A 42,636-nucleotide genomic window follows, 5' to 3' on the forward strand; every position below is an offset into this window, starting at 1 on the left:
CGCGCCGACTGCGCCGCCCGCAGCCGTGCCAGCGGCACCCGCACCGGCGGCAGCGCAATCGCCGCCCGAGCCCGGCGCGACCGTCGCCGCGGCGGGCGAGGTCCCGGCAATCTACACGCAGGCCTGTCAGGTGTGCCATGCGGCCGGCGTGGCGAACGCTCCCAAGCTGGGCGACAAGGCGGCCTGGGCCCCGCGCCTGGCCTTGGGCATCGACGGCTTGACGCAAAGCGTGATCAACGGCAAAGGGGTCATGCCTCCCAAGGGGGGCGCGGCCGCTGCCACCGAGGCCGACTTGCGGGCGGTGGTGACCTACATGGTGGAAAGCGTCAAGTAAAAGCGTTCTTGGTTTGCAAGAGCCGGCTCTCTCAGCGGCTCCGATCACCGAAAAGCCGGCGGCAAGCCGGCTTTTTCACGTCCTCTGCGGACTGAGCCGGTAGCCGAAACGCACCGGCAGGTCTTCGAAGCGAACCGTCTGCGGTTGCCACTCGCCGCTCGTCACCGCGTCGGCGGCGGCGTCCATGTCCATCGAGCGCACCAGACCGAAGCCGGCCTCGGTATCGAGGAACAGGCGGCCGTTCTCATCGAGCCAGGCGCTGCGCACGGGCCCCGCCTCTCGGCCGGTATGCGCGTGCAGCACAAAACCGGCGGCAGCGCGCTGCACGCCCAGCACCAGCGGCGCGGCCTCCAGCTCGACATACACGCGTTGCGGCCCGTTCTGGAAGAACCAGGCGCCGTGCTCATCGGGCAGGTAGTTGCGATGAATGAAGTCGACCAGCTTCTCATGCAGCAGCCGGCTGCCCTTGACCTGCGGAAACGGCCCCGCCGCCTGCACACGGTCGTCGCGCATGTACCAGTCGCCGCGCGCGTCCAGGCCCAGCCAGCCGTGGCAGGCCGGCACGTTGGGCCATTTCTTGAGCGCCGCCTTGACGATGTCGTCCATCGCGGAATTGTCGATGGGTGCCGCGCCACGCCTCAGTGCGCCTGCAGCCACCCCATCACCGCCTCGGGCAAGCCGAGCCGCCGGCCCGGGAAGGGCCCAGTGGCAAAACCGACATGGCCGCCGTGCGCCGGTTGCCACAAGCTGACATGGCGGCCGACTTCGCGCGGCTGCGGCAGGCTCGCCGCGGGCACGAACGGATCGTTGCGCGCGTTGAGCACCAGCGTGGGAATGCGGATGCGAGCGAGATGCGGCTTGGCCGAACCCCGAGCCCAGTAGTCGTCGGTCCCTTTGAAGCCGTGCAGCGGCGCAGTGAACACATCGTCGAAGGCGTAGAGGTCAGCGGCGGCAAGCAAACGCTCGCGATCGAACAGGCCGGGGTGCTGGACCAGCTTGGCCAGCGCCTTGGGTTTCATCGAGCGCAGGAACATGCGGTTGTAGACCTGCCGATTGAAGCCGCGCGCGATGGCGTGGCCGCCTGCGGCGAGATCGATCGGCGCGGAAACCGCCGCCATCGCCCGCACCACCGCCGCTGCGCTGCCTTCGGCTTCCTCGGCCCAGCGCAGCAGCGCGTTGCCGCCGAGCGAGACGCCCACCGCCAGCAGTGGCTGGTGCACGCGAGCCCGCAGCCGGGCAAGGATCCAGCCGACCTCTTCGAAGTCGCCGGAGTGGTAGGCGCGCGGCGCTAGGTTCAGCTCGCCCGAGCAGCCGCGAAAGTGCGGCAGCGCGAACTGCCAGCCCTGCTGGCTGGCCCAGTGCACGAAAGCCTGCGCGTAGTGGCTGCGCGAAGAGCCCTCGAGACCGTGGAACAGCACCAGCAGGGGGGCGTTCGGATCGTTCGGCACGTTGTTCGCCGCGAGGAAATCGACGTCGATGAAGTCGCCGTCCGGCGTGGCCCAGCGTTCGCGCTCGAAGCGCGACGCCGCACCGTCGAAGCCGCGCCCCAGCAGCGCCGGCCAGATCGTTTGTGCGTTACCGCCGGGCAGCCACCACGGCGCCACGTAGGGTCCGGGCGAAGCGGCGGCAAGCTCGAGGGCGGTCGACATGCGCGGGCGGCGCTCTTTTCAGTTCAATGCAGAGTCGACGGCGCTTCCGAGATTTCCTGCAGTTCGCGCGCCATGCCGGGGCTGGCATGGTGCAGCACCATGCGCCAGCCCTGCGCAGTCAGCACGTAGGCATTGGTGACGATCGCGAACGCTGTCTGCACGCCTTCGTCGCTACGCACCTGCACGCGTTCGAGCACATGGTGGATCGCGCTGGAATGGGCCTGCAGGCGGCGCACCTTGTCGGGCCGCACGTCGATGGCGCCACTCGCGAAGATCGCCTCGAAGGCCGCCCGGATGGCGCCCGCACCCAGCATGCGCGGCCCGCCCGGATGCACGCAGGCGATGTCCTCATCGTCGGACCACACGGCCATGAGCTTGTCGACGTCGGCCTGCTGCAGCGCTTCGTAGAACTGCGCTTCGATGTCGTCGGGCGAGGACGGCGGGGCTTTCGGTTTGGACGGCATGAGACCTCGAAATTTGCGAACGGCCACCGCGGCAGTGGCGACGGCGTGGCAAGCGCCGCATGGCGCGGGCATTGTACGAAGCGCCCCTAGAATGCCGCGAACCCGAATCGCTCATGGCCACCGACCCGAAAGACTGGACCGAACGCAGCCGCGATCTCGCCGCGCTGTTGTCACGCATTGCGCTCGGCGACCGTGCGGCTTTTGCCACGCTTTACCAGCAGACCAGCGCGCATCTGCTCGGCGTGGTGCTGCGTATCCAGAGAGACCGGGCCCAGGCCGAAGACGTGCTGCAAGAGGTGTACGTGAACGTCTGGCGCGCCGCGCAGGGTTTCGACGCCAGCCTGAGCCAGCCGATGACCTGGCTGACCAGCGTGGCCCGCAACCGGGCCATCGACAGCCTGCGCCGCCGCCAGAGCGATCCACGCACTGTGAGCCTGTCGGGCAGCGGCGACGATGACGAGAACGACATGCTGAACGACCTCGCCTCGGCCAACGCCGGGCCGCTCGAACTGTTGGGACAGGCTGCCGACGCGCAGGCCTTGCGCGGCTGCATGGCCGCGCTCAGCGGCGAGCAGCAGCAAAGCCTCGCGCTGGCCTTCTACCAGGGCCTCTCGCATGCCGAAGTGGCCGAGCACCTGCGTCAGCCGCTGGGCACCGTCAAGAGCTGGGTGCGGCGCGCACTGATCGCGCTCAAGGGCTGTCTCGAACACGTGCAGCGCGAGCGCGGCGTGACCTGAGCGCACTTCGTGGATTACGCCCGCCCCGCCCTCGCCGACCGCCTTGCGGCCGAGTACACGCTCGGCACCTTGCGCGGCCGCGCGCGCCGGCGCTTCGAAGCGCTGCTGCCGGCGCACGCAACGCTGCGCAGCGCCGTGGCGGGATGGCAGGCGCGGCTGGCACCGCTCGCGCAGGCCGTCGCACCGGTGCAGCCCTCGGCCGCCGTGTGGACGCGGCTCGAGCGCAACCTGTTCGGCACCGAACGCGCCAATGCGCCCGGCAGTTGGTGGCGGCGGCTCGGCGTGTGGCAAGGACTGACGGCCTTCGCGACCGTCGCGGCGCTGAGCCTGGCGCTGGTGGTGTCTCAACCACCGCCGGTTGCGCCGCCGATCGTCATCGTGCTGAACGCCAATGCCGACGCGGTGGGCGTGCAGCCGGCCAGCTTCGTGGCCAGCGTGACGCCGGACGGCCGCGCGTTGGTGCTCCGGCCTGTCGGCCCGGTGACGCTCGACGCCGGCCGCGCGCTCGAGCTGTGGTCGGTGCCCGGCACCGGCGCGCCGCGTTCGCTGGGCCTGGTCTCGGCCGAACAGGCCACGACGGTGCTGCGCGCACAACTGCTCGACAACACGGCCGCATTCGCCGTGAGCATCGAGCCGAGCGGCGGCTCGCCGACGGGCGCGCCGACCGGCCCGATCGTCTCGGTCGGCAAGCTCGACATCTGAAACGCGCTGCATCCGGATCGAGATTGCGCCCGTAGTGAAGGCAGCCCATCAGGTTCTTCCTGATCGACTGATCCCTCATCTACGGAGAAGAAGCATGCGTCCGACGAACCCCTTGATCCTGAGCGCTGCCGTGTTGGTAACGCTGACCGCCTGCGCGTCGCAGTCGATGAAGAGCCCGATGGTCGACAACACGGCGCTGCCCGAAGCGGTGCGCGCGCCGGCCGGCGAGAAGCAGGCGATGTGGACCCAGACCCGCAACGGCCGGATCACCTATGAATGCCGCGAGAAGAGCGACATGGCCGGCCAGTACGCCTGGGCCTTCGTGGGCCCCGAGGCCACGCTCACGAACGACAGCGGCGAGGCAGTCGGCAAGTACTTCGGCCCGCCGACCACCTGGCAGTCGACCGACGGCTCGAAGATTGGCGGCAAGCAAGTGGCGGTAGCGCCCAACGCGAGCGGCAACATCCCGCTGCAACTCGTCAAGACCGAGGGTGCCATGGGCAGCGGCGCGATGAGCAAGGTGAGCTCCATCCAGCGCCTGAAAACAAAGGGCGGCGTGGCGCCGGCGGCGGCCTGCGCGACGGCCAACAAGGGTGAGAAGAAGATCGTCGACTACTCGGCCGACTACGTCTTCTATACCCGCTGATCCTTGCCGACGCCGCGCCTCAATGAGCGCGCGGCGCCTCGCCGGCCTTCAGCCGATAGAGCGTCCCGCAGTACGGGCACTTGCCTTCGCCGTGCGACGCCACGTCGATGAACACCCGCGGATGCGTGCTCCACAGCGGCATCTTCGGATTCGGGCAGAACACCACGCCGGGGCCTTGCAGGTCCCGGCTGGTGACTTCGACGGTGGCGGGGGCTTCTATCGTCATGGCAGCGCGGCTCAAACTGCGGTCAGCCATTCGGCGTACTTCGGATTGCGGCCGTTCACGATGTCGAAGAAAGCCGACTGGATTTTTTCGGTGATGGGTCCGCGCGAACCCAGGCCGATCTCGATGCGATCGAGTTCGCGGATCGGCGTGACTTCGGCGGCGGTGCCGGTGAAGAAGGCTTCGTCGGCGATGTAGACCTCGTCGCGCGTGATGCGTTTTTCCACGAGCTTGAGTCCGAGGTCTTCACAGATCGCGAACACGGTATTGCGTGTGATGCCATTGAGCGCGCCGGCCGAAAGATCGGGCGTGTAGATCACCTTGCCCTTGACCACGAACAGGTTCTCGCCCGCGCCTTCGCTCACGAAGCCCGAGGCGTCGAGCAGCAGCGCTTCGTCGTAGCCATCGTCGGTGGCCTCCATGTTGGCGAGGATGGAGTTGGTGTAGTTGCTCACCGCCTTGGCCTGCGTCATGGTGATGTTGACGTGGTGGCGCGTATAGCTCGAGGTCTTGACGCGGATGCCGCGCGCCATGCCTTCTTCACCGAGGTAGGCGCCCCAGGGCCAGGCGGCGACCATCAGATGGATGCGGTTGCCCTTGGGGCTGACGCCGAGTTTTTCGGAGCCGATCCAGGCGAGCGGGCGCAAGTAGCAGCTCTGAAGTTTGTTCTCGCGTACGACGGCGCGCTGCGCGTCCATCACCTGCTCAGGCGTGAACGGAATCTTCATGCGCAGGATCTTGGCGCTGTTGAAGAGCCGTTCGGTGTGCTCTTGCAGGCGGAAGATCGCGGTCCCGCGCGCGGTGTCGTAGGCGCGCACGCCCTCGAAGGCGCCGCAGCCGTAATGCAGCGTGTGGCTCAGCACGTGGATCTTCGCGTCGCGCCACTCGACGAGCTCGCCATCCATCCAGATTTTGCCGTCGCGGTTTTCCATCGACATCGAGCTTCTCCGATCAAGCAAAGCAGCAGTTCGCGATTCTAGGTGGCGCACGCCGGCCACTGCTCATGGCAAGCGGCTAGTTCGAGGACGGCCTTCTTGAGGCCCTTTGCGAACCCCCGAATCAGGTGGGAGGCTGCGTCTTGCATCTCGGAACGCCGTGGCCTAGCCTGCGTGTACGTGAAAACTGCACGCGGTGACGAAGTCTCAACGTGCAAGGTGGCCCACTGAGGCGCTGCACGGACGTTCGAGAATCTACTCGGCGTTAACCCAGGGGAGAACACACATGATGAAGCATTGGCTGGCTGCTGCAGCGGCAATAGCCTGTATGACCTCGGCACAGGCTCTCGTAACGACCGTCGCTCTGATCGGCGATCCATCGCAAAGCGAGGAGATGACCGGATCCAATTTTTCCGGCTCATTGAGCTTCGACGATGCGACGAACATTCTGACCATCGACTTGATGAACACTACGCCGGTGGCGGTGGGCGGTTTCTTGACCGCATTCGCGTTCAACGCGCCGGATGCCGCGACAGTGACGTTCGCGAGTACCACCTTGGCAACTTTTAATCAATTCTTCACAACGCCCAATACCTCGCCCTTCAACGGCTTGGAGTACGGCGTTGGCGTCGGTGATAACTACAACGGCGGCGGTAGCCCAATGGACGGCCTTCAAATTGGCGATTCCGCGACGTGGACGTTCAATGTCAGCGGCGGAACCTTTGCCGCCACCGATTTCTTCACGGCAGGTGACGAAGATCGGGCCGTCGGTTTCCTGACCCGTTTTCGCGGCTTGGCCGATGGCGGCAGCGACAAGGTTCCCGGCGTGCCAACGATGACTCCGATCCCCGAGCCGCAAACCTACGCCCTGATGCTCGCCGGTCTGGGTCTTGTCGGTTTCATGGCTCGGCGCCGTCGCCGCGACTGATCCGGCTTTCCGAACGAGAAGGCGCCTCAAGGCGCCTTTTCCGTTTCTGGGGCCGTCGGATCCGAATCGCTCGCGCGCTCCAGCGTCCAACGCTGCAGCCGTCCACCCGCGAACTCCACCTTCACGCTGACGCCACCCGCATCGCGCCAACGGAAGGTTCCTCCGTCGCCCTCGACCGGCTGGGCCAAGCTGCCCGCCATCGGCAGCAGATCGAGCATGGTCATGCCGGGGCGCAGTTTCGTGTTGAGCATGACCGCGCTCTTGACCTGTCCGATCGGCGAGCGGCCGGCGCGCTGCATCGTGCGCAGCGCTCGGCTGAATTGCAGCAGCAGCCAGAACACGATGACCGTGGCCGCCAGCGCAACGCCCGGCCAGCCGTAGCTGGCGTAGCCCGCCGCGACGGCGGCCACGGCCAGGGCCCATCCGACCCAGGCGCTCATCGAAGCGCCTCCTTGCGTGCGTGTGGAACCGGGCCGCGGCGCCGCCGTTCGCCATTCGAAAAATTCATGCCAGCTCCCGCAGCAACTCGACGGCCTGCTCGACGCGTTCTACCGCGTGGATCGTCAAGCCCTCGACCGCCTTGCGCGGCGCATTGGCTTTGGGCACCACCGCGACGCCGAAGCCGAGCTTGGCCGCCTCCTTGAGCCGCTCCTGCCCACGCGGCGCAGGCCGCACTTCGCCGGCCAGGCCGACCTCGCCGAAAGCCAGAAAGCCGCGCGGCAGCGGTTTGCCGCGCAGGCTGCTCTGGATCGCCAGCATCACTGCCAGGTCGGCGGCCGGCTCCGTGATGCGCACACCGCCGACCGCATTGACGAACACGTCCTGGTCCATGCAGGCGATGCCGGCATGGCGGTGCAACACGGCCAGGAGCATCGCCAGGCGATCACGGTCCAGCCCCACCGAGAGCCGCCGCGGGCTCGGCCCGCCGCTGTCGACCAAGGCCTGAATCTCCACCAGCAGCGGCCGCGTGCCTTCGAGCGTGACCATCACGCACGAACCGGGCACCGGCTCGGCATGCGTGGAGAGAAAAATGGCGCTCGGGTTCGACACGCCTTTCAAGCCGCGCTCGGTCATCGCGAACACGCCGATCTCGTTGACGGCGCCGAAGCGGTTCTTGATCGCGCGCACCAGCCGAAAGCTGCTGTGCGTGTCGCCCTCGAAATACAGCACGGTATCGACGATGTGTTCGAGCACGCGGGGCCCGGCGATCGCACCTTCCTTGGTGACGTGGCCGACCAGCACGATGGTCGTGCCGCTGGCCTTGGCGGTGCGCGTGAGCTGTGCGGCGCATTCGCGCACCTGCGCCACCGAGCCGGGTGCGGAGGTGAGCTGGTCGGAATACACCGTCTGGATCGAGTCGATCACGCAGAACGCCGGCTCCTCGGCGGCCAGTGTGGCCTGGATCCGTTCGAGCTGAATCTCGGCCTGCACGCGCACGCGCGAGCCGTCCAGGCCGAGCCGGCGTGCGCGCAGCGCAATCTGCGCGCCGCTTTCCTCGCCCGTGACGTACAGCACCTTCATCTGCGTGCTCATCGCGTCGGCGGCCTGCAGCAGCAGGGTGCTCTTGCCGATGCCCGGGTCGCCGCCGATCAGCACCACACCGCCCGCGACGATGCCGCCGCCGAGCACGCGGTCCAGTTCCTCGATCCCGGTAGGCGTGCGGGCCATGTCGGCCGCGTCGATCTCGCTGAGCGTGGCCACCGGCAGGCTTTTTGCGAGCGACTGGAAGCGGTGCTTCGTCGCCGAGGCCGGCTCGGCCACGCCTTCTTCTAGGGTGTTCCAGGCATTGCATGCGGGGCACTTGCCCAGCCACTTTGGGCTGCTGCCGCCGCATTCAGTGCACGTGTAGATCGTCTTTTCCTTGGCCATGCGGCATTGTCGCCGCCGGCCTGCAGCACTGAAGACGGCGCGATCGCGGGAGCCGTTGCTATCGCAAAGGCGCAGCCGCGGACCGGCGCAACGCAAACCGTCCGCGCGAAGACAAGGCTCAGCGGTCCGTGACCTTGCCGCGCTGGCTCTTGACCTCGCTGCGCGCGCTCTTGCCTTCGAGCCGGCGCTGCCGCGAGCCGTAGGTCGGCTTGGTGGGCACGCGCTTCTTGGGCGGCGTGGCCACGCTGAGCACCAGCTCGAGCAGGCGCTGCAGCGCGTCGGCCCGGTTGCGCGCCTGCGTGCGTTCTTCCTGCGCCTTGATGACGATCACGCCATCACCGCTCAGGCGCTGATCGCGAATCGCCAGCAGCCGCGCCTTGTGCGCCTCGGGCAAGCTCGAGGCCGGCACGTCGAAGCGCAAGTGCACCGCGCTCGATACCTTGTTGACGTTCTGCCCGCCCGCTCCCTGCGCCCGCACCGCGCTGAACTCGGCCTCCCGTTCGAGCAGGATGCGCAGGCGTTCGCCGAGGCTCATGACGACCCCCGCGTCGCTGCGCTCGTGCCGCCGGAGGGGGCGGGGCTCGGCTGGCGGCCCGGCGCCGGACTCACCCCGGCACTGGCGGCGCGAGCGCGAGCACCGGGGCGGGGGCCGGCAGCTGCGGCAACGCCGCGCGAACTTGCTGGCACTGGGCGATGTGGCGGTCGCACAGGCGCTTGAACATCCAGCCCGAGAGCGCCGCCGATGCCGCCAGCCCCGCAATGGGCGCCAGCTTGGCGGCCTGTTGCGCGCCCACGCGCAGGCCAATCGCCCGCAGCGCCGTGAACAGAGCGCCTTGCGTGATGACGCGGCCGATCAGGTAGCTGCCGACTTCCTGCGTCAGATCGTCGACCTGGTTGCGCAGCGTGGCCGGCAATTGGGCAAGCTGGCCCGGTGCCAGACCATGGGCGGCGCTGATCTGCTCGATGGTGGACGCGAGCAGCTTGCCGTTGATGAACAGATCCACGCCCGCCACTGGCAAGGCCGACACGCCGGCCGCCTTGAGCGCTTGGCGCCGCACCAGCCGCCGGCAATCGCGCTCGACCGCATTCACGCCGGTGGCAGCACGGGGTGGGGCGTGTTCGGGCCGCATGGCTAACTCTTGCTGGAGCCGCGCACTTTTTCGAAGACGAACAGCAACAGGAAGGCACCGACGATCGAGGCGATCCAGCCCACCGGCTCGCCGACCTGGTACCAGCCCATCGCCTGGCCGACGTAACCGGCGACGAAGGCGCCGGCGATGCCGAGCAGGCAGGTCAGGATCCAGCCCATCTTCTGGTCGCCCGGCATCAGAAGACGCGCGAGGGCGCCGACGATCAGCCCGACGAAGATGGTGGAAATGATGCCCATGTGGTGCTCCTTGCGAGAAATGGAAGTATCCGCTCCATCATAGTGAGCGCAAGGCCGACGGAGTGTGACGCGGCGAACCGCTGCGGCCTCGGGCGCGAAGGTCGAGCCCATCGGCATACGCCTCCGCAGCGGTCGATCTGCCGAGGCTATGGCGGCGGCGAGTCAGCCGCCCACGCCGCCTCACCGACCGTGCGCACCGGCACGCGTGCCGCCAATGCACACATCAGCTCGTAGCCGAGGGTGCCGGCGGCATGCGCCACCTCGTCGATCGGCAGCAGGCTCACCCTGCCGTCCACCGGCGGGCCCCGACCCCACAGCGTGACCTCGCTGCCCGGCCCGGCGTGCGGCACCGGCGTCAGGTCGACTGTCACCATGTCCATCGAGACCCGCCCGACCAGCCGCGTGCGCACGCCCTCAACCAGCACCGGCGTGCCGTGCTCGTGCGTGCCCGGCGCGTGGCGCGGATAGCCGTCGGCATAGCCGCAGGCGACCACGCCGATGCGCATGGGAGCATGGGCCGTGTAGCGGCTGCCGTAGCCGACGGTGTCTCCGGGCTGCAACTGCTGCACGGCGATGAGTTTCGAGCGCAGCGTCATCGTCGGCTGCAGATCCCAGTGCCCGATGTCATGGGAAGGAAAGTCGGGCGCCGAGCCGTAGAGCAGGATGCCGGCGCGAACCCAGTCGGCGCGCACCTGCGCATCGCTGGCGTGGCGCAGCGTCGCGGCGCTGTTGGCTAGGCTGCGCTCGCCGGGCAGATCGCGCGTCGTCTCGGTGAAGACCTGCAACTGGCGGTCGATGGCGCGCGCACCGGGCGTCGAGGCGTCGGTGTTCGCATTGGCATCCGCGTCGGAGAAGTGCGTCATCAGCGACACCTCGTCCACTTGCGGCAAGGCCTCCAGCCGCGTCCAGGCCGAGCGAAAGGCCTGCGGCGTGAAGCCGAGCCGGTTCATGCCGCTGTTGAGTTTGAGGAAGACGCGGTGCGGCGCCTTGGTCTTGTGCATCGCCAGCCAGTCGATCTGCGCCTCGCAGTGCACCGTGTGCCACAGGCCCAGGCGCGAGCACAGTTCCAGGTCGCGCGGCTCGAAGGCACCTTCGAGCAGCAGGATCGGGCCCCGCCAGCCCAGCTCGCGCAGGGTCCGGGCTTCGGCCAGATCGAGCAGCGCGAAGCCGTCGGCCGCGCGCAGGCCCGCATACGCGCGTGCGATGCCGTGGCCATAGGCGTTGGCCTTGACCACCGCCCACAGCCGCGCACCGGCCAGCTCGGCGCGCGCGCGCGCCAGGTTGTGAGCCAGGGCGTCGGTGTGGATCAGCGCTTCGATCGGTCGGGGCATGGTGCGTCAGACGAATATGAAAAACGGTTCGGCCGCAACCCCCATGCTATAACCCGCGCCGACCCGGCATGCAGCGCTCGCCCAGCGTGCTGCCGGGCCGGCCGACCGCTCGAGCAGGTGCAGAAAGGCGCATGAAAAAAGGCTTCTACACCATCATGTCGGCGCAGTTCTTCAGCTCGCTGGCCGACAACGCACTGTTCGTTGCCGCGGTGGAGCTGCTCAGGACTTCAGGCCAACCCGAATGGCAACGCGCCGCGCTGGTGCCGATGTTCGCGCTGTTCTACGTGGTGCTGGCGCCCTTCGTCGGCGCCTTCGCCGACGCGGTGCCCAAGGGCCGGGTGATGTTCGTCGCCAATCTGGTCAAGGTGGTCGGCTGCATGATGATGCTGTTCGGCAGCCATCCGCTGATCTCCTACGCCATCGTCGGCCTCGGTGCTGCTGCCTACTCGCCGGCCAAGTACGGCATCCTCACCGAGCTGTTGCCGCCTTCGCAACTGGTCAAGGCCAACGGCTGGATCGAAGGCCTGACCATCGGCTCGATCATCCTGGGCGTGGTGCTGGGCGGGCAACTGGTCTCGCTCAACCTCACCGAGCGGCTGACCGATTTCAGTCTGCTGGCGGCAGCGACAAACCTCGACTCGCTCGGCGACGTGTTGCTGTTCGCGGTGCTCGCCGTGGCCGCCCCGCTGTATCAGTGCGCCGAGTTCATCACGAGCCTGACCATGCCGGACGCGTCGGTCATCGACGTGGCGATCGTGGCGCTGGCCTTGCTGTATGTCGTCGCGGCCGTCTTCAATCTCTACATCCCGCGCACCGAGGCACCGCTGCAGCCCTTCGCGCACAGCGTGCCCGGCCTGGTCCGCGATTTCTCGCGCTGCAACGCGCGCCTGTGGGGCGACAAGCTGGGGCAGATTTCACTGGCAACGACCACGCTGTTCTGGGGCGTGTCGGGGAACCTGCGCTACATCGTTCTGGCATGGGGCGCGGCGGCGCTCGGCTACGGCACGACGCAGGCTTCGTCGCTGGTGGGCGTGGTCGCCATCGGCACCGCGTTCGGCGCGATCCTGGCCTCGGTGCGCATGCGGCTGGATCAGGCCACCAGCGTGATCCCGCTGGGCATCGCGATGGGCGTGCTCATCATCGCCATGAACTTCATCGACAACGTCTGGGTCGCCGCGCCCTTCCTGATCGTGCTCGGCGGGCTTGGAGGCTTTTTGGTGGTGCCGATGAACGCGCTGCTGCAGCACCGCGGCCACAACCTGATGGGCGCCGGCCGCTCGATCGCCGTGCAGAACTTCAACGAGCAGGCCTGCATCCTCGGCTTGGGCGCTTTCTATACAGGGATGACGCGCTTCGGCCTGTCGGCCTTCGGCGCCATCACCATCTTCGGCATCCTCGTGGCCGGCGTGATGTGGCTGATCCAGCGCTGGCATCGCGACAACCGGGTGCGTTACCGGGCCGAAGTCGATCACCTGCTCGACATTGCGCGGCGCGATCCGCACTGATCGACGTGCCTGTCCGTTGAACGCGCTGCGACGCTCTTCGGCATTGCGCAATACCGGTCGAGCACGGTCGTTGCGGGCCGCGATCCTCGGCCGGAGCACGCCATGAATGCCCGACTCCTGCCGGGTGCCGCGTCGGCGCCGGGGCTGGCCGTGCTGGCGCTCACCTTGAACGCCTTCGTGTGGGGCGTGTCGTGGTGGCCGCTTCGCTTCCTGCAGGCGCACGGCCTGCACCCGCTGTGGGCCACGGCGCTGGTCTATGCGGTCGCCGTGATGGTGATCGGCGCGCGCTGGCCGCAGGCTTTCGGCCAAGTGTGGCGCGCGCCTGTCCTGTGGGTGCTGGTGCTGGCAGCCGGCAGCACCAACGCGGCCTTCAACTGGGCCGTGAGCATCGGCGACGTGGTGCGCGTGGTGCTGCTCTTCTATCTGATGCCGCTGTGGACGGTTCTGCTCGCCCGGCTGCTGCTGAGGGAAAGGCTCAATCGCTGGGCGGCGCTGCGCATGTCGCTGGCGCTGGCGGGCGCGGCCATCGTGCTCAAGGCGCCCGGCGCCGGCTGGCCCTGGCCGTCGGGTCTGGCGGATTTTCTGGGCATTGCCGGCGGTTTCTTCTTCGCGCTCAACAACGTGATGCTGCGGCGCGAAGCGCACCGGCCGCAGGAGGCACGTGCGCTGGCCATGTTCCTCGGCGGAGTGCTGGTGGCCGGCCTGCTCGCTGCCGTGCTCAGCGCTGCCGGTGCCGTGCCGCTGCCCCCTGCGCCGCGCACGGCCTGGGTGGGGGTTGCGCTCGCATTGACGGGCGGCTTCCTGATTGCCAACCTGGCGCTGCAGTACGGTGCCACGCGGCTGCGTGCGAATGTCACGGCGGTGGTGATGCTGACCGAAGTGGTGTTCGCCGCAGCCTCCGCCGTGTGGCTGGGCAAGGAGGTCGTGACGCCGCACATGCTGCTCGGCGGTGCGCTGATCGTCGCGGCGGCGCTGCTGTCGGCGCTGGAGCCGCCGCATGCGGCCTGAAGCGGGCGGACCGCGGAAGCAGCGTGTCACAAGCCGGCCGCCGGGGTTGCACTTCGTCATCCCTGACGCGGGGCCGGCGGGGGATGCTCGCTGCTTCCGTCACTTCTGTCGTAGTCCCATGCAAAAGCACAAGTCCCCCCTCGCCCTTGCCGTGCTCGGCCTGTTGCTGATCCTGCAGGGCTGCGGCGGCGGCGGTGGCGGTGATGGAGAAGAAGCCCACGCCACGTCCTCCACGTCGTCACCGCAAGCAGAGGAAGCCCCCGCCGCCGCTGCCGAGGTGCCGGTTCCCGAGGACAGCACCGCCGCCATCCTGGCCGCCCCCAGCGGCACCGATGCCACGTGCGGCCTGCCCGACTTTCAGGCCGAGGCGATGCGGCTCATCAACGCGCGACGCGCGGCCGGAGCGAGTTGCGGTGGGCGCGGCCAGTTCGCCGCCGCTTCGGCGCTGCGCTGGAACGGTGCGCTTGCCAGCGCAGCCTACGGGCATTCGAAAGACATGGCCACCCGCAATTTTTTCTCGCACACGGGCTCCGACGGCAGCAGCTTCTCCAAACGGATCACCGCCGCCGGCTACGTGTGGGGCGGTGCGGCGGAAAACATCGCCGCCGGGCAGCGCTCGGTGCGCTCCGTCGTCGACGGCTGGATGCTGAGCCCGGACCATTGCGCGAACATCATGGCGGCCAGCTACCGCGATGCCGGCCTGGCCTGCGTTCGCAACAGCAGCAGCCGGTACGGCACCTACTGGACGCTCAATCTGGCTCGCCCGCGCTGAAGGCTGCGCTGCCTTGCTTTAGACACGCCGTCACGGCCCAGGCTATCCCGTCGCATCCGGGCACGGGCGGCTTCGGCCTGTTTGCGATCCCGGAGCGCTACCGGCGGCTGGAGCGAAAGTGGCCGTCAAGCCGTCAAGAAGCCGGATTGGCCGCTGCCGTAGAGATCACGCCCCCGCCCAGGCAGATTTCGCCGTCGTAGAGCACCGCCGACTGGCCCGGCGTGACCGCCCATTGCGGCTCGGTGAACTCGAGCGTGAAGCGGTCGTCGTCCGCTGGCGCCAGCGTGCAGGCCGAGTCGGCCTGGCGGTAGCGCGTCTTCGCCGCCAGCGGCCCCGCAGCGGGCGGACGGCCGGCGATCCAGCTGGCGTCCGCGGCCTCGAGCCGGTCGGACTGCAGCCAGGGGTGGTCATGCCCCTGCACGATCCACAGCGTGTTGGCCGGCAGGTCCTTGCGCGCCACGAACCAGGGCGCATGCTCGCCGCCGCCGCGCGGTGCACCGCGCGGCTTGACGCCACCGATGCCGATGCCCTTGCGTTGCCCCAGCGTGTAGAAAGACAGGCCGACATGCTCGCCGATCGTGCGGCCGCGTTCATCCTTGATCGGGCCCGGCGTGTTGGCGAGGTAGCGGCCCAGGAACTCGCGAAAGGGCCGCTCGCCGATGAAGCAGATGCCAGTCGAATCCTTCTTGGCGGCGTTGGCCAGACCGATCTGCGCCGCCAGCCGCCGCACCTCGGTCTTGGGCAACTCACCCACCGGAAACAGTGTGTGCGCAAGCTGCGTCTGGGTGAGGCGGTGCAGGAAATAGCTCTGGTCCTTGCTTGCGTCCAGGCCCTTGAGCAATTCGAACGCATCGTCGCGTTCGCGAACTCTTGCGTAGTGACCTGTTGCCATCTTCTCGGCGCCCAGCCGCATCGCGTGATCGAGGAAAGCCTTGAACTTGATCTCGGCGTTGCACAGCACGTCGGGGTTGGGCGTGCGGCCGGCCTCGTACTCGCGCAGGAACTCGGCGAACACGCGGTCCTTGTATTCGGCTGCGAAGTTCACGTGCTCGATCTCGATGCCGAGAACGTCGGCCACGCTGGCGGCATCGAGGAAGTCCTGGCGCGAGGTGCAGTGCTCGTCGTCGTCATCGTCCTCCCAGTTCTTCATGAACAGGCCCACCACCTCGAAGCCCTGCTCCTTGAGCAGCCAGGCGCTTACCGCCGAGTCGACGCCGCCGCTCAGGCCCACCACCACCCGCGTCTTGCCACTCGTCACCTTCATGCTCAGGATTTTTCCACCGGGTCGTAAAGACCGGGGTCGGTGTAGACCGCCGAGACCGGATGGCGCACGCCGGCCAGGAAGTCATCGACGTTTTTCTGCAGCGCCGGGCTGCGGTGGCGATCGCTCGCCGCACGGATTTCGTCGGGCGTCATCCACACCGTGCGCACGATGCCGTGGTCGAGCCGGCGGCCGGGCTCGCGCGCCGAGACCGTGCCGCAGTAGCTGAAGCGCAGGTACGTCACGTCCTGCTTGCGCGCACTTCGGATAAAGCGCGACATGTAAATGCCGAGCAGCGCCGTCGGCGTGAAGACGCAGGCGGTTTCCTCCAGCACCTCGCGCACCACCGCCTCGAGCAGCGACTCGCCCGGGTCGAGGTGCCCGGCCGGCTGATTCAGGCGCAGGCCCTCGGGCGTTTCTTCTTCCACCAGCAGGAAGCGGCCGTCCTGCTCGATCACCGCCGCCACGGTCACCGCGGGTTTCCATCGTTGTCTCATGCGCGATCGTATCGGCACGCGACGGTCGATTACGCGCTTGTCGATTGTGTAAGCTCCGCCTCCGAACGAACAGACCGACAGGAGAGCTCATGCGCATCGGCATCCCGCGCGAGACGGCGGCGGGCGAGACCCGCGTCGCCGTCACCCCCGAGACCGTCAAGAAGCTCAAGGCGCAGGGCCACACGCTCGCCGTGCAGTCGGGCGCCGGCGTCGCAGCCAGCGTGACCGACGAGGCCTACACGGCGGCCGGCGCGGAGATCGTCGATGCGGCCACCGCCCTGGGCTGCGAACTGGTGCTCAAGCTGCGCTCGCCCTCGGACACCGAACGCACGCAAATGAAGCCCGGCGCGGCGCTGGTCGGCATGCTCAATCCCTTCGACCGCCTCGGTCTGCAGTTGCTGGCCGATGCCCACCTCACCGCCTTCGCGCTCGAAGCCGCGCCACGCACCACGCGTGCCCAGAGCATGGACGTGCTGTCCTCGCAGGCAAACATTGCCGGCTACAAGGCCGTGATGGTCGCGGCAGACAAATACCAGCGCTTCTTTCCCATGCTGATGACCGCGGCCGGCACGGTAAAGGCGGCGCGCGTGGTCATTCTCGGCGTGGGTGTGGCGGGCCTGCAGGCCATTGCCACCGCCAAGCGGCTGGGTGCGGTGATCGAGGCCAGCGACGTGCGGCCGTCGGTGAAGGAGCAGGTCGAGTCGCTCGGCGCGAAATTCATCGACGTGCCTTACGAGACGCCCGAGGAAAAGGAGGCCGCCGAGGGCGTGGGCGGCTACGCCAAGCCGATGCCGCCGAGCTGGCTGGAGCGCCAGAAGGTCGAGGTGGCCAAGCGCGTGGCCGCCGCCGACATCGTCATCGCCACCGCGCTGATCCCCGGGCGCGCCGCGCCGACGCTGGTGACCGAGGACATGGTCAAGGCCATGAAGCCCGGCTCCGTGCTGGTCGATCTGGCGGCCGGCAAGGCAGCAGATGGCATCGGGGGCAACTGCCCGCTCACCGAGGCCGACAAGACCGTCATCAAGCACGGCGTCACCCTGGTCGGCGAGACGAACCTGCCGGCGCTGGTCGGGGCCGACGCGAGCGCGCTCTACGCGCGCAACGTGCTCGACTTCCTCAAGCTCGTGCTCGAGAAGGACGCCGCGGCGCTCAAGATCGACCTCGAAGACGACATCGTCAAGGCCTGCCTGATGTGCCAGGGCGGTCAACTGCTGCGCAACTGACCGGAGCCGGACCATGGACCTCATCTCCCCGACCATCCTCAATCTCATCATCTTCGTGCTCGCCATCTACGTCGGCTACCACGTGGTGTGGACCGTCACCCCGGCGCTTCACACGCCTTTGATGGCGGTGACCAACGCCATCTCGGCCATCGTCATCGTCGGCGCCATGCTCGCTGCCGCGCTCACCGTCACCGGCCTGGGCAAGACCATGGGCGTGCTGGCGGTGGCGCTGGCGGCGGTCAACGTCTTCGGCGGCTTTCTGGTGACGCGGCGAATGCTGGAAATGTTCAAGAAAAAGGACAGGAAGATCGCCGTGGCGAAGGAAGGCACGCAATGAGCCTGAATCTCGTCACGCTGCTCTATCTGGTGGCCAGCATCTGCTTCATTCAGGCGCTCAAGGGCCTGTCGCACCCGACCACATCGATCCGCGGCAACGTCTTCGGCATGGCCGGCATGGCCATCGCCATCCTCACCACGGCTGCGCTGATCGTCACCCTGGCCGGCCAGGCCGGGCAGAGCGCCGCCTCGGGGCTGGGCTATGTGCTGGCCGCGCTCGTCGTCGGCGGCGCCGCTGGCACGCTCATGGCCAAGCGGGTCGAGATGACCAAGATGCCGGAGCTGGTTGCCTTCATGCACAGCATGATCGGCCTGGCGGCGGTGTTCATCGCCATCGCCGCGGTGGCCGAGCCTTATGCCTTCGGCATCGTGGTGCAGGGCGAGCCCATTCCTGCCGGCAACCGGCTGGAGCTGTTTCTGGGCGCGGCCATCGGTGCCGTCACCTTCAGCGGCTCGGTCATCGCTTTCGGCAAGCTGTCGGGCAAGTACAAGTTCCGGCTGTTCCAGGGCGCGCCGGTCAGCTTCGACGGGCAGCACAAGCTCAACCTGATCCTCGGGTTGGCGATGTTGGCGCTGGGCCTGATCTTCACCTTTACCGAGAACTGGACGGCCTTCTTCGCGATGCTGCTGCTGGCCTTCGTGATGGGCGTGCTGATCATCATTCCCATCGGCGGGGCGGACATGCCGGTGGTGGTGAGCATGCTCAACAGCTACTCGGGCTGGGCGGCGGCGGGCATCGGTTTTTCGCTCAACAACAGCATGCTGATCATCGCCGGCTCGCTGGTGGGCAGCTCGGGAGCGATCCTGAGTTACATCATGTGCAAGGCGATGAACCGCTCGTTCTTCAACGTGATCCTGGGCGGGTTCGGGGGCGACGCGACGGCCGCTGCGGCGGGCACGGGGGAGGCGCGGCCGGTCAAGAGCGGCAGCGCCGACGACGCCGCCTACATGCTCAGCAACGCGGAAACCGTGATCATCGTGCCGGGCTACGGCCTGGCGGTGGCGCGCGCCCAGCACGCGGTCAACGAGCTCGCCGAGAAGCTCACGCACAAGGGCGTGAAGGTCAAGTACGCGATCCACCCGGTGGCCGGGCGCATGCCGGGCCACATGAACGTGCTGCTGGCCGAGGCCGAGGTGCCTTACGACCAGGTGTTCGAGATGGAAGACATCAACGGCGAGTTCGCGCAGGCCGACGTGGCCATCATCCTGGGCGCCAACGACGTGGTGAACCCGGCCGCCCTGACCAAGGGCACGGCGATCTACGGCATGCCCATCCTGGAGGCCTACAAGGCCAAGACCGTGATCGTTAACAAGCGTTCGATGGCGGCCGGCTACGCTGGGCTGGACAACGAGTTGTTCTACATGGACAAGACGATGATGGTGTTCGGTGACGCGAAAAAGGTGGTGGAGGACATGGTGAAGGCGGTGGAGTGATCGAGGGGGCGACAGGCATGTTGTTTTAGTTAAATCGACAAGGCTAAAATAAAGGCGCTGCTTGTTTCAACCTGCGCCGCTCATGAAACGCCCACCGCCTGGCCGCTCCATCGTCGTTACCACGCAAGGCGAATCGTTTCGGGCCTTCGTTCCTGCACCCTTGCCGCCGAAGCCCCCGCTCGAGTGGTCACCGGCGCTGCGCCGCAAGTTCGACGACGCCCTCGTCGCCATCGGGCGGCTCGATGCCGTTTCCGCCCTCCTGCCCAACGCCGAATTGCTGCTCTACAGCTTCGTGCGCCAGGAGGCGGTTCTCTCGTCGCAGATCGAAGGCACGCAATCGTCGCTCGCCGATTTGCTGCTCTTCGAGGCGGATGAACAGCCGGGCGTGCCGATTGAGGACGCGCGCGAAGTCAGCCGCTGCGTCGCCGCCATGGCCCACGGCCTCAACCGCCTTCGCGGCGGTTTTCCGCTCAGCCTGCGCTTGTTGCGCGAGATGCACGGCGAGCTGCTCGACCATCCGCGCGGGCGCGGCAAGGCGCCGGGCGACTTTCGCTGCTCGCAGGTTTGGATCGGCGGCACCCGGCCCTGCAACGCGGTGTTCGTGCCGCCGCCTGCCGACAAGCTGGCCGAGTGCCTGGACCAGTTCGAGCGCTTCCTGCACGACGATCCCGAACCGACCTCGCCTCTCGTGAAGGCCGCGCTGGCGCACGTGCAGTTCGAGACCATCCACCCCTTCCTCGACGGCAATGGCCGCATCGGCCGTCTTCTGATCGTGTTGCAACTGGTGGCCGATGGCGTGCTGCGTGAGCCGATGCTCTATCCGAGCCTTTTCTTTAAAACCCACCGCGCGCTCTACTACGAGTTGCTCGGCGATGTGCGCCTATAGCGGCTTGTACATTTCGGTCTCCGTGACCGAACCCGGCCCTCGACCTTGAAACATCCGAGCTGGCGCGCGCTCCTCCTCGGCCTGTGTGGCCTGCTGCCGAGCTGGCACGCCGCCGCCGCCGATCTCACTGTCTCCGCCGCGACCAGCCTGACTCACGCCTTTCGCGAGCTGGCGCCTTTGTTCGAGGCGAAGAACCCGAGTCACAAGGTGCAGCTCAACTTCGGCTCCTCGGGCGCGCTGGTGCAGCAGATCGTCAAGGGTGCGCCGGTCGACGTGTTCGCCAGTGCCGATCAGGAGAGCATGGACCGGGCGCAGGCGCAGGGCGCCGTCGAGGCGGGCGAGCGGCGTGACTTCGTGTCCAACACACTGGTCGTGATCGTTCCGGCGGACTCGGCCCACGTGCCCCAGGTCCTCGCCGACCTCACGCAGCCCGCCTACCAACGCATCGCCATCGGCCTGCCCGACAGTGTGCCGGTAGGCCGCTACACCCAAGGCGCGCTCGAGAACGCGGGCCTGTGGGCCGCGATCGAGCCGAAGACGATCCGCTCGCAGAACGTGCGCCAGGCGCTCGACTACGTCGCCCGGGGCGAGGTCGATGCCGGCTTCGTCTATTCGACCGATGCCGCGCTCATGCCCGGCAAGGTCAGGGTGGCGCAGCGCGTGCCTACCCACAAGCCGATCCTCTACCCTATCGCGCCGGTCGCAGGCAGCCGCAATGCGGTGCGGGCGAAGCAGTTCGTCGAATTCGTGTTCTCGCATGAGGCTCAGGCGGTGCTGGCGAAGCACGGCTTCGGCTCCCCTGACGGGCGCTGATGGAGGGCGCCTGGGTCGCGCTGGCGCTGACGCTGAAGGTGGCCGGCTGGGCCACGGCGCTCAACCTCGTGCTCGGCGTGACCGTCGGCTTCGTGCTGGCTCGCAAGCGCTTCATCGGTCGCGAACTGCTCGACTCGCTGCTCACCCTGGCGATGGTGCTGCCGCCCACGGTGCTCGGCTACTACCTGCTCGTGGTGATCGGGCGGCGCGGCCCTATCGGCGGCTGGCTCGAATCGAACTTCGGCATCAACCTGATCTTCACCTGGCAGGGCGCGGTGATCGCCGCGACCATCGTCGCCTTTCCGCTGGTCTTCAAGTCGGCGCGTGCGGCGTTCGAGGCGGTCGATCCGCAGCTCGAACAGGCGGCCCGCGTGCTCGGCGTGGGCGAGCTCGCGATCTTCTTTCGCGTCACCCTGCCGCTGGCCTGGCGCGGCATCCTCGCCGGCGTGCTGCTCGCCTTTGCGCGCGCCACCGGCGAGTTCGGCGCCACCCTCATGGTGGCCGGCAGCATTCCCGGCAAGACGCAGACGCTGTCGATCGCGGTGTACGAGGCGGTGCAGGCCGGACGGGACGACGTGGCGAATTTCCTCGTGCTCGTCGTCTCGGTCACCTGCGTGGCGGTGCTGCTGGCGGCCGGGCGGCTCGCACCGGGCCGGGTGGCCGGCCAGCCATGACGCCGCCGAGGGGGCCGGGGTGATGTGGGATGTCGATGTCGCCAAGCGCTTCGAACACGCCGGCCGGTGTTTCGACCTGCAGGTGGCCTTTCGCAGCGACGCGCGCCGGCTGGTGCTGTTCGGCCCCTCGGGCGCGGGAAAGAGCCAGACGCTGAAGATGATCGCCGGCCTCACCACGCCCGACACCGGCCGGGTGCAGCTCGCCGGCCGCACCCTGTTCGATCACTGCTCGCGCATCGACATGCCGCCGCAGCAGCGCGCTGTGGCCTACATGTTCCAGGACTACGCGTTGTTTCCCCACCTGACGGTGCGGCAGAACATCGCTTTCGCGCTGCACCGGGGAGCCTTCAATCCGGGGCGAGACGTGCAGCATGCGGCCGTGCAGCGTTGGCTCGATGCCTTTGGCCTCGGCCCGGCGGCGCAGCACTATCCCGAGCAGTTGTCGGGCGGCCAGCGCCAGCGCACGGCGCTGGCGCGCGCGCTGGTCGCCGAGCCGCGCGCGCTGCTGCTGGACGAGCCCTTCGCCGCGCTCGACCAGGCCTTGCGCGCACGCCTGCGCGACGAACTCCGTGCGCTGCAGGCGCAACTCGACATCCCCCTGCTGTTGATCACGCACGACGAAGACGACGTGCGGCTCTTCGGCGACGAGGTCCTGCACCTCGCACACGGGCGGTTGATCGGCGAAGTCGGGCGATGATCCGAGCGCGGCAGGCCGACGCGGCTCTGCAGTGAACTCCCTGGCGGCCGCTATCGCATTCCCTGACTCTGCCGAGTAAGGCCGAAGTCCAGAATCCTGCAACTCTGTTGGAGCAGCCCATGGACTCTGTTTGGCTCAAGCACTACCCCGAAGGGGTGCCAGCGACGATCGATCCCGACCAGTACGCCTCGCTCGTGGCGCTGCTCGAAGAGAGCTTCCGCAAGTTCAAGGACCGGCCGGCCTTTCACTTCATGGGCAAGGCCTTCAGCTTCGGCGAGATCGACGAGATGTCGCGCGCCTTCGCGGCCTACCTGCAGGGCCTGGGCCTGGCCAAGGGCGACCGCGTGGCGGTGATGATGCCCAACGTGCCGCAGTACCCGGTGGCGGTGGCGGGCATCCTGCGCGCCGGGTTCGTGCTGGTCAACGTCAACCCGCTGTACACGCCGCGCGAGCTGGAGCACCAACTCAAGGACTCCGGCGCCAAGGCCATCGTCATCGTCGAGAACTTCGCCGCCACCTTGCAGGCCTGCCTGAACGCGGTGCCGACCAAGCAGGTGATCCTCGCCTCGATGGGCGATCTGCTCGGTGTCAAGGGCGTGCTCGTCAACTACGTGGTGCGCAACGTCAAGAAAATGGTGCCGGCCTTTTCCTTGCCCGGCCCGGTTCGCTTCAACGCGGCGCTGGCCCAGGGCCGGCGCAGCAGCTTCACGGCGCCTTCCCTCAAACGCGACGACATCGCCGTGCTGCAGTACACCGGCGGCACCACCGGCGTGAGCAAGGGCGCTGTGCTCACGCACCGCAACGTCATCGCCAACGTCCTGCAGTCCGAAGCGTGGAATGCGCCGGCGCTCAAGGACCTGGCGCCGGGCCAGTACCCGGTGACGATCTGCGCGCTGCCGCTTTATCACATCTTCGCCTTCACCGTGAACATGATGCTGTCGATGCGCATGGGCGGCGCCAACGTGCTCATCCCCAATCCGCGCGACCTGCCGGCGGTGTTCAAGGAGATCGGCAAGCACAAGTTCCAGAGCTTCCCGGCCGTCAACACGCTGTTCACGGCCATGGCCAACCACCCGCAGTTCGACACGGTGGACTGGTCCCACCTCAAGCTCAGCGTGGGCGGCGGCATGGCGGTCACGAGCAGCACCGCCAAGCTCTGGCTCGAGAAGACGGGCAGCCCGATCATCGAAGGCTACGGTCTCTCGGAGACCGCGCCTTCGGCCACCTGCAACCCGGTCACCAGCAAGACCTTCAGCGGCGCGATCGGCGTGCCGATTCCTTCGACCGAGGTCAAGCTGATCGACGACGACGGCAACGAAGTGCCGCTCGGCCAGCCGGGCGAGATCGCCATCAAAGGCCCGCAGGTCATGGCCGGCTACTGGCAACGCCCCGACGAGACGGCGAAGGTGATGACGCCCGACGGCTTCTTCCGCAGCGGCGACATCGGCACGGTGGACAACGGCGGCTACTTCAAGATCGTCGACCGCAAGAAGGACATGGTGCTGGTCAGCGGCTTCAACGTGTACCCGAACGAGGTGGAAGACGTGGTCGGGCAGATGCCCGGCGTGCTCGAGTGCGCGGTGGTCGGCGTGCCCGACGAAAAGTCGGGCGAGGCCGTCAAGCTGGTGGTCGTGCGCAAGGACCCCACTGTGAGCGAGGCCGACGTGCGCAGTTATTGCGAGACCCACCTCACCGGCTACAAGCGGCCCAAGGTGATCGAGTTCCGCACCGACCTGCCGAAGACGCCGGTGGGCAAGATCCTGCGACGCGAGTTGCGCGCCAAGAGCTGAGTCCGCGCTGCCGGCAAGGCCGAAGCCCGATGGGGCACCATCGGGCTTCGTTCCCACTGAAGGGCCCGGATGACTTTAGCGCTCATGGCCGCGATGGCCGAGGAACTGGAGCCGCTGCGCGCGGCACTCGAAGACCCGCAGGTCCAGCACCACGCGGGCCGTGAGTTCCACACCGGCCGGCTCGACGGGCATGAGGTGGTGCTGGTGCTCTCGCGCATCGGCAAGGTCGCCGCGGCGACCACGGCGGCACTGCTGATCGAGCGCTACGGCGCCGAGGCGATCGTCTTCACCGGCGTGGCGGGCGGCCTGGCCGAGGGCGTGAACGTGGGCGACGTGGTGGTCGCGCGCGAGCTGCTGCAGCACGACCTCGACGTCTCGCCGCTGTTCCCGCGCCACGAGGTGCCGCTCACTGGCCGCTCGCGGTTCCCCACCGATGCGCTGCTCAGCGACGCGCTGCTCGAGGCGGCGTGCGCCGCGCTCGAAGCCGAGCAGGTCGGCCGCGCCGACTCGCTCGATGAACTGGGCATCGCGTCGCCCACCGTGCACCAGGGCCTCGTCGTCAGTGGCGACCGCTTCGTCTCCACGGCGCTCGAAAGCACGGCCCTGCGTGCCGAATTGCCCGAAGCGCTGGCGGTCGAGATGGAGGGCGCCGCGGTGGCTCAGGTGTGCCACGACTGCGATCTGCCGTTCGCGGTGCTGCGCAGCGTCTCCGACCGCGCCGACGACAGTGCCCATGTCGACTTCAGCCGCTTCGTCAGCGAGGTGGCGGGCCCGTTGGCGGCTTCCATCGTGCGGCGCTGGCTGCGCAACGGGCCGCGGGCCGGTACGGCCTGATCGACAACGGTGCGCGGTCGCGCCGGACCTCGGAGGCGCGGCTGCACGGCCACGTTACGGGTCGCGGGAGCTTAACTATCGCGAGGGCTGCCGCGTTCAGCGTCGCGGGCGAGGCCTCATACGAAACTGCGTTCATACGCATCGAATTGAAGCCGTTGAAGAGGCGTAGCGGGCTTCGGTTCGTGTTCGGAAGGCCGACTGTGGAAGCTCAGCGCGCGAGCGCTGCGCCGGGTCGCTGTGTTGCGTTCATGTCCCCCGGGCTGGGCTCACGCCCAGCCCTCCTCCTTGACTTCACTCCACACAGCAACCCGTCACAGCGCTCCTGCCACCACCGTAAACGCTCGGTTGTGCAGTCGCTCAAGGCTGCGACGGTCGCCCGATGCCCTCGGTAGCTGCGCTACAGCACCAGCATTGATGCGTTTGAATGCGGCTTGGTGGCTTGATATCAGGGCCGCACGCCCGGCGTCTCGACGGCCACGCCCTCGGCCCGTGCGTTGAGGTGGAGCTCCAGATCGATCAGCTCCTGCGCTCCGAATTCATAGGGCTGCGCCCGCACGCCGCTCATGCAGTTGCGCAGCCGGCGCTGCAGCGAGCCGAGCGCCTGCCATTCGAGCCGGTAGACGGGGTAGCCGCTGGTATCGGCCGGCGGGATCGTGCTGCCGCCCAGGCGCCGGCCCGCGTTGGCGTCGTGACATTGCGCGCAGGACAGGTCGAGCTGGCCGATGCGCTGCTCGAACAGCTTGCGGCCACGTTCGCGTGCGGCGGCGAGCCGGGGATCGTCGGGCGGCGCGATCGGCATGCCACGCGACTGGTGCGCGACATAGGCTTCCAGGCTGAGCGAGCGTTGGCTTTCGGGCGGCCAGGGCTCGTCTATCTGGCGGTCCTGACGGCAGGACTCGATGCGCTGGCGCAGGTCGATCGCGCCGCGCCGGGCGGCATCGAAGGCCGGCAAGCGTGCCGCCACGCCGCGCATCGACTGTTCGGCCGCCCCGTGGCAGCTTGCACAGGAGCGCTCGCTAGCGCCGGCCGGGCGGCGCCACAGCGCCTCGCCATCGGCCACCCACAGCATGCCGGGGTTGGCCATGTCGTCGCGCTGCATGGCCTGCAGTTCGGGGCTCATGAAAGCGCTGCCCGGACGCGGGGCGACGGTGGCGGCAGGCGGGCTGTCATCGAACTGGCCGGCGTTTCCGAGATCCCGCTCGGCCGCGGCCATTGCGCCGAGCGCGGCCAGTGCGATGGCCAGCACCGCCCCGAGTGCAGCCTGCCGCTTCACGTCACCGCGATCTCCGCGGTCTCCGTCTGCGCGAAGCCGTTGTCGCCTTCCCAGGTGAAACGGAGCGTGCCGCTCTCGACGGCCACCGTGGTGAAGACGAGGTAGGGGTTGGCCGAGATGGCCGGGAACAGTTCCGCTTCGAACACCACCTCATCGCCGTAATGGCAGACGAAGCGCCGCAAGATGTCGCGCGGCAGCCGACGGCCCTCGGAATCGCTTCGGTGACCGGTCTCCATTGGGTGCGCGATCAACGTGCGGATCTCGATGATCTCGCCGCGCTTCGCGGCCTTGGGTACGGTGATCAGGGTACGGGCCATCGCGGGCGACTCCTTACTCGATGCATGCGGCCAGCGTCACCAGCACATCGACGCGGTGCGACCAGACCGAGCCGTCGCTCATCTGCGCCAGCGCCACCAACTGCTGCGAGGTCGCCAGGCGGATGCGCGTCGAGACCTCGGCGCGGCCGGCCCGCGGCCCCAGCAGAAAGCTCGCCACCTCGCGCTGCGGATTGCGTTCGTTGAAGAGCGCGATGCGCTGCACGTGGTCGGCGGCGCTCATCGGGCTTTCCACCCGCACCGTCACTGGCACCGCATTGCCGTTCTCGACCAGTGGTGCGATCTCGAGCTGCACCCGGCCGGGCTGCACGGTCGCCGCGCCGGCAAACGCGCGGACTGCCGCGTCGAGCTCGGCCTTGTTCGCCGAAGCCTGCCGCACCCAAATCATCGGTACCAGCGCAAGGCCGGCAGCGAGGAGTCCTCTCCGCTGGGCAAGGTGGGTTCGCGCGCGTTTCATCGGCGTTGCCTCACCCCCGTTGGGCGTCCCGAAAAGCACCGACCCATCCGGGAGGGGTCGCCGACGCAGTGAATAAGCATTCCTGAACGGAGTCGGCGACCCCGCTTCCGGCTGCAAGAAGGAGCCGACGCTTCATCGTCATCGACGCAAGGTCAGCAGGAAGGCCACCACGTCCTCGATCTGCTGCGCATCGAGCAGCGGCCGGCCTTGCCAGGCCGCGCCGACGCGCGCAAGGCCCTCGCTGCGGTGATATGCCGGCATCAGCGAATCCGGGTCGAGCCGCCGCGAATCGACCAGCCGCAGCCGCAGCTGGCCGGCGGAAAGCCGTGAGCCGGCGCCGTCGAGGGGGGGAGCCAGCGTGCCCTGGAAGGCTTCTTCCGGGAAGGGGCCGCTGTGGCAGAGCAGGCACAGCCCGGTGCGGCGGTCGGTGACGATGGCCCGGCCGCGCGCCGCGTTGCCCGGTTGCGCGGTCAGTGGCCGAGTGATGGCATCGCCGACCACCGCATACGGCTGCACCGCCGCGCGGGCTGCTGCCGGCGCCGCCATGCCGGGCAAGGACAGCGCCGCCTGCGCCGCCACGGCGAACGCCGCGCCGGCCGCCCTGGCGCGCATCGTCTTCATCGACCCTGCCGCAAGCACCCGCTCTCACGCCTTCTTCAGGCTGTGCTTGCTCAGCGGCAGCTCGCGGATGCGCTTGCCGGTCGCCGCGAAAATGGCGTTGAGCACGGCCGGCGCCGCCACCGCGATGGTCGGCTCACCGACGCCGCCCCAGAAGCCCCCGGAAGGCAGCAGCACCGTCTCAACCTTGGGCATGGTGTCCATGCGCATCACCGGATAGGTGTCGAAGTTGCGCTGCTGGATGCGGCCGTTCTCGAGCGTGCACTCGCCGTACAGCGCGGCCGACAGGCCATAGACGAAGGAGCCCTCGACCTGGGCTTCGATCTGCTGCGGATTGACCGCGTGGCCGGGGTCGGTGGCAGCGACGATGCGGTGGATCTTCAAGTCGCCCTCGTCGCTCACCGACACCTCGGCGCAGGCGGCCACGTAGCTGCCGAAACCCATCGTCTGTGCCAGGCCGCGGAACACGCGCTGGCCGTCGATGTCGGCCGGCGGGGTGTCCCATTTCACTCGCTCGACCACGGCCTCGAGCACCGCCCTGTGCTTGGGATGCTCGGCCATCAGGCTGCGGCGCAGCGCGAGCGGGTCCTGCTTCGTCGCATGCGCCACCTCGTCGAGGAAGCACTCCAGGTAGATGGTGTTCTGGTTGAGGTTCACGCCGCGCCAGAAGCCCGGCGGCACCGGCGGGTTGCGCATCGCATGGTCGACGAGCAGATTCGGTACGCTGTAGCCGATGGAGGCCTCGGGGCCGGGCGGGTTCAGGCCCTGGAAGACCACCGGGTCCTTGCCGTCCTTGATCATCTGCGGGAACACCGCCGCAACGATGGACTGGCCCGAGATGCGCATGTGCAGCGCCTGCAGTTTGCCCTCGTCGTCGAGCCCGGCAGTGAGCTTGCATTGCGTGATCGGGTGGTAGCGGCCGTGGATCATGTCCTCTTCGCGCGACCAGATCAGCTTGACCGGCGTGCCCGGCATCTCCTTGGCGATGGCCACCGCCTGGCGAACCCAGTCGTGCACGGCGCCGCGCCGGCCGAAGCCGCCGCCCAGGTGCAGCTTGTAGACCTCGCACTGCGCCGGCGGCAGGCCGGCCGCTTCCGCCGTGGCCGCGAGTGCCGCCTCGCCGTTCTGCGTCGGCGTCCAGACCTCGCAGCGCGCCGGCTCGCCGCCCGCGGCCGGCGTGAACTTCGCCGTCGCATTCATGGTCTCCATGGTCGCGTGGTTCTGGTACGGGTAGGAATACACCGCCTCGATGCGCTTCGCCGACTTGTCCAGCGCCTGCTTCACGTCGCCGTTGCGGTTGCCGACGATGGCCTCGGGAGCGTCCAGCCCGGCCGCCAGCATCTCGGCAATGCCGGCGCTCGACAGCGTGGCGTTCGGGCCTTCGTCCCAGACGATGTCGAGCGCATCGAGCGCGGTCTTGGCGCGCCACCAGGTGTCGGCCACCACTGCGACCGCGCTGTCGCCGACCTTCACCACCTTCTTGACGCCCGGCCGCCGCAGCACCGCGCTGTCGTCGTAGCTCTTCAGCTTGCCGCCGAACACCGGGCAGTCGCTGATCGCTGCGTTGAGCAGGCCGGGCAGCTTCAGGTCGGTGCCGTAGACCTGGGCGCCGGTGAGCTTTTCGACCGTGTCGAGCCGCTTGAAGGGCTTGCCGACGATGCGCCAGTCCTTCGGGTCCTTCAGCGTAACGTCCGCAGGTGGCGCCAGCTTGGCCGCTGCCGCCGAAACCTTGCCGTAGGTCGTGGTGCGGCCCGAAGGCGCATGGGTGATCACGCTGGCCGCGGCGCGGCATTCACCGGCCGGCACCCCCCATTCGTCGGAGGCTGCCTGCACGAGCATCGTGCGGGCCATCGCACCGCCCTTGCGCACGTACTCGTGCGACTCGCGGATGCCGCGGCTGCCGCCGGTCGAGAAGTTGCCCCAGACGCGTGAGCGCGCCAGGTTCTGGCCCGGGGTCGGGTACTCGGTGCTCACCCGGGCCCAGTCGCACTCCAGCTCTTCGGCGACCAGTTGCGCCAGACCGGTCAGCGAGCCCTGTCCCATCTCGGAGCGGGCGATGCGGATGACGACGCTGTCGTCGGGGTGCACGACGACCCACGCGTTGATCTCGGGTGCCGCAGCACTTCCCTGCGCCGCGGCGCTGCCGATGAAGGGAATGTGGAATCCGACGACGAGGCTGCCGGCCGCGGCTGCCGAGCCGCCAAGGAAGCTGCGGCGCGACAGCGCGGTGCCGCGCCGGGCGCTGTGCCGGGCTCCGTCCTCGGCGTCATGTGCCGGCCCGTGCGGCAGCGACCCGCCCCGGGTGCGCCCATGCGCGCTCATGCCGCGCCCCCACCCAGCAGCGGGCTGTTCAGCGCGGAGCGCTTTGGCCCGCCCTCGGCGACCAGCTTGATCGCCGCGCGCACGCGGTTGTAGGTGCCGCAGCGGCAGATGTTGGTCATGGCCGCGTCGATGTCGGCATCGGTCGGCTTGGGTTTTTCGGCCAGCAGGGCGGTGGCGGCCATGATCATGCCGGCCTGGCAGTAGCCGCACTGCGGCACATCGAGCGCGGCCCAGGCTTGCTGCACCGGGTGCGAGCCGTCTTTCGACAGCCCCTCGATCGTGACAATCTTCTGCTGTGCGGTGAGGGTCGCGGCCGGCATCACGCAAGAGCGCATGGGCGCGCCGTCGATGTGCACCGTGCAGGCGCCGCACTGCGCGATGCCGCATTCGTACTTGCTGCCGGTCAGGCCGAGCTGTTCACGCAGCACCCACAGCAGGGGAGTGTCTTCCTCGGCTTCGTACTCGCGCACGCTGCCATTGACGTGTAGCTGGGCCATCCTGTGCTCCTTGTGGGAACGGCCGCGGGCTGCTCGCCGCTGGCCGGGTGTTGCGGGTTGCGGGTTGCGGATGATTCTGTCAGCTGCCGAAGGCCTCACAGCCAGCGCGCCAGCCCCGGCAGCAGCACGGCGCCGAGCACCCCGTGCAGGCCCATCGCCAAGCTGGCATAGGCCCCGGCGCGCGGATGCACCGACCACGCCCGCGCCGTGCCGATGCCGTGCGCGGCCAGGCCGAGCGCGAAGCCGCGCGCGGCCCAGTTGCGCACGCCCATCGCGTTGAGCAGCGGCGTGACGACCAGCGCGCCGACGATGCCGGTGGTCACCGTGAACACCGCCGCCAGCGTGGCCGAGCCGCCGATGCGCTCGGCGATGCCCATCGCGATGGGCGCCGTCACCGACTTCGGCAGCAGCGAGGCCATCATCACCGGCGAAGCGCCGAGCATCCAGGCCAGGCCCAGCGCCGCGACGATCGATGTGCTCGCGCCGAGCAGCAGGGCGGTGAGCAGGGTGCCGGCGCGCTGGCGCAGCTCCGGCCACAGGCGTGCCAGGGGCACCGCCAGCGCCACGGTCGCGGTGCCGAGCAGGAAGTGCACGAACTGCGCGCCCTCGAAGTAGCGGCGGTAGGGCGTGCCGGTCGCCCACAGCACCGCGATGATTGCCAGCACCGACCACAGCACCGGGTTGGCCAGCGGATGCCGTCCGCTGCGCGCCGACACGTGCTCGGCGATCACATAGGTGCCGAGCGTGAGGGTCAGGCCGAACAGCGGCGTGGCGGCCAGGTAGACCCACACTTCCGAGAGCGGCTCCAGCGCGCCGGTCAGGCCGAGCGGCAGGGTGAGGCGAGCCTCGCTCATGCGCGCAGCCGAGGCGCTGCGCGCGGTCGCGAACGCGGGCCATCGAGGCGAAGCGGCATGCTCATGGCGGCTGAGGCCCGTCTGGCGCCGACTCATCGCCTTCGTCGCCGAGCCGATGGCGCAGGAACCACGCCGTGATCGCGATCGCTGCGACCGTGCTGGCGAGCAGCGCGATCACCCATGACAGCCCCTCGCGCGCCAGCGGCTCCCAGTACAGCATCACCCCGACCGCAGCCGGAATGAAGAAGATCGAGAGATGCGCGAGCAGCCCGTCGGCGGCCTGCGCCAGCGCGGCCCAGACCGGCTTGCCGCGCCGCTGGCGCAGCAGCAGCACCGCGAGCAGGGCGACCAGCCCCATCACCGGCCCCGGGACCGGTGCGTCGGTGAGTTGCGCGATCGCCTCGCCGAGAGACTGGAACAGCAGCAGCGTGGCCAGGCCCTGGATCATGCTGCCGCCGGGAAGACGCCGAAGTGCTGCAACAGGCGCCGGCCGATGCGCTCTCGCTTGGGCGCATCCGCAATGCTTTGCATGTCGATGTTGAGCGCGAAGCCGTGCAGCCGGCCGGTCTGCTCCACCCAGCCGACCCACCAGCCGACTTGCGGCTTCGCATCGAACAGCCAGCCGCTCTTGGCGTGCAGCACCGCGCCAGCTCTCGTGTCGACGGTGCTGATGTCGCGCACGATGGCCAGGCTGCGCGCGCTGACCGGCAAGCGGCCCCGTGCCAGGCGCACCAGGAAAGCCGCCTGCTCGACGGCGCTGATGGCGAGCGGCCCGTCGAGCCAGAAGCGATCGACGACCCCGCCCACTTCGGCATTGCCGTAGCCGAAGCCGGCCACCGCTGCGCGCATGCGGGCCAGCCCGATGCGGCGCGCCAGTTCCTGATAGATCGGCACGCTGGAGGCGGCATAGGCCGCGCGCAGGTTCAGGTCGCGTTCCCACTGCGGAAAGGGCTGCGGTTGGCCGCCATAGGGCACGACCTCTCGTTCGTCGCGCACTGCGCCGGCTTCGAGGGCGATCAGGCTGTTGGCGATCTTGAACGTCGAGGCCGGGGCGAACCGCTGCCGCGCGCGCCGGCCGTTGACCAATACCCGCTCCCCGGTGGCGGCGTCGAGCAGCGCGAAGCAGCCGACCGTTCCTTCCTCGGAGAAAAAGTGGTCGAGCGCCGCCTCCTCGTTCGTCCCGGCGAACGGCGCGCAGCCGGGCAGTGCCGCTGCAAAGGCACCGCCGAGCAGCGCCCTGCGCGTCGCCGATGCCACCCCGTCAGCCGTCACGCTTTGCGGGCCGGCGGCGTGCTGGCCGGCAGTTGTTCGGGTGCGGTCATGGGAGGCTCGGGTCGGTGGTCTTGCAGGGTTCAGCGGTCGGCTGGCGAGCGAGTATAGGAAGCCGTCGAGCGCGCTCACGCGCGCAACGCGCGAGCGCCGGTGTCGCGTTGTCACAGCATGGGCCTAACCGAAGCGCGGTTTTTTTCTAGGGGGTCATCTTTTGATGACCCGATGGTCAGTAAGATCGGCCCGCTCTAAAACCAAGCGTGTGCGTAGGTCATTCGCCTTTATTCGCACGGGCAGAGAGGCTCGCCGCCACCGCGTGCGGGCGGCCTCTGCCACCGTTCCACTCAACACACGGGTGTTCCATGCGCGAATCAGCTGCCGCCTTCCTGCCTCTTTCGATTTCCTGTCGTCTTCGGCGGGCCACGCTGCTCGGCGCGGTGCTCGCGTCGAGCGTCTGGCTAGCCGGCTGCGGCGACCCGGCCGAGGCCCAAGGCGGCCCGCCGCCGGCACCGCCCGTTTCGGTGGCGCCGGCGGTGCAAAAGCCGATCGCCGACCGCGAGGAGTTCACCGGGCGGCTGCAGGCGCTGGAGACGGTCGATATCCGCGCGCGCGTCGGCGGCACCATCGAGCGGGTGCATTTCCGCGACGGCGCGGTCGTGAAGAAGGGCCAGCTCCTGTTCACCATCGACGCACGGCCTTACCGCGCCGAGGTCGCACGCGCCGAGTCGCAACGGGCCGCTGCACGCTCGCGCGCCGGTCTGGCCAAGGCCGAGTTGGCACGTGCGCAAAAGCTGCTCGACGACCAGGCGGTGTCGCGCCAGGAGTTCGACCAGCTCGGCTCCAGCGCCAGAACCTCGGACGCGGACATCCAGGCGGCCGACGCAGCCCTGCGCGTGGCCCGGCTCAACCTCGACTACACCTTCGTGCGCTCGCCGATCGCCGGGCGTGCCTCGCTGGCCAACATCACCGCCGGCAATCTGGTGAGTGCCGAGAACGTGCTGACCACCGTGGTCGCCACGCACCGCGTCTATGCCTATTTCGACGGCAGCGAGCAGACCTTCCTGCGCCTGCGCGAAGGCAACGGCGGAGCGCTGCAGGTGAAGATGGGCCTGGCCAACGAGGACGGCTTCCCGCACGCCGGCACCATCGACTTCATCGACAACCGGCTCAACCCGCAGACCGGCGCGATCCGCATGCGCGCGGTGTTCGACAACGCCGACGGCCGTTTCACGCCGGGCCTGTTCGCCAAGCTGCAGGTGGCGCAAGTCAAGACGCGACCGGCGGTGCTCACGCCGGAGCGCGCGATCGGCACGGACCAGAGCAAGCGCTTCGTGCTGGTCGTCGGCGCCGACAACACGGCCGAGTTCCGCGAGGTGCAGCTCGGCGCGCTGATCGACGGCATGCGCGTGATCACCGGGGGTCTGAAAGCAGGGGAACTGGTGGTCGTCAACGGCTTGCAGCGTGTCAGGCCCGGCGCGCCGATCGCGCCGGAGAAGCTGGAGCTCGATGCGCGCGGCATGCCCATCGAGAAGCCGCCCGCCCCGCCGCCGGCCGCGGCAACGCCGGGCGACAAGAAGGAGGGCAAGGTCACGCTCACGGCGCCGGCGCTTCGGGTCGCCCTACCAGGCGCGGTGGCCGCCGTCGCTTGCATGTATTCGCTGCCCGCCGTCGCCGCCCAGCAGCCCTGCCACGCTTGACGCCGGAGCGACGACATGAACCTCTCGCGCTTCTTCATCGACCGGCCGATCTTCGCGGCCGTGCTGTCGATCTTCATCACCCTGGTCGGCGCCATCGCCATCTTCGAGCTGCCGATCTCCGAGTACCCGGCCGTTGCCCCGCCGCAGGTGGTGGTGCGTGCGCAATTTCCCGGCGCCAACCCGCGGGTGATCGCCGAGACGGTGGCCACGCCGCTCGAGGAACAGATCAACGGCATCGAGAACATGCTCTACATGAGCAGCCAATCGACGGCCGACGGCGCCATGACGCTGGCGATCAGCTTTCAGATCGGCACCGACCCCGACGACGCCGAGACCGCCGTGCAAAGCCGCGTCAACCGCGCCCTGCCCCGGCTGCCGGAGGTGGTGCGCCAGGTCGGCGTGACCACCGAGAAGACCTCGCCCAACCTGACCATGGTGGTGCACATGGTCTCGCCGGACGACCGCTACGACGCGCTCTACCTTCGCAACTACGCGGCGCTCAACGTGCGCGACGCGTTGCTGCGCATCGAGGGCATGGGCTCGGTGCAGACCTTCGGCTCGGGCGACTATGCGATGCGCGTGTGGCTCGATCCGCAGAAGCTCGCCGCCCGCAACCTGACTTCGAGCGACGTGGTCACCGCCATCCGCGAGCAGAACGCGCAGGTGGCGGCCGGCGTGGTGGGCGCGCCGCCGGCGCCCAACCAGACCGAGTTCCAGCTCGCCATCAACACGCAAGGCCGCCTGACCACCGAGCAGGAGTTCGCCGACGTCATCGTCAAGGCCGACACGACCGACGGCTCGCTGGTCCGCGTTAAGGATGTCGGCCGCGTCGAGCTCGGCCCCAACACCTATGCGCTGGGCTCGCTGCTGAACAACCAGGAAGCTGCCGCGGTGGTGATCTTCCAGGCACCGGACTCCAATGCGCTGCAGCTCTCGGCCGACGTGCGCTCGACGATGGAGGAACTCAAGGCCAACTTTCCGCCGGGCGTGGACTACAGCATCGTCTATGACCCGACCCGCTTCGTGCAGACCTCGATCGAGAAGGTGATCGTCACCCTGCTCGAAGCCGTTGCGCTGGTCGTGCTGGTGGTCATCGTGTTCCTGCAGACCTGGCGTGCCTCGATCATTCCGCTGCTGGCGGTGCCGGTGTCGATCATCGGCACCTTCGCGGTGCTGCTTTTGCTGGGTTTCTCGATCAACACGCTCACGCTGTTCGGCCTGGTGCTGGCCATCGGCATCGTGGTCGACGACGCGATCGTGGTGGTCGAGAACGTCGAGCGCAACATCGAGGCGGGCCTGTCGCCGCGCGACGCGAGCGTGAAGGCGATGCAGGAGGTCTCGGGGCCCATCATCGCCATCGGCCTGGTGCTGTGCGCGGTGTTCGTGCCGCTGGCCTTCGTGTCGGGCCTGTCGGGGCAGTTCTACAAGCAGTTCGCGGTGACGATCGCCATTTCCACCGTCATCTCGGCCTTCAATTCGCTGACCCTGTCGCCGGCGCTGAGCGCCATCCTGCTGCGTCCGCACGACGCGCCGAAGGACTGGCTCACGCGCGGCATGGACAAGGTCTTCGGCCGCTTCTTCCGCTGGTTCGACCGCTTCTTCCGCCGCAACGCCGACCGCTACAGCAGCGGCATCACCAGCGTGGTGGTCAAGCGCAAGGGCGTCTCGCTGATCGTCTATGCGCTGCTGCTCGGCGCGACCTTCCTGCTTTTTCGGCAGGTGCCGCCCGGCTTCGTGCCGCAGCAGGACAAGCAGTACCTGATCGGCATCGCGCAACTGCCCGACGGCGCCAGCCTGGAACGCACGACCAAGGTGATCCGCGAGATGAGCGACATCGCCAAGGGCGTGCCCGGCGTGAAGGATTCGGTGGCGTTCCCGGGCCTGTCGATCAACGGCTTCACGGCGGCGCCCAACAGCGGGATCGTGTTCTTCGGGCTCGACGACTTCGAGGACCGCACCACGCAGGAGACCGGCGCCGACGCCATCGTGGGGCAGATCAACATGCGGCTGGGGGCCATCCAGGATGCCTTCATGTTCGTGCTGTCCCCGCCGCCCGTCGATGGCCTGGGCAATGCGGGCGGCTTCAAGCTGCAACTGCTCGATCGCGATTCGCTCGGCGAGGAGGCGCTGCACGGCGTTGTGCAGCAGCTGATGGGCCGCGTGTACGGCGACCCGAACAGTCCGCTGACGCAGTTCTTTTCCGGCTACCAGATCAACGTGCCGCAGCTGTTCGCCAACGTCGACCGCACCAAGGCCAAGCAGATGGGCGTGAACCTCAACGACATCTACGAGACCATGCAGACGCACCTGGGCTCGCTGTACGTGAACGACTTCAACCGCTTCGGCAAGACCTACCAGGTGATCGTGCAGGCCGACGCCGTGCACCGCGCCAAGGCGGAAGACATCGGCCAGCTCAAGATCCGCAACGCGCGCGGCGAGATGCTGCCGCTGGCCTCGCTGATGACGGTGGAGCCGACCTTCGGGCCGGGCACGGTGAGCCGCTACAACGGCTTTTATACGGCCGACATCAACGGCGCGCCCAAGCCCGGCGTGAGTTCGGGCGAGGCGCAGGCGGCGATGGAGCAGTTGCTGAAGGAGACGCTGCCGCGCGGCATCGGCTACGAGTGGACCGAGCTGGTCTATCAGGAAAAGATCGCCGGCAACACCATGGTCTACATCTTTCCGCTGTGCGTGCTGCTGGTGTTCCTGGTGCTGGCCGCCACCTACGAGAGCACGACCCTGCCGCTGGCGATCATCCTGATCGTGCCGATGTGCATCCTCTCGGCGATCTTCGGTGTGTGGGCCTCGGGCTTCTTCGGCCAGCCGGCCGACAACAACATCTTCACGCAGATCGCCTTCGTGGTGCTGGTCGGGTTGGCTTGCAAGAACGCGATCCTGATCGTCGAGTTCGCGCGCGAGCTCGAGGACCATGGCCGCACGGCGGTGCAGGCGGTGGTCGAGGCCTGCCGCCTGCGGCTGCGGCCGATCCTCATGACCTCGATCGCCTTCGTGGCGGGTGTCATGCCGCTGGTCTTTTCCAGCGGCGCCGGCGCCGAGATGCGCCAGGCGATGGGCATCGCGGTGATGAGCGGGATGATCGGCGTGACCGTGTTCGGCCTCTTCCTTACGCCGGTGTTCTATGTGCTGCTGCGCAAGATCGGCTCGAAGAAGCCGCTGGTCACTCACCACGAGCCGCCGTTGCCGGCGCGCGGGGTGCGCCTGGGAGACGAGCATGCTTGAGCGCCGAGTCCGCAGCGCATCGTTTGCATCTGAAGCTGTCGCGCGGCGCGGTTTGCGCGCCTGGATCGCACCCCGCCTGCTTGCGCCTGGCTTCGTCGCCGCGATACCGCCGGGGTCGGCGCGCGCGGCAGCCGAGCCTCGCTCGTCGGTGCTGGGTTTCCGCGCTGCCGCAAGGCCGGGCGCGCCTGTCCTTGCGGCCCTTGCCGTGCTGATCCTCGCCGGCTGCGCCGCCGTCGGCCCCGACTACCAGCGCCCCGTGCCGGTACTGGAGGCCGGCGGTTTCATCAACGCCGGCGCTGCCTCGGCGAACCGCGCCGAGCCTTCCGCCGACATCGCCGTCTTCTGGCGCGGCTTCGACGATGCGGCGCTGTCGGCGCTGGTCGAGCGTGCGCTCGAGGCCAACGGCGACGTGCGCATCGCCCAGGCGCGGCTGCAGGAGGCGCGTGCCAACCAGGGCGAGGCCGATGCGCTGGGCCGCCCGGGCGTGGGCCTGAGCGCCGGCGTGACGCGCTCGGTGCAGCCCGTCACCCAATTGCCGGGCCAAGGCCGCAGCGAGCGCACCGGCACCATCTGGGACGCCGGCTTCATCGCGAACTGGGAGTTGGACTTCTTCGGCCGCTATCGGCGCCTGAGCGAATCGGCGGCAGCGGTCGTCGAGGCGAGCGAGGCGGGGCTCGCGGCGGCTCACACCGCGGTGGCCGCCGAGACGGCACGCAACTACCTGGAGCTGCGCGGCCTGCAGCAGCGCCTGCGCTTCACCGAGGAGTCGCTGGCCAGCCAGCGCGAGAGCTTGCGCCTGACGGAGCTGCGGCTCGACGCCGGCCGCGGCACGCAGCTCGACGTGGCCCGCTCGCGCGCGCTTACCGAGAACACGGCGGCCGGCGTGCCGGCGCTGCAGAGCGCCATCGAGCTGACCGTCTTCCGACTCGCCACCCTGACCGCTCAGCCGCCGCGCACGGTGCTGGAAAGCCTGCAGACGCCGGCGCCGCTGCCCGGCCTGCCGGTCACCGACCTGGCGGCACTGCCGCTGGGGACACCCGAGGCGTGGCTGGCGCGCCGGCCCGACATCATTGCGGCGGAGCGCTCACTGGCGGCGGCCACCGCCGACATCGGCGTGGCGACTTCGGATCTCTTTCCGCGCATCTCGCTCTCGGGCCTGCTCGGCCTGAACGCAGCCACGCTCGGCAAGCTCGGCAACAGCAATTCGGCGATCCATTCGCTCGGCGCAGGAGTGAGCTGGACGCCGCTCGACTTCGGCCTGCTGCGCTCGCGCATCCGGGCGACCGAGGCACGCGCCCAGCAGAGCCTGGCGAGCTACGAGCAGACCATTGCGCTGGCGCTGGAAGAAACCGAAGGCGCGCTCAGCGGCTACAACCGCAACGCCCAGCGCGCCGTGCGGCTGGAACGTGCCGCGCGCAGCGCCGAACAGGCCGCGGTCCTGGCGCAGCTGCGCTTCGACGCCGGCTACACCGACTTCCTGGCCGTGCTCGACGCCGAGCGGGAGGTACTGCTCAACCGCGACCAACTGGTGCAGGCGCAGACCGGCACGGCAACGGCGCTGGTCGGCGTGTACCGGGCGCTGGGTGGTGGCTGGGAGATGCCGGTGGCCGGCACCGCGGTGTCGAGCGTGCGTTAACGGCGAGGCCGGGCCCTCGGTCGCCCTTTTCCCAAGGGAGCGACACGCCGGCCTTTCAACCGAAGCGCTGCGCCAGCCACTCACGTAGCACCGCGAACACCTCGTCCTGTTCCGGTTCGTTGAACAGCTCGTGATACAGGCCGGGGAACTCGCGCCCGGTGATCACACCGCTCGGCGCCGCCTTCGCAAAACGCGCGCTGCCGGCCGGCGAGACACAGCGGTCGGCGCCCGCCCACATCAGCAGCGTGGGTGTGCGCCACTGCGGCGCCTGTGCCTGCACCGTGGTGATGGCCTCACCGATGAAGCGCCCCAGGGTCGCGGTGATGCGGTCGTGCACGAGCGGGTCGGCCTTGTAGGCCGCCACCACGGCGGGGTCGCGCGAAACCTGTTCGGGCGGCAGGCCGTTGCCGGCTGCCACGTGCGGCGCCAGCCGGCCCATCACGCCGATCAGCAACTTTTGCAGCGGCTTGAGGCTGGCATCGAGCGCCGGCGACGACAGCGCCAGGGCATCGACGGGGCGAGACCACACCGGACGCGGCGATTCCAGCGCGCCGCCCACGAAACGCGCGGCGACGATCCCGCCCATGCTGTGGCCGAGCAGCAGCAGCGGGCGTGCCGGCGAGGCGGCGCGCACGGTGTCGATCACCGTGGCCAGGTCGCGCAACAGCGTGTCGGTTTCAGGGATGTCGCCGCGCTTGCCTTTCGAGAGGCCATGGCCGCGCTGGTCATAGCCGGCCACCGCCAATCCGGCCTCGCGCAGTTGCGCGACGACCTTGCCGTAGCGCCCATGATGCTCACCGAGCCCATGGACGATCAGCGCGGTCGCCTTGGCGTCGGCGTCCGGCCAGTACTGCCCTCGCAGGGTGCTGCCGTCACGCAGCGCGATGGACAGGGGCAGCGCTTCGGTCATCGGCGCAGTGTAGAAGCTGCTGCGGACAATCTCGGGCGGGCTGCGCTGCCCACCCGCTCAACCCCGCTCGAACTTGAAGACCGCCGTGCTGGCCATCAGGTTCGGCGCGCGGCGCACCACGCGGCCCTTCTGCAGCCCGAAGCTGTCGAGCACGCGCAGCCCGTTGCGGCGCGCCAACACCTCGAAATCGGCATGCGTCGCGAAGCGGATGTTGGGCGTGTCGTACCACTGGAAGGGCAGCACCTTGGTGACCGGCATGCGCCCACGCAGCACCGAGAAACGGTTCGGCCAGTGCGCGAAGTTGGGGAAGCTGACGACGCCGATGCGGCCCACGCGCACCGTCTCGACCAGCATGGCCTCGGTGTTGCGCAGGTTCTGCAGCGTGTCGAGCTGCAGCACGACGTCGAAGGCGCGGTCGGCGAAGATCGCCAGGCCTTCGTCGAGGTTGCGCTGGATCACGTTGACGCCGCGCTGCACGCATTCGTGGACCTGCGCGTCGTCGAGCTCGACGCCGTAGCCGGTGCAGCCGCGCTGGTCGCGCAGCAGCGCCAGCAGCGCGCCGTTGCCGCAGCCCAGGTCGAGCACGTGCGAGCCGGGCGGTACCAGCGCGGCAATTACCTCGAGGTCTCGGCGTTCACTCATGGCTTGACTCCCTCTCCCTCTGGGAGAGGGTTGGGGTGAGGGCCGGCCGGGTCAGGCGCTTGGCTGTCAATCACACGCCGCGCGCGCTTTCCCAAAGGCAGAGGGAGTAAGTCAAGCTCAGCTGCCACTCGCTCGAAATAAGCCCGCAACACGTTGTGATATCGCCCATCCTCCATCAAGAACGCATCGTGCCCATGCGGCGCATCGATCTCCGCATAGCTCACCTCGCGTCGGTTGTCGACCAGCGCCTTGACGATCTCGCGCGAGCGCTCCGGCGAGAAGCGCCAGTCGGTCGTGAAGCTCACCACCAGGAACTTCGCAGTCGCCGCAGCCAGCGCCCGGGTCAGGTCGCCGCCATGCTCGCGCGCCGGGTCGAAGTAATCGAGCGTGCGTGTGATGAGCAGGTAGCTGTTGGCGTCGAAGTAATCGCTGAACTTGTCGCCCTGGTAGCGCAGGTAGCTCTCGATCTGGAACTCCACCGCCTGCGTGCTGTAGTTGAGCCCTTCGGACACGGTCTGGCGGCCGAACTTGGCGGCCATCGTGTCGTCGCTCAGATAAGTGATGTGGCCGACCATGCGTGCCACGCGCAGGCCGCGCCGCGGCAGCACATCGTGGGCTTGGTAGTGGCCACCGTGGAAGTCGGGGTCGGTCACGATGGCGCGGCGCGCCACCTCGTTGAAGGCGATGTTCTGAGCGCTCAGGTTGGGCGCCGAGGCGATGACCGCCGCATGACGCACTCGCCCGGGATACCGCAGCGTCCACGACAGCGCCTGCATGCCGCCCAGGCTGCCGCCGATCACCGCGGCGAGCTGCGCGATGCCCAGCGTGTCGAGCAACCGGGCCTGCGCATCGACCCAATCCTCCACCGTCACCACCGGAAAGTCGGCGCCCCAGGGCCGGCCGGTCGCCGGGTTCGTGTGCGTGGGCCCGGTCGAGCCGAAGCACGAGCCCGGGTTGTTGACGCCGATGACGAAGAAGCGGTCGGTGTCGAGCGGCTTGCCGGGGCCGATGAGGTTGTCCCACCAGCCTTCGCTCTTGTCCTGGCCTTCGTAGCGGCCGGCGACGTGGTGCGAGGCGTTGAGTGCGTGGCACACCAGCACGGCGTTGCTCTTGTCGGCGTTGAGCGCGCCGTAGGTCTCGAAGACGAGCGTGTAGTCGCTCAGCACCGCGCCGCTCTTGAGCGGCAGGGCTTGCGCGAAGCGCAGCGACTGGGGAGTGACGTGACCGACGGTGCCCATGTATCCGAACTGTCAAAAAGAAAACCCGGCGTCGCTTTAGCTAGCGAGGCCGGGTGACTTCCGAAGTCGCGGGCCCCTCTTTAGCTGCATTTGTTGAGCGCCCGCAATCCGGATCAAATCGGCGCTGTCGAGGCAGTATATCGAGGCCTCACCGGGAGCCGATTGCGGCTCGTCGGACCCCGCACGGCGCGCAACCCGCTCGTCAATCCGCTCGCGGGCGCGCGGTCCCGGCCGGCTCAAGGGCTCTTGCGCCGCGCCGCAAGGTGCCGGTCAAGACAAGCCAGCAGCTCGGCCATGTCGACCGGCTTGGTGAGGTAGTCGTCGAACCCCTGCTCGCGCGCGGCGCGCACGCGGTCGGGCAGGGCGTCGGCCGACAGGGCGATGCGCGGCACGCCGGCAAGCAGCGGCTCGTCGCGCAGCGCGGCCAGCACGTCGAGCCCGGTCATGTCGCCCAGGTGCATGTCGATCAGCAGGAGATCGGGGGCCGCTGCGCGCGCGCTGGCGATGGCTTCGCGGCCGCTGCGCGCGATGCGCAGCTCGCAGCCGCTGCGCAGCAGCAGCAACTGGCGCACGAGCTCGATGTTGAGATTGTTGTCCTCGGCATAGAGCACGCTATGCAGGGCCGTGCCGCCCGTGGCAGCGCCCGCCGCCGGCGACGCCGCGGCGCCCGGGCGCGGGTCGCTGCGGGGCAGCGTGACGGCGAAGCTCGAACC

At 68.6% G+C, this 42,636-nt stretch carries 46 protein-coding genes; 20 read left to right on the forward strand and 26 right to left on the reverse strand.

Annotation, left to right across the window (positions count from 1 at the left end; genetic code table 11):
- The coding region (locus tag H0W40_RS06770) for a c-type cytochrome (protein WP_292444574.1) at positions 1-334 on the forward strand (334 nt) is incomplete at its 5' end.
- Positions 335-409: 75 nt separating this feature from the next.
- Here the strand turns inward: H0W40_RS06770 and H0W40_RS06775 are convergent.
- The 3 genes from H0W40_RS06775 to H0W40_RS06785 are packed head-to-tail and all read right to left on the reverse strand — an operon-like array spanning position 410 to position 2,447.
- The gene (locus tag H0W40_RS06775; RefSeq protein ID WP_292444576.1) at positions 410-940 is read right to left on the reverse strand and encodes a DUF2946 family protein; all 531 of its coding nucleotides are present in this window, start codon (positions 938-940) and stop codon (positions 410-412) included.
- Positions 941-972: 32 nt separating this feature from the next.
- A complete protein-coding gene (locus H0W40_RS06780) occupies positions 973-1,983 on the reverse strand; it encodes an alpha/beta fold hydrolase (RefSeq protein WP_292444578.1) in 1,011 nt (336 codons plus the stop codon).
- Positions 1,984-2,006: 23 nt separating this feature from the next.
- Positions 2,007-2,447 carry a nuclear transport factor 2 family protein gene (locus H0W40_RS06785; RefSeq protein ID WP_292444579.1) on the reverse strand — a complete coding sequence of 147 codons (441 nt, stop codon included), beginning with the start codon at positions 2,445-2,447 and terminating at the stop codon, positions 2,007-2,009.
- A gap of 113 nt (positions 2,448-2,560) precedes the next feature.
- Here H0W40_RS06785 and H0W40_RS06790 point away from each other — a divergent pair, with 113 nt between their 5' ends.
- The 3 genes from H0W40_RS06790 (at position 2,561) to H0W40_RS06800 (ending at position 4,532) form a co-directional block, all read left to right on the forward strand.
- Positions 2,561-3,184 (forward strand): sigma-70 family RNA polymerase sigma factor, encoded by a 624-nt coding sequence (locus H0W40_RS06790; RefSeq protein WP_292444581.1) that lies wholly within the window; start codon positions 2,561-2,563, stop codon positions 3,182-3,184.
- A 9-nt stretch (positions 3,185-3,193) separates the two neighbouring features.
- Positions 3,194-3,886, forward strand: coding sequence for an anti-sigma factor (locus H0W40_RS06795; RefSeq protein ID WP_292444583.1), 693 nt, complete (start codon positions 3,194-3,196; stop codon positions 3,884-3,886).
- A gap of 94 nt (positions 3,887-3,980) precedes the next feature.
- Positions 3,981-4,532, forward strand: a complete 552-nt coding sequence (locus tag H0W40_RS06800; protein ID WP_292444585.1) for a DUF3455 domain-containing protein — start codon at positions 3,981-3,983, stop codon at positions 4,530-4,532.
- Positions 4,533-4,551: 19 nt separating this feature from the next.
- Here the strand turns inward: H0W40_RS06800 and H0W40_RS06805 are convergent, their stop codons facing one another.
- Both H0W40_RS06805 and H0W40_RS06810 read right to left on the reverse strand, forming a co-directional pair.
- Entirely contained in the window at positions 4,552-4,758 is a 207-nt protein-coding gene (locus H0W40_RS06805) for a zinc-finger domain-containing protein (RefSeq protein ID WP_292444587.1), read from the reverse strand.
- A gap of 11 nt (positions 4,759-4,769) precedes the next feature.
- Positions 4,770-5,693, reverse strand: a complete 924-nt coding sequence (locus H0W40_RS06810) for a branched-chain amino acid transaminase (protein WP_292444590.1) — start codon at positions 5,691-5,693, stop codon at positions 4,770-4,772.
- Between the two features lie 283 nt (positions 5,694-5,976).
- Between H0W40_RS06810 and H0W40_RS06815 the strand changes: the two genes are divergently transcribed.
- Positions 5,977-6,618 carry a PEP-CTERM sorting domain-containing protein gene (locus tag H0W40_RS06815; RefSeq protein ID WP_292444593.1) on the forward strand — a complete coding sequence of 214 codons (642 nt, stop codon included), beginning with the start codon at positions 5,977-5,979 and terminating at the stop codon, positions 6,616-6,618.
- A gap of 26 nt (positions 6,619-6,644) precedes the next feature.
- Here the strand turns inward: H0W40_RS06815 and H0W40_RS06820 are convergent, their stop codons facing one another.
- From H0W40_RS06820 to alr, 6 genes are all read right to left on the reverse strand, one after another.
- The gene (locus H0W40_RS06820) at positions 6,645-7,058 is read right to left on the reverse strand and encodes a hypothetical protein (protein ID WP_292444596.1); all 414 of its coding nucleotides are present in this window, start codon (positions 7,056-7,058) and stop codon (positions 6,645-6,647) included.
- Between the two features lie 64 nt (positions 7,059-7,122).
- Positions 7,123-8,487, reverse strand: a complete 1,365-nt coding sequence (gene radA / locus H0W40_RS06825; protein WP_292444599.1) for a DNA repair protein RadA — start codon at positions 8,485-8,487, stop codon at positions 7,123-7,125.
- 118 nt (positions 8,488-8,605) lie between these two features.
- Positions 8,606-9,022 (reverse strand): alternative ribosome rescue aminoacyl-tRNA hydrolase ArfB, encoded by a 417-nt coding sequence (gene arfB / locus H0W40_RS06830; RefSeq protein WP_292444602.1) that lies wholly within the window; start codon positions 9,020-9,022, stop codon positions 8,606-8,608.
- Between the two features lie 70 nt (positions 9,023-9,092).
- Positions 9,093-9,617 carry a hypothetical protein gene (locus H0W40_RS06835; RefSeq protein WP_292444605.1) on the reverse strand — a complete coding sequence of 175 codons (525 nt, stop codon included), beginning with the start codon at positions 9,615-9,617 and terminating at the stop codon, positions 9,093-9,095.
- A 2-nt stretch (positions 9,618-9,619) separates the two neighbouring features.
- Positions 9,620-9,874 (reverse strand): GlsB/YeaQ/YmgE family stress response membrane protein, encoded by a 255-nt coding sequence (locus H0W40_RS06840; protein WP_292444607.1) that lies wholly within the window; start codon positions 9,872-9,874, stop codon positions 9,620-9,622.
- 146 nt (positions 9,875-10,020) lie between these two features.
- Positions 10,021-11,205 (reverse strand): alanine racemase, encoded by a 1,185-nt coding sequence (gene alr, locus H0W40_RS06845; protein WP_292444610.1) that lies wholly within the window; start codon positions 11,203-11,205, stop codon positions 10,021-10,023.
- Positions 11,206-11,336: 131 nt separating this feature from the next.
- Here alr and lplT point away from each other — a divergent pair, with 131 nt between their 5' ends.
- From lplT to H0W40_RS06860, 3 genes are all read left to right on the forward strand, one after another.
- Entirely contained in the window at positions 11,337-12,710 is a 1,374-nt protein-coding gene (lplT, locus tag H0W40_RS06850) for a lysophospholipid transporter LplT (protein WP_292444612.1), read from the forward strand.
- Between the two features lie 102 nt (positions 12,711-12,812).
- Entirely contained in the window at positions 12,813-13,718 is a 906-nt protein-coding gene (locus tag H0W40_RS06855) for a DMT family transporter (RefSeq protein ID WP_292444615.1), read from the forward strand.
- Between the two features lie 118 nt (positions 13,719-13,836).
- Positions 13,837-14,490 (forward strand): CAP domain-containing protein, encoded by a 654-nt coding sequence (locus tag H0W40_RS06860; protein WP_292444618.1) that lies wholly within the window; start codon positions 13,837-13,839, stop codon positions 14,488-14,490.
- Between the two features lie 133 nt (positions 14,491-14,623).
- On the opposite strand, the gene mnmA is transcribed toward H0W40_RS06860, so the two are convergent.
- Entirely contained in the window at positions 14,624-15,754 is a 1,131-nt protein-coding gene (gene mnmA, locus H0W40_RS06865; protein WP_292444620.1) for a tRNA 2-thiouridine(34) synthase MnmA, read from the reverse strand.
- A gap of 2 nt (positions 15,755-15,756) precedes the next feature.
- Positions 15,757-16,248: an NUDIX hydrolase gene (locus tag H0W40_RS06870; RefSeq protein ID WP_292444623.1), complete on the reverse strand. Its 492-nt coding sequence runs from the start codon at positions 16,246-16,248 to the stop codon at positions 15,757-15,759.
- Positions 16,249-16,337: 89 nt separating this feature from the next.
- Here H0W40_RS06870 and H0W40_RS06875 point away from each other — a divergent pair, with 89 nt between their 5' ends.
- The 9 genes from H0W40_RS06875 (at position 16,338) to H0W40_RS06915 (ending at position 24,935) form a co-directional block, all read left to right on the forward strand.
- Positions 16,338-17,471 (forward strand): Re/Si-specific NAD(P)(+) transhydrogenase subunit alpha, encoded by a 1,134-nt coding sequence (locus H0W40_RS06875; protein ID WP_292444626.1) that lies wholly within the window; start codon positions 16,338-16,340, stop codon positions 17,469-17,471.
- 13 nt (positions 17,472-17,484) lie between these two features.
- Complete coding sequence (locus H0W40_RS06880; RefSeq protein WP_292444628.1) at positions 17,485-17,808, forward strand: NAD(P) transhydrogenase subunit alpha; 324 nt, start codon at positions 17,485-17,487, stop codon at positions 17,806-17,808.
- Positions 17,805-19,241: an NAD(P)(+) transhydrogenase (Re/Si-specific) subunit beta gene (locus H0W40_RS06885; RefSeq protein WP_292444630.1), complete on the forward strand. Its 1,437-nt coding sequence runs from the start codon at positions 17,805-17,807 to the stop codon at positions 19,239-19,241. The genes H0W40_RS06880 and H0W40_RS06885 overlap by 4 nt, the downstream gene beginning before the upstream one ends.
- A gap of 82 nt (positions 19,242-19,323) precedes the next feature.
- Positions 19,324-20,127, forward strand: a complete 804-nt coding sequence (locus H0W40_RS06890; protein ID WP_292444632.1) for a Fic family protein — start codon at positions 19,324-19,326, stop codon at positions 20,125-20,127.
- 45 nt (positions 20,128-20,172) lie between these two features.
- A complete protein-coding gene (gene modA, locus H0W40_RS06895) occupies positions 20,173-20,940 on the forward strand; it encodes a molybdate ABC transporter substrate-binding protein (protein WP_292444634.1) in 768 nt (255 codons plus the stop codon).
- Positions 20,940-21,614 carry a molybdate ABC transporter permease subunit gene (modB, locus tag H0W40_RS06900; RefSeq protein ID WP_292444637.1) on the forward strand — a complete coding sequence of 225 codons (675 nt, stop codon included), beginning with the start codon at positions 20,940-20,942 and terminating at the stop codon, positions 21,612-21,614. Before modA ends, modB begins: the two co-directional genes overlap by 1 nt.
- Positions 21,615-21,636: 22 nt before the next feature.
- The gene (locus H0W40_RS06905) at positions 21,637-22,311 is read left to right on the forward strand and encodes an ATP-binding cassette domain-containing protein (RefSeq protein ID WP_292444639.1); all 675 of its coding nucleotides are present in this window, start codon (positions 21,637-21,639) and stop codon (positions 22,309-22,311) included.
- Positions 22,312-22,430: 119 nt separating this feature from the next.
- The gene (locus H0W40_RS06910) at positions 22,431-24,101 is read left to right on the forward strand and encodes a long-chain-fatty-acid--CoA ligase (RefSeq protein ID WP_292444642.1); all 1,671 of its coding nucleotides are present in this window, start codon (positions 22,431-22,433) and stop codon (positions 24,099-24,101) included.
- Between the two features lie 69 nt (positions 24,102-24,170).
- A complete protein-coding gene (locus tag H0W40_RS06915) occupies positions 24,171-24,935 on the forward strand; it encodes a 5'-methylthioadenosine/adenosylhomocysteine nucleosidase (RefSeq protein ID WP_292444645.1) in 765 nt (254 codons plus the stop codon).
- Positions 24,936-25,380: 445 nt separating this feature from the next.
- Here H0W40_RS06915 and soxA read toward each other — a convergent pair whose 3' ends face one another.
- From soxA to blaOXA, 9 genes are all read right to left on the reverse strand, one after another.
- The gene (gene soxA / locus H0W40_RS06920; protein ID WP_292444647.1) at positions 25,381-26,208 is read right to left on the reverse strand and encodes a sulfur oxidation c-type cytochrome SoxA; all 828 of its coding nucleotides are present in this window, start codon (positions 26,206-26,208) and stop codon (positions 25,381-25,383) included.
- Positions 26,205-26,525 carry a thiosulfate oxidation carrier complex protein SoxZ gene (gene soxZ / locus H0W40_RS06925; RefSeq protein WP_292444650.1) on the reverse strand — a complete coding sequence of 107 codons (321 nt, stop codon included), beginning with the start codon at positions 26,523-26,525 and terminating at the stop codon, positions 26,205-26,207. The genes soxA and soxZ overlap by 4 nt, the downstream gene beginning before the upstream one ends.
- 13 nt (positions 26,526-26,538) lie before the next feature.
- Positions 26,539-27,000 (reverse strand): SoxY-related AACIE arm protein, encoded by a 462-nt coding sequence (locus tag H0W40_RS06930; protein WP_292444652.1) that lies wholly within the window; start codon positions 26,998-27,000, stop codon positions 26,539-26,541.
- A gap of 138 nt (positions 27,001-27,138) precedes the next feature.
- Complete coding sequence (gene soxX / locus H0W40_RS06935) at positions 27,139-27,621, reverse strand: sulfur oxidation c-type cytochrome SoxX (protein ID WP_292444655.1); 483 nt, start codon at positions 27,619-27,621, stop codon at positions 27,139-27,141.
- A 24-nt stretch (positions 27,622-27,645) separates the two neighbouring features.
- The gene (locus H0W40_RS06940; protein WP_292444657.1) at positions 27,646-29,940 is read right to left on the reverse strand and encodes a molybdopterin cofactor-binding domain-containing protein; all 2,295 of its coding nucleotides are present in this window, start codon (positions 29,938-29,940) and stop codon (positions 27,646-27,648) included.
- Positions 29,937-30,437, reverse strand: a complete 501-nt coding sequence (locus H0W40_RS06945) for a (2Fe-2S)-binding protein (protein WP_292444660.1) — start codon at positions 30,435-30,437, stop codon at positions 29,937-29,939. The genes H0W40_RS06940 and H0W40_RS06945 overlap by 4 nt, the downstream gene beginning before the upstream one ends.
- A gap of 95 nt (positions 30,438-30,532) precedes the next feature.
- Positions 30,533-31,291 (reverse strand): LrgB family protein, encoded by a 759-nt coding sequence (locus tag H0W40_RS06950; RefSeq protein WP_292444663.1) that lies wholly within the window; start codon positions 31,289-31,291, stop codon positions 30,533-30,535.
- 61 nt (positions 31,292-31,352) lie between these two features.
- Positions 31,353-31,739: a CidA/LrgA family protein gene (locus H0W40_RS06955; protein WP_292444666.1), complete on the reverse strand. Its 387-nt coding sequence runs from the start codon at positions 31,737-31,739 to the stop codon at positions 31,353-31,355.
- Positions 31,736-32,563, reverse strand: a complete 828-nt coding sequence (gene blaOXA, locus H0W40_RS06960) for a class D beta-lactamase (protein ID WP_292444668.1) — start codon at positions 32,561-32,563, stop codon at positions 31,736-31,738. The genes H0W40_RS06955 and blaOXA overlap by 4 nt, the downstream gene beginning before the upstream one ends.
- Positions 32,564-32,922: 359 nt before the next feature.
- Here blaOXA and H0W40_RS06965 point away from each other — a divergent pair, with 359 nt between their 5' ends.
- Genes H0W40_RS06965 through H0W40_RS06975 form a run of 3 tightly spaced genes read left to right on the forward strand, consistent with a single transcriptional unit; the run spans position 32,923 to position 39,133 of the window.
- Positions 32,923-34,257, forward strand: coding sequence for an efflux RND transporter periplasmic adaptor subunit (locus H0W40_RS06965; RefSeq protein WP_292444671.1), 1,335 nt, complete (start codon positions 32,923-32,925; stop codon positions 34,255-34,257).
- 15 nt (positions 34,258-34,272) lie between these two features.
- Positions 34,273-37,497: an efflux RND transporter permease subunit gene (locus H0W40_RS06970; protein ID WP_292444674.1), complete on the forward strand. Its 3,225-nt coding sequence runs from the start codon at positions 34,273-34,275 to the stop codon at positions 37,495-37,497.
- Positions 37,490-39,133 carry an efflux transporter outer membrane subunit gene (locus H0W40_RS06975; protein ID WP_292444676.1) on the forward strand — a complete coding sequence of 548 codons (1,644 nt, stop codon included), beginning with the start codon at positions 37,490-37,492 and terminating at the stop codon, positions 39,131-39,133. Before H0W40_RS06970 ends, H0W40_RS06975 begins: the two co-directional genes overlap by 8 nt.
- A 55-nt stretch (positions 39,134-39,188) precedes the next feature.
- On the opposite strand, the gene H0W40_RS06980 is transcribed toward H0W40_RS06975, so the two are convergent.
- The 4 genes from H0W40_RS06980 to H0W40_RS06995 all read right to left on the reverse strand — a co-directional run.
- Positions 39,189-40,043 (reverse strand): alpha/beta hydrolase, encoded by an 855-nt coding sequence (locus H0W40_RS06980; RefSeq protein ID WP_292444679.1) that lies wholly within the window; start codon positions 40,041-40,043, stop codon positions 39,189-39,191.
- 57 nt (positions 40,044-40,100) lie between these two features.
- The gene (gene metW / locus H0W40_RS06985) at positions 40,101-40,685 is read right to left on the reverse strand and encodes a methionine biosynthesis protein MetW (RefSeq protein ID WP_292444681.1); all 585 of its coding nucleotides are present in this window, start codon (positions 40,683-40,685) and stop codon (positions 40,101-40,103) included.
- Positions 40,682-41,923, reverse strand: coding sequence for a homoserine O-acetyltransferase (locus H0W40_RS06990; protein WP_292444683.1), 1,242 nt, complete (start codon positions 41,921-41,923; stop codon positions 40,682-40,684). Before H0W40_RS06990 ends, metW begins: the two co-directional genes overlap by 4 nt.
- A gap of 236 nt (positions 41,924-42,159) precedes the next feature.
- Positions 42,160-42,636 (reverse strand): response regulator (locus H0W40_RS06995; protein WP_292444685.1); only part of this gene is annotated, 477 nt, incomplete at its 5' end.

The organism is Methylibium sp. (assembly GCF_013817345.1).
Taxonomy (GTDB): Bacteria; Pseudomonadota; Gammaproteobacteria; order Burkholderiales; family Burkholderiaceae_C; genus Methylibium.

Coding starts and splice junctions, on each gene's coding strand:
- H0W40_RS06775 (WP_292444576.1), bottom strand. CDS start 940: ATGGACGACATCGTCAAGGCGGCGCTCAAGAAATGGCCCAACGTGCCG.
- H0W40_RS06780 (WP_292444578.1), bottom strand. CDS start 1,983: ATGTCGACCGCCCTCGAGCTTGCCGCCGCTTCGCCCGGACCCTACGTG.
- H0W40_RS06785 (WP_292444579.1), bottom strand. CDS start 2,447: ATGCCGTCCAAACCGAAAGCCCCGCCGTCCTCGCCCGACGACATCGAA.
- H0W40_RS06790 (WP_292444581.1), top strand. CDS start 2,561: ATGGCCACCGACCCGAAAGACTGGACCGAACGCAGCCGCGATCTCGCC.
- H0W40_RS06800 (WP_292444585.1), top strand. CDS start 3,981: ATGCGTCCGACGAACCCCTTGATCCTGAGCGCTGCCGTGTTGGTAACG.
- H0W40_RS06805 (WP_292444587.1), bottom strand. CDS start 4,758: ATGACGATAGAAGCCCCCGCCACCGTCGAAGTCACCAGCCGGGACCTG.
- H0W40_RS06810 (WP_292444590.1), bottom strand. CDS start 5,693: ATGTCGATGGAAAACCGCGACGGCAAAATCTGGATGGATGGCGAGCTC.
- H0W40_RS06815 (WP_292444593.1), top strand. CDS start 5,977: ATGATGAAGCATTGGCTGGCTGCTGCAGCGGCAATAGCCTGTATGACC.
- H0W40_RS06820 (WP_292444596.1), bottom strand. CDS start 7,058: ATGAGCGCCTGGGTCGGATGGGCCCTGGCCGTGGCCGCCGTCGCGGCG.
- radA (WP_292444599.1), bottom strand. CDS start 8,487: ATGGCCAAGGAAAAGACGATCTACACGTGCACTGAATGCGGCGGCAGC.
- arfB (WP_292444602.1), bottom strand. CDS start 9,022: ATGAGCCTCGGCGAACGCCTGCGCATCCTGCTCGAACGGGAGGCCGAG.
- H0W40_RS06835 (WP_292444605.1), bottom strand. CDS start 9,617: ATGCGGCCCGAACACGCCCCACCCCGTGCTGCCACCGGCGTGAATGCG.
- H0W40_RS06840 (WP_292444607.1), bottom strand. CDS start 9,874: ATGGGCATCATTTCCACCATCTTCGTCGGGCTGATCGTCGGCGCCCTC.
- alr (WP_292444610.1), bottom strand. CDS start 11,205: ATGCCCCGACCGATCGAAGCGCTGATCCACACCGACGCCCTGGCTCAC.
- lplT (WP_292444612.1), top strand. CDS start 11,337: ATGAAAAAAGGCTTCTACACCATCATGTCGGCGCAGTTCTTCAGCTCG.
- H0W40_RS06855 (WP_292444615.1), top strand. CDS start 12,813: ATGAATGCCCGACTCCTGCCGGGTGCCGCGTCGGCGCCGGGGCTGGCC.
- H0W40_RS06860 (WP_292444618.1), top strand. CDS start 13,837: ATGCAAAAGCACAAGTCCCCCCTCGCCCTTGCCGTGCTCGGCCTGTTG.
- mnmA (WP_292444620.1), bottom strand. CDS start 15,754: ATGAAGGTGACGAGTGGCAAGACGCGGGTGGTGGTGGGCCTGAGCGGC.
- H0W40_RS06870 (WP_292444623.1), bottom strand. CDS start 16,248: ATGAGACAACGATGGAAACCCGCGGTGACCGTGGCGGCGGTGATCGAG.
- H0W40_RS06875 (WP_292444626.1), top strand. CDS start 16,338: ATGCGCATCGGCATCCCGCGCGAGACGGCGGCGGGCGAGACCCGCGTC.
- H0W40_RS06880 (WP_292444628.1), top strand. CDS start 17,485: ATGGACCTCATCTCCCCGACCATCCTCAATCTCATCATCTTCGTGCTC.
- H0W40_RS06885 (WP_292444630.1), top strand. CDS start 17,805: ATGAGCCTGAATCTCGTCACGCTGCTCTATCTGGTGGCCAGCATCTGC.
- H0W40_RS06890 (WP_292444632.1), top strand. CDS start 19,324: ATGAAACGCCCACCGCCTGGCCGCTCCATCGTCGTTACCACGCAAGGC.
- modB (WP_292444637.1), top strand. CDS start 20,940: ATGGAGGGCGCCTGGGTCGCGCTGGCGCTGACGCTGAAGGTGGCCGGC.
- H0W40_RS06905 (WP_292444639.1), top strand. CDS start 21,637: ATGTGGGATGTCGATGTCGCCAAGCGCTTCGAACACGCCGGCCGGTGT.
- H0W40_RS06910 (WP_292444642.1), top strand. CDS start 22,431: ATGGACTCTGTTTGGCTCAAGCACTACCCCGAAGGGGTGCCAGCGACG.
- H0W40_RS06915 (WP_292444645.1), top strand. CDS start 24,171: ATGACTTTAGCGCTCATGGCCGCGATGGCCGAGGAACTGGAGCCGCTG.
- soxZ (WP_292444650.1), bottom strand. CDS start 26,525: ATGGCCCGTACCCTGATCACCGTACCCAAGGCCGCGAAGCGCGGCGAG.
- H0W40_RS06930 (WP_292444652.1), bottom strand. CDS start 27,000: ATGAAACGCGCGCGAACCCACCTTGCCCAGCGGAGAGGACTCCTCGCT.
- soxX (WP_292444655.1), bottom strand. CDS start 27,621: ATGAAGACGATGCGCGCCAGGGCGGCCGGCGCGGCGTTCGCCGTGGCG.
- H0W40_RS06940 (WP_292444657.1), bottom strand. CDS start 29,940: ATGAGCGCGCATGGGCGCACCCGGGGCGGGTCGCTGCCGCACGGGCCG.
- H0W40_RS06945 (WP_292444660.1), bottom strand. CDS start 30,437: ATGGCCCAGCTACACGTCAATGGCAGCGTGCGCGAGTACGAAGCCGAG.
- H0W40_RS06950 (WP_292444663.1), bottom strand. CDS start 31,291: ATGAGCGAGGCTCGCCTCACCCTGCCGCTCGGCCTGACCGGCGCGCTG.
- H0W40_RS06955 (WP_292444666.1), bottom strand. CDS start 31,739: ATGATCCAGGGCCTGGCCACGCTGCTGCTGTTCCAGTCTCTCGGCGAG.
- H0W40_RS06965 (WP_292444671.1), top strand. CDS start 32,923: ATGCGCGAATCAGCTGCCGCCTTCCTGCCTCTTTCGATTTCCTGTCGT.
- H0W40_RS06970 (WP_292444674.1), top strand. CDS start 34,273: ATGAACCTCTCGCGCTTCTTCATCGACCGGCCGATCTTCGCGGCCGTG.
- H0W40_RS06975 (WP_292444676.1), top strand. CDS start 37,490: ATGCTTGAGCGCCGAGTCCGCAGCGCATCGTTTGCATCTGAAGCTGTC.
- H0W40_RS06980 (WP_292444679.1), bottom strand. CDS start 40,043: ATGACCGAAGCGCTGCCCCTGTCCATCGCGCTGCGTGACGGCAGCACC.
- metW (WP_292444681.1), bottom strand. CDS start 40,685: ATGAGTGAACGCCGAGACCTCGAGGTAATTGCCGCGCTGGTACCGCCC.
- H0W40_RS06990 (WP_292444683.1), bottom strand. CDS start 41,923: ATGGGCACCGTCGGTCACGTCACTCCCCAGTCGCTGCGCTTCGCGCAA.